This window comes from Neolewinella lacunae (assembly GCF_014349155.1).
GTDB lineage: Bacteria > Bacteroidota > Bacteroidia > Chitinophagales > Saprospiraceae > Neolewinella > Neolewinella lacunae.
On record NZ_JACSIT010000091.1, the window covers coordinates 115,344 to 173,014 of the forward strand.

Sequence of the window (57,671 nt, forward strand, 5' to 3'; positions counted from 1 at the left end):
GTAATAGTCGTTGAGGTTATCGATGCCCACTACCGTCTCCCCGGCCGCTACCAGGGCCGTGGTGAGGTGAAAACCGATGAATCCCGCCGCTCCGCTTACTAGTATCATCTGTGCTGCTTATCCCGCCCGCCGTAGCCAGCCGGTTTGTTGAATACGACCCTGGCGGACAGGCCTTCGGCGTCCATGCGTCGGGGGCGCATCTCCCAACCGCCCGTGGCGGCCCGTAATTCCCTGCTTGGTACCTTCGTGCAAATGCGGTCAGTACGTATTGATGCCTTCGCTGCTGCCTTCGTGGCCCGCTTCGATGGCACGCCCATCGAGGGCCACCAAACAGCGGGGGTCCACCTCACAGGTCGCCAGGCAGGCGTGGAGGCTTCCGAGGGTAATCAGGAAGGTTTTTTTATTCTTTTTGCGCAGGTAATACCCACGCACTCCGGCCAGGGGGCCGGTGATGATCTCCACCGGGGTGCCGGCGGTGAAATCGAAAACTTCTTCTACGGTTTCCCAGTCGAGATTGCGGTCGGTACTCAGGCGGCGCAGCAGCGTCAACTCAGCATCCTTAACGCGCCGCCGTTCGCCGCCCAGGGTGACGAAGCGGGAGACAAAATGCGCACGCCGCACCCGCTCTTCCTCCTGCCCGCAGATGTGGACGAAAACGTAACCGGGCAGGAGCGGCAACTCCCGTAAGACTTTCTTCGAAGCGTAGGTGTACACTTTCTCCCGCAGGGGCAGGTAGCATTCCACGCCCAGCGTCTCCAGTTCCCGCGCGGCCCTTTTCTCGTGCTTACTCGACGTGCGCACCGCAAACCACCGCTTTTCCGCCGTGTGCATATCGTCCGCCAAGGCTGCCGTGGTGTGCTGAATGCGGTGGTTAAGACAAGAAATCCGGATCGCCATAAGGGACAACAGGGGTTAACAGTGGGCAAAGATAGAAAGGAAAGGAGGAAAGGGGCTGCTTCGCAGCTTTTTGAACCACTAAGAATGTAAGGTCACTAAGGGTCACTAAGGTGGAAAGGATGGAAACTGCCAAGGCAGGGAAAGAAAACTAAGTGCCCCTTAGTGCACTCAGTGTCCTTAGTGGTTCAAAAAATCCCCTCCCCCAACCCCCTCCCCGAAAGTGAGGGGGCTAAAAGGTGCGTTTATCTAGGGACCAGGTTTGGATTCTGGTGAAGGATTGCTTTTTCGTCCTGTTCTTCGGGCTTGATCACTTAGTCCCTCTTTGTGTCCTTAGTGGTTCAAGAAGAGCGAAGCGCAGAAAACCTTAGTGACCTTAGTGTACTCAATGTCCTTAGTGGTTCAAAAAAAAGAGCGAAGCGCAAAACAACCTAGTACCCCCCGAAGTACCGCCGCAAAAACCACTCCACCGAGAGCAAGCCCAGCAACAGGAAAAACAACCACTTAAGATGGATCACCGAGCGGGTATTGACCGTGGAAAACTGTACGGGTTTCACCGTGCCGGCGGCTTCCAGGCGCGCTGCCAGGCCTTCCAGGTCGGCGGGAAAGAGGAGTTCACCCCCGTAGCGGCCGGAGAGTTGGCGCAGCAGACCGTGGTCGGCCTCCAGCGCGTAACGCTCCACTTCTACGGCCTGTACGCTGAAGCGTCCCTCGTACGTCAGTTCCTCATTGCCAATGGCGGTGCGGGCGCGGAAGCGGTAATTGCCCACCGGCAGCGTACCTGCGTTGAGCTTGTAGGCGTCGGCGGTCCGGGTAAAGACGAAGAGAAACTCCCGGCCTTCCTGGTTGGTGATCGTCACCGTCGCTTCGGGCTCGTTGATGAGTTCGTAGTTGCTGTTGTAGAGTTCGGCGTCGAGAACGACCGGCTCGTTTTCGTCGAAGATGTTTTCCGGCAGGCTGACGCGGAAGCGCCGCTTATCGTCCTGCACCGTGAGGTACTGGCTGAGTTGGCTGATGAGTTCGTCGAAGTGGGCGTGGTTGCCGTTTTCCAGGAAGTCGAACAGGCGCCACTGCCAGAGGCCGGTGCCCGCCAGGACGCCCGTCCGGACGCCCTTGCTCTCCCCGATCACCAGCAGGGGGTACTCGGTATCCACCCGGCCGATGCGCTGTCGTAAGACCACCGTGCTGCCGGGTCCGGCGCTGAACTCGCCGAAGGGGGCCGTCAGGGGCGGGAAGCGGGGCAGGGCCTGCCGGAGTTCGTCGCTGGTAGTAAACAGGTTGAAGCCCGGGCTAAGGCGGGCGCTGACGTCGTTGCCCCTCGCGCCCGGGGTGCCCCGGAAGCTGAGCAGATCCTGGGCACCGGCTACGGCGCGGGCGGGTGCGGCGTCGCCCAGGATGAAGAGGGTGGGAATTTTGGCGCGCTGCAATTCCGCCAGTTCCGCCGTCGCGGGCCGCTCGGCGGCGGGAAGTTGGTGGAGGACGACGAGGTCAAAATCCGCCAGCCGGCCGGAGAATTTGCCGGCGTAGCCAATGGAGACTTCGTTGTTCTGTCCGGTGGCCAAAGACTGCCGCAGGGCCGTCAGGTCGGGGTGCGGCGCGGCGGCCAGCAGCAGGATTTTCTGACGGGCGTCGAGGACGTCCACGAAGAAATCGCGGCGGTTGTTGGCTGTGCTCACTTCGTCGCCAATACCACTCAGGCTGATGCGGTAGCGTTGGACGCCGGGGCGGTCGGCATCGAGAATCACCTCGCGGGTGGTAAAAAAGTCGTTGCGGTCGATGGCAATCGCCTCGGTGTGCAGGGTCACTTCGCCTGCATCGCCGACGCGGCTGACGGTCAGGCGGGTACTGGCCCCGGCGGCGTTGCGGGCCGCGACGTCGATCTGGACGGAAAAGCGGTCGTCCAGGTAAGCAATTTTGTTGTGGAAGACCCGGCGGATGAGGAGATCGCGGCGCTGGGTGGTGTCACCCAGGCCGACGGTATAGATCGGTGCTTTGAGCTGGAGGTTGCGGTAGGCGGGGTTGGTGCCCTCGTTGTAGATGCCGTCGGTGGCCAATACGATGGCTCCCAGGTTTTGGGTGCCGTAGACGTCGCTGATTTCGGTCAGGACAGCATCCAGGTTAGTGCGCTTATCGGTAAAGGTGAGGGCACCCTGGGGACGGACGTCCGCGCCGAAGGTATAGTCCACCACCTGGTAGCGCTCAGCCAGCTCCTCGCGCAGCGCGGCCCAGCGGGCAGCGTAGGCCGTGGTATCCAGGCCGAGGCCCACCGATTCGCTCACGTCCTGGGCCAAGACGATGACGGGGTCCTGCTGGTCAATGTCCAGGTAACGCAGCAACGGGGCCAGCAGCAAGGCCGCCAGTAAGCTGTACCCCACCCAGCGCAGCAGGCCCAGCAGCGGCACCAAGGCGCGGTGCTGCTCCCGGAAGTTCCGCTCCCGGTAGTACAGCAAAAGGGCAATGCCCAGGCCAGCCAGGGCGCAGAGGATCAAAAACCAACTGGGGTACTCAAACGTGAGGTTTTGCATCTGGGAAGGGGTAGTCCCGCCGGAAAAGAAGACGGAAAATCAGAGTAGAGCATCTTGAACGCACGAAAAGCTAAATCAGTACACATCCAAAACTGGTGCAAGGTAGGGAGGAAAGGGGAAAGGAGGGGGCTTGGTTGAGCCGTTGTCCGGCGAAGTGGGGTTGGAGCATTTTTTGACCCACGTTTTACGCCGCGGGGCCAAAACCCGAAGGAAGTACCGTGGAAAAGGTTAGAAGTCGCCGTATAACGGCTCCACCATTTTTGAACCACTTAGGGTAGGCTGTCTAATCTAATGGGTTTAACCCGTACGCGCTTTAGGGGCCTGGACCGCCTAGGTTGAGACCCTCTGGGTCGATCCAGCTAATCACGGTGCCCCCCTAGGTTGAGACCCTCTGTGGGTCGATCCAGCTAAGTAAATTGGCGTATTCTCCTACGGCCCAGAGGGTCTCGACCTATTAAGCGCTTGAGCCTCCCCGGTTGGCTAAAGTGAGTACGGCTGCGGCCTGGCTAATTAGACAGCCTACCACTAAGGGCACTAAGAACACTAAGCTTTGGGCAGCAACTGAGGTCGAGACGTTTTACGTCGAGGGGTTTACTGGGTTCAATCACGAGTTAAGTAGTGCGGGGGAGGATTACAGTCGACGTGAAACGTCTCCACCTCACGGTCGCCGTATAACGGCTCCACCATTTTGAACCACTTAGGGCATGAAGAGGGGCTAAGAAGAGAGTGGGGGCTAGTCCGGAATAGTCTCGAACTATCATGAACAGTCTCCGCCTCCGCAGGCATTTACCCACCGCCTATGCCACTATTGTTATACTTTGTCACCGGTTCTTATCCTTTCACCCGGAGAGGCACGGTCATTTTCAAGTACAACAGCGGTAAATGAAAGCCTGCGTAACGATCTTCTTGGTCTTATTCCTTCTGCCCACCCGGGCATCGGACACTATACCGGTGCACGCCTACGGAGACGATGCCCACGACTTCATGAAGCTCAGCAGAAAGTGCGGTATCCTGCTGGACCCCAGCGGCGCATTGACCATTGAAGACATTCTGCGGGACAGCAGCCTCCAGTTTTACCGCCTGGGGGATCGGGCCTTGCCTCCCCTACCCTTCGTCTCCTGGAACCGGATCCGCGTAACGAATACGGGCACGAAGACCCGCCACGACGTCTTTGCGAATTATATCTACTCCGATTCCGTTTGGATGTACACGGTAGACGGGAAGCAGGTCGTGGCGGAGGGCTTGGCGGGCGGTGCGGTGCACCCCCACAACAAGTATTTCCCCAACGTCGGCGCGGATTTTCCCTTCAGTTTGGCTCCGGGGCAGACGCGCGACTACTACTTCCGGGCTAAGTACGTGCGGTCAACGCCATATTTGAGGAGTTCGCTCCACCTCCTAACCATCTTTCCTGGCAAAACCTATCGCGACTGGATGGACGATAACAAAAGGCAAGAGTTCTTTTATGCGGGCATCTTGTGCTTATGTGGCCTGGTCAGTTTTTTCATGTACACCGTTTTCCGGGAAAAGATTTTTATTTACTTCGGCACTTTGATGCTGGCTCTGGCGGGTTATTTTTTGGACTTTTACAATGAGCTCGGTGCCTTATTCAACTTTACCCAGGAGATCGGCAGCTACGTACGGCACTTGCTGGTGCTGGGGCTGGTGGGGTCCTTGTTTCTCTTCATTAAAGATTTTTTAGACCTGCGGGAGCAACAACCGGCTTTCCACCGGCCTTACCTGGGCGCTTCGGGATTACTGCTGCTGGTTATTTTGGCCAACACTGTTTTTGGCTTTTGGATACCCACCCCTGTGATCAGCCTGGGCATCATCGGCTGGAGCCTGGTGAGTATTGCGCTGATTGGCTACCTGGCCTGGCGGGGCAGCGCGGCTGGCAAGATTCTGCTGATCTCTATTTCTTTCCTTTGCCTGGGAGGCCTGGCGCTGCTGTTGAGCGGGTTCGGGATTTTCGATACCACCCTGACCTCCCAAGCCTTTAAAATCGGGGTACTGCTCTTTTCCGGCATCCTCTTCTACGGCCTCTTCGACCGGGTGAATGCCATCCGGCGGGCCAAAAGCGAAGCGGAGGAGCTCAACGATGTAAAATCCCGCATCTTCGCCAACATCACCCACGAGTTCCGCACCCCGCTCACCCTGATGCTCGGCCCCCTGGAGCAGTTGCTGAGCGAAAGTACCGACCCCCAGCAGCGCAAGCTCCTGCAACTGGCCCACCGGAACGCGGAGCGGCAACTTTCTTTGGTCAATCAACTCCTCGACCTCTCCAAGGCCGAAAGTGGTCATTTGCCCCTGCGGGCCACCGAACAGGATTTCATTCCTTTCCTGAAGGGCGCGGTTTACGCCTACACCTCGCTGGCCGAGCAGAAAAACATTGCCCTCCAACTACACTGCCCGGAAGACTCGCTGCTGCTGTACTTCGACCGGGAAAAGATGGAGCAGATCATCTACAACCTGCTGTCCAACGCTTTCAAGTTCACGCCAGAGGGTGGGCAGGTGACCGTTACCTTGCGAAGCCAGAAGGAGGGCATCAAGCTAGACATCCAGGACAGCGGCATTGGCATCCCGGAACACCGCCTGCAACACGTCTTTGACCGTTTCTTCCGGGAAGAGGCGGCCGAGCGGGGTAATTTCGAAGGCTACGGCATTGGCCTGGCGCTGGTCAAAGAGCTCGTCCAACTCCACCGGGGAAGCGTCAGCCTACAGAGCAAAGTAGACGTTGGCACCACCGTCACCCTGACTTTCCCGCTGGGCAGCAAGCATTTAGCGGCCGAGCAAATCGTCTTGACGGAGGCCATCGCTCCCCGCGTCCTTCCCCCGCTCCTCCCCCTTGGGGGGCGGGGGGCATCCCAACTCCCCCTTTCGGGGGGTCGGGGGGGAGCACCTGCGGCCGCGCCCGCATCCACGCCCCAGCCCGACCAAAACACCCTGCTGCTGGTGGAGGACAATGCCGACGTGCGGGCCTTCATCCGCCAAAGGCTGGTGCCGAAATTCCTCGTTCTGGAGGCCGTCAACGGCCAGGAAGGCATCGAAATGGCCATCCTGCACACGCCCGACCTGATCATCAGCGACGTGATGATGCCCGATAAAAACGGCTACGAGCTTTGCCAGACCCTGAAAACGGACGTCCGCACCAGCCACATCCCCATCATCTTGCTGACGGCCAAAGCCGCCCGGGAGGAAAAACTGGAGGGCCTGGAAACCGGGGCCGATGCCTACCTGACCAAGCCCTTCGACGCCCGCGAGCTGGCCATCCGGGTCGATAACCTGATCCAAACCCGGGAGCAACTCCGCAAGCGTTTTGCGACGGCCATCGAGCTGAAACCCGAAGAAATCACGGCCAACTCCATCGATCAAAGCTTCCTGCAAAGCGCCCTCCACGTGGTGGAAGCCCACCTGGCCGAGGAAAATTTCAGCGTCGAAGACCTGGCGCAGGCCTTGAACATGAGCCGCTCCAACCTCAACCGGAAACTGCGGGCGCTCATCAACCAATCCTCCAACCAGTTCATCCAATCCGTGCGGCTGCAGCGGGCCGCCGATTTGCTGCGGCAACGGGCCGGCACGGTGGGCGAAATCGCCTTCCAAACGGGCTTCAGCAGCACCGCGTATTTCGTCAAATGCTTTAAGGACAAATACGGGCAAACGCCGGGCACTTTTCTGGAGTCCCACTAGCGTTTTGCCCCAAATCTCCAGCAAAACCGTGCTTTTGCGCGGATTTTGATGCGGTTTGCGCCGCTTTTGATATGGGTCGGGCGGGCCATCCCCCCACCTTTGAGCCATCGGTAATCCACGGGGAAACGGCCTTTTTCGCTGCTCCCTGGGTGACCCTGGTACGCTTCATCTTTTCACCCATATCCGGTCTTTTCGCTCCCCCCACCGGCCTGTTGCGGCGGGGTTCATCCACCAGGAAGACCACCACAACCTCTTATTATGCAACTCCGTACTTTACTTGTATTGCTCAGTGGCCTGCTTGGCGCCTTCCAGGCCAGCGCCCAAATCACCATCAACCGGGCCGACTTCCCGCGGCCGGCGGATCTTCAGGACACCATCGTCCTTTCCAGCTTGGCCGATGCAAGCTTCGACCTGGCCGAAGGCGATGGGCAGGTGTGGGATTTTTCCGCGCTGCAGCCCATGGAGACGCGCGTCCGGGTGTACCAGTCTGCTGCAGCAGACACTTTGCTGCCCAACGCCTTCCAAAAAGAAGACATCAACCTGTTCTTCCAGGCTTTCCCCATTCCCACCACGCTGTATACTGGCTTGGATGACGAGGGTTGGTACGACGTGGGGCGGGTGACGACCAGCGTCAAGTACCCCATTGCCCAAATTACGGGCAGCCCGACGGATACCCTGGCCTTCCCCGGCTTGGTCCAGGAGTATCCCGGCCGGATCAACACGATCCAGTTCCCAATGGCTTTTGGCGACGAATGGGAGCAGACGCACCTGGAACAGACGCCTTATGAACTGACGGTAGCGGCCTTTGGTCTGAACCAGACGCCGGGCCTCAACCGCAGATCCTTCACGGAAAAGCGGGAGGTCGTGGGCTCCGGGGAGATCCGGCTGCCCCGGGGCACGGATGAGCCGCAGCTTTCGACCGAGGTTTTGCTGGTGCGGATAACGACAACGGCCATCGACAGTTTTTTCCTGGGCGGTGCCCCCGCGCCAGCCCCCCTGCTCGCCGCCTTCGGCATCAGCCAGGCCCAGGTGAGCGTTGGGGTACGCTTCGTGTTCTACCGGCCGGGGGCGGGTGCCCCGGTGGCCGATATTTTTGAGAATAACCGTTTCATCACTTACCGACCCCGGCTTGCGGAGCCCCTCGTGAGTGTACGGGAGCATTTCCTGCCGTCGGTGCGCCACTACCCCAACCCCATCGCCGCCGGCACCCCGCTGACGATCGAAGCTGGCCAGCCCATCGGCAGCGGACGGGTGGAAGTGGTCGACATGCAGGGGCGGCGCGTATTCCAGCAGGACTTCCGCGCAGCAGGCAGCCAATCCCTCACGCTGGACTTACCCGCCAACTTACCCACCGGCCTCTACGTGTACCACCTGCGCAATACCGCCGGCCAACGCATCTGGGCGGGAAGGTTGCAGGTCATGCAGTAAATCATTTTTTGCTGCGCAGTATTTCACGCTGGGCGCGGACGCAGGTGCAGGGAAAGGTAGAAGGAGCAGGGTATGGACGGGGCTTGCTCTTAACCCGGCCTTTGACTTCCCATTGCACCTGCGGCCGCGCAAAAAAAAGCGCAGGAATCAGCTGCTGCAATAGAAGGCACCCGTAACACTATTGAACAACACTTTTCCTACCCGGTGCAGCAACATCCCCTGTGCGGTAGCTTATTCAATTCTTCACCACTAAATCAATCATTATGCAAAGAATTCTCAAAAACCTCGAGACACTACCCTTCGTAGTTCAGCCTGCGGACTCAATCCATCCCGTCATTTTCTCCCTCTACAACAAATGGATACCCAACTCCTCGAAAATCGATAAAGTGTATCAAGGGAGGGGGTACATCAATTTGGACGCGCGTACAGGAAGTGTTAAGGCCGAACTATTAACAGACATCGGTTTGAACAGTGTAAATGTTGTCCGAACCAAGACAGACTCCCACCTCTATTTCCATCTTTGGGAGATGGTGTGGACCAATAAAGTCGAAAATCCTTTGTACCATGACGACTACATAAAGAGTGCGGTACAATCTGTCACCTGGGGTATTGGAGCCAGGGTGTTGTTTACCTGCTGGGACATCAAAGGGGATGTCAACTTTAGCAGCCCCAAGGGAATCGCAGCCAGTGCGCACGTAAGCTACGCGCAAACCCATTTCGACGTCGACTTACTGGGTGCTGACCCTGCGGCGCTCAAAATCTTTGAGCCGCTGTTGATCAAATCCGGGAGTAAATTCAGCCTGGAAGAGCTGCCTTTATTGGAAAATGCGCAAAGAGACCTAGCCGCATATTTCAACAACAAAGAAGTCCAGGAAAGGCTCATACCTACCGTCATGAGTGTTGACGTGGACCTCGACCGCCTCCACTGGGGCAGAAAGGAATATACCGACTTTAAAGCGGTATTGACTGCCGAGTCTTATGCGATGGAGAGGGGCTCTAGAAATGAATCCTATCGGGAAGCGATGGCTCTTTCAAATAGCGCCCCCAACCACTACCATAAAGCCAAGCTTTCTGGTGACCATTTGCTCGAAGTCTATAAAGAGTACTGGCACGCAGAGCATGAGGATTCCAAGCCGGAAGACGAAGCACTAATGCAGGCATCCTGGGACCGTCTCAGCGTTGGCCGATAACATTAACATAAATCAAATCAATATCCGCATTATGCACAATTCCTACATCCCGCTGAATCCTGAAGTACAGGAAGGAGTGGACAGCTTTTCCAATTTCGACACCTCAGAGGTCGGAGCGCAAAGCATTAATCAATTGCTGAAACACTCTGCTTACGCTAAGGACGTCGCATCGTTATCCTGCGCCCAGATATCGGTGAATTACGTGGAGGGCAAAGTCTGGGGTGATCTCTTTACTACCCCGCTCGAATTTAAAGGCAGCGCAGAGGTAGTTTGTTTTGTCATTGACGTCATGGTTTATGACAGCAAAGTTAAATTGATCCAGACGGAAGACATGAACTACGTGCAGCGCATGGGGAGTGGTTTCCGGCTGGGAGTAGCTGCCGGGGACGCCAAGGTGAAATTGACCGCTGACATCCAACAGATTGCGGCGTTGGTGGAACTAAACCAAACTACGGTATTTATGGAAAGCAAGATCTTCGGGATCAAGACCCATAAAATGGACTTTCAGAAGTTCCCGCTTTTCAACCTCACTTCCAACGACTTCGCCTCGATCCACAAACACATCGGCATCACGGCTGCCAACCTTACGGATTTTATCGTAGAACATCCAGAAGAGCTAGTACCGCAGCCCGTTGGCCAGTCCATCCTCGGTGGGCCGAGCTACAGCACCTTCAACATGGTGTGGTCCCACCACTTTGCCCTGGAAGGCATCACCAACGGGCGATCAATAAAGAAGCAGCTTGAGCATATCAATTACCATCACCCGAAAATATACCAGCAAAACCTGCTTATCCCCATTGTGACCTCCGTTTACCAGGAATTTGGCTGTAAGGACACTGATTCCTACCCTACCTGGGAAAACAAGGACACCGCTTACCATATTTTGCAAAAAGGCAAATAACTCCTCAAATCATCAACCATGCCATTCCCAAACCCAGGCCAGACAATTGGCCGCGTTCCATATACCGATCGAGAAGCCTTCCTCTATGGACTTGCCACCCATTCAATGGTGGGAGAAGCACTATTCTGGTATGCAAAAATAGACTACCACCAAAAACCTACTTACGAAAAAGCACAGGCCATAAAGAAAGTATTCACTGATATTATCGACATTAATATCACAGAAACCGCCAGAAAAGACTTTCTTTTCACCCTTACCATATGGGACAGCTTCAGGCAAGGAAAGCTAAGCCTTAGGCCCAGTGAACGAAGGGCCCTGGCCGATTCCGCCCTTGACCCTTTGATAAATTCTTTAGTCAACGGGCAATTGTACCTTGAGGCGGAAATACCACGTATCTGCTTTATTCAGGTAACGCTACCTTGGAAATCCAGCAGCATTAAAACGTCTTCCTCCGAAGGACAAACCAAGAAATTGGCCCAATCCCTGCCAATTTTAAAAGCAGCTGATATTGTGATTTAATTGACATAAACAAAATTGCACCAATACTGAACGCGGATCGCGCTTCACTTCTCAAAACAGTAAAATTACAATACCATGCCTTTCATCAATCCTCGTCAAACCGCCGGAGCAATCCCTTACAACGATCGAAAAGATTTTTTACTAAAGCTCGCCACATGGTCCACTGGAGAAGAGTTACTATTCTGGCTTGCAAGAATAGATTACGAAAACCAGCCGACTTATCAAAAGGCGCTTGCAATACAGGATGTCTTCATAACTATGTTAGACATGAATTTGAACGAACAAACTAAAATAGATCTTCACAATTCCATATTTTTATGGAAACAATTTCTAGACAGAAAAATGAGCCTGACGCCCACCCAGCGCCGAGAACTGACTTTGTCGGTAACCAAAATAATTCTCCTTGGAATTGTCAATGGCGGCATCCGCCCCGAAGATGAAATCTCTTCCGTTTTCATCGACAAAAACCTTCCATGGAAATCTTCTAGCATCAAGGACTTTCCAGGCAAAGGCGAAATGGAAAAAATGAAGATAGCTATTAGCTGTTTAAATAAAGCTGGAATAAGCATTTGAAACTCCACCATTATCATCACCCCCCTCCTCAGGTCCGATGGAACATTTTTTTCTTATCCAGTAAAATGATGCAGTAAGCTGTCGAACGCAGCAGCTAATCCAGTGCGGCAGCCTATCCGGTGCGGCAGCTCATTAGCTGCGCTGCTGCCTACGGCGGTCACCCATTCGATCATTCACTCATTCAATCCCCCCCCCTCACTCCACAAATTTATACCCCACCCCCCGCACACTCAAAAAATGCACCGGCGTACGCGGGTCTTCTTCAAAATACTTGCGGAAAGAAAGAATAAAATTATCGATCGTGCGGGTACTCGGGTATACGTCATATCCCCAGACCGATTGCAAAATGTGCTGCCGGCTCACCACCTCGCCGCGGCGGTCGGTGAGTAATTTCAGGAGCATCGCTTCCTTTTTCGTCAGCGTAAATTCGCCCTGGTTGCCCACTGCTTCGTAGGTGGCAAAATTGATTTTATTGCCGCCAAAGGTGTAGAGATCGGGCTGCACGTCGGGGTTTTTGCTCGTCCGCTCAATGAGGCGGCGCACGCGCAAGAGCAGCTCTTCAAACACGAAAGGCTTGGTCAGGTAATCGTCCGCCCCTTTTTTGAGGCCCTGGATGCGGTCCTGCGCCTGGTCCTTGGCCGTCAGAAAAATGATCGGCGTCTCGCGGTCCGTCAGGCGAATCTGTTCCACCACCTGGAATCCGTCCACCTCGGGCAGCATGACGTCCACGACCATCACGTCAAAATGTTGTTCCTGGCTGTGCTTCAGGGCTTTGCGGCCATTTTCGGCCGTCACCACCTCAAAGCCGTCCAGCTCCAGGTTCAATTTCACGGTTTCGCGGATGTTCTCTTCATCCTCCACCAGCAGTACACGCAGCATATTCCTTCACGTTGGTCTTTTACGCTACATTTTTGGGGGCCGCTTGGTTGCGGGTTGGCTCGATTTGTGACGCACAACTGTTTTTTCCGGGCGCGGCCGCAGGTGCCCGGAACGGACAAGGAGCGGGGAAAGTCCCGCCCGAAAACCAAAAGCACCCCGATGCCGTTAGGCCCCCATGGCAAACTATCTCATCGTCGGGGGCAGCTCAGGAATCGGGCGGGCCCTCGTTGACCAACTCCTCGCCGCCGGGCACTCCATCACCGTTTGGGCCCGCGAACGCCGCGACCTCCCCGGCACCGTCACTTTCCACGCCTACGACGTCACCGCCGACGAAGACCCCGCCAAGGACATCATCCCCGCGGAGCTCGCCGGACTGGCCTACTGCCCCGGCAGCATCGAACTGAAGTCGTTCCGCAGCCTCAGGCCCGCCGCCTTCCGCGAAGCTTTCGAGCTCAACGTCGTTGGGGCCGTCCGCTGCCTCCAGGCCGTCGAACGCCCACTCAAGCAATACCCTGGCCAGGCTTCCGTCGTCCTCTTTTCCACCGTGGCCGTCCAGCGGGGCATGCCCTTCCACGCCGGTGTCGCCGCCGCCAAAGGTGCCGTCGAAGGCCTCACCCGCAGCCTCGCCGCCGAGTACGCCCCGGCCATCCGCGTCAACGCCATCGCCCCCTCCCTCACCGCTACCCCCCTGGCCGAAAAACTCATCGCCACCGACGAAAAACGCCAGGCCAGCGCCGAACGCCACCCCCTCAAACGCATCGCCGAACCCCAGGAAATTGCCGCCATGGCCGCCTTCCTGCTCAGCGACCACGCCGCCTTCATGACCGGGCAAATCGTGGGAATGGATGGTGGGCTGGGTGCCTGAGGCCCGCCCTGGTTGAGCCGTTGTACGGCGAAGTGGCAGACGGGCCAAAATCCAGGTAAGCACCCTCAAAAAGGGAAGCAGTCGCCGTACAACGGCTCCACCATTGCCTAAAGCCCTAGGCTACCCCGAGCACTCTCCTCGTCAAAAACCCCAAAACCTCCCGCGAAGCAAATTTTAAATGTTGAATGTTGAATTGTAAATGTTAAATTCAACTTCCCCTGCACCTGCGTCCGCGCCCCAAAATGCCGCTCAGCAGGCAATTTTCCACATTCGTGCCGCAGAAAAAGCACCCGCAGATAACCAATGCGCAGAGAAACCGTTACATTAGGGCGCGCCGTACCTTAGGGCGCGTTGGGCGTTTGCCGGGCCTTGGGTATTGCACTACCGCCGTGGCCCGCCCCCGCCCCGAGCTAAATCTTCCTGCCACATGCGCTTATCCCTCTACCTGCTTTGCACGCTGTTTGCCACCACCCTGGCCGCCCAAACTTCCCAGGTGGAGTTCGGCAAAAACCGCGTGCAGTACCACAAGGATTTTGAAGACTGGGAGAAGTACGAGTCCGATAATTTCATCACCTACTGGTACGGCGAGGGCCGCAACCTCGGGCAGTCTGTCGTGCAGATGGCCGAATACGACTTCGGCTACATCCAAAAGATGCTGGAGCACCGCATGAACGAGAAAGTCCAGCTCATCGTCTACCGCGACGTTACCGACCTCAAGCAGAGCAACATCGGCAGCGAGGAGGTTTTTACCCTGCCCGGCAGCCAGAACCTGGGGCGCAGCACCAGCTACATCTCCGCCACCCAGGCCAAATTCCTCGGCAATAAGGCTTTCGTGTACTACAACGGAGACCACGGCGACCTCCGCCGCCAGGTCCGCGAAGCCATGGCCAGCGTCTACATTGAGCAGATGCTCTACGGCAGCTCCGTGCAGGAGGTCGTCCAGAATGCCGTCTTGCTCAACCTCCCCCCCTGGTTCAAAAGCGGCCTGATCAGCTACCTGGGCGAAGACTGGAACACGGAAAAAGACGACCAGCTGCGGCAGCTGCTGCAGAGCGGCGACTACGACAATTTCCGCGACCTGGCCACCGATTATCCCGTGTTGGCCGGACATTCCTTCTGGTATTACGTCGCCCAGAATTTCGGCAAGCCCACTGTCTCCAACCTCCTCTACCTCACGCGCATCAACCGCTCGGTGGAAAACGGTTTCCTCTACGTACTCGGCAGCAACTACGACAACATCCTCTTCAACTGGATGGAGTACTACCGCACCCGCTACAACGAAGATACGGGAGACCGGCAAATGCCCGCCAGCACCGAAGTCCCCCTCAAAAACAAGCGCCACCTGCCCATCACCAGCCTGAAGGTGAGCCCCGATGGCACCCAGGTGGCCTACGTGCTCAACGAAATCGGCCGCTACAAGGTCTTCCTGCAATCCCTCACCACCGGCGAACGCACCCTGGTCCATAAGGGTGGCCAGCGCAATCTTTTGCAGGCCACCGACTACAATTACCCCCTGCTCGACTTCTCGCCCACCAACCAGGAGCTGGCCATCCTCTACGAATACCGCGACCGCCCCCGCCTGATGCAGTACGACCTGAAGACGGGCAAGGACGTTACGAAAGACCTCGACATCACCCTCGACCGCGTCTTTTCCATGGCCTACGTCGACCCCGGCACCATGATCATGACGGCCAGCGCCTTCGGCTTTACCGATCTCTACACCTACTTCCCCGCCAACCGCGCGTCCATCAAGATCACCAATGATTTTTGGGACGACCTCGATGCCATGCCCGTCAACGTCGAAGGCCGCCGCGGCGTAGTCTTCGCCAGTAACCGCCGCACCATCGAACTGAAAAAAGAAGGCCTCGATACCATTCTGCCCATCGGCGATTACGACCTGTTCTACTACGACCTGGAGAACCGGCCGGGCGAACTCGTCCAGATCACCGATACTCCGCTGGCCGACGAGCGCAACCCGGTTGCCATCGACGGTACCCACTTCAGCTACCTCAGCGACGCGAGTGGCATTTTTGACCGCTACCAGGCCCACCTGGAAGAATTCATCCACCACTACGAACAGACGATCTACCTCAGCGACGGCAGCGAAATCACCCTTCACGCCGATAGCACCCTGCAAACGCTGGATACGACCCTGATTGATTCCGTCGTCGTTTTCCCCGTCATCAAGGAACGCGCCGTGGTGGAGGCTGTGACCAATTACCGCGGCAACATCCTGCTGCAAGACGCCAGCGAAAAGACCAACTTCGGGGTGGAATTACTGCTGGCAGACGATGGCCAGGCCTTCCGCACTTTCCAGTTTGACACCACGCGGAACCTGCCCCTGGCCCCCACCGCTTTCCGCCGTAACAGCTACCAGGCTGCGGGCCAGGCCGTTCCCGCCTTCACCAGCCCCGGCGAACAAAATCCCCTCGGCAACCTCATTGCCCCTAACACTACCAACCCCACTACGCCCAACAGCAACCTCAGCAATGAGGCCTTTCTTTTTCAGACCCGCTTCAAGGATTTTGTCGATCCCCCCGCGCCACCCACGCCCGATACCACCGACCCCAACATCCTGCTCCGCGACCCCACCACCCAGGAAAGGCCCACGGCACCCGCTCGTCCGGACAGCACCGGCACCCGCCCCAACCTGACGGTCATCAGCCCCTCCCTCAACGACCCGAAGCGCCCCCGGCCCACCAATAAACTCCTGCGCGGCGAGCGGACGATGAGTGAACTCAACCGCATCTACCGCTTCAACCGGGGCCTCATTACGCCCTACCGCCTCACCTTCCGGGTCAATTACTTCAAAACCGAAGCCGATAATGCTCCGCTCTTCGCCGGACTCAACAGCTTCAGCGCCAACCCCAATGGCTTCACCCAGCAGCCCCTGGGCATCCTCTTTAAGGGCAATATCATCGACCTCTTCGAAGACTACAGCATCACCGGCGGCGTGCGCATCCCGACGAGTTTCAACGGGACGGAATACTTCGCCACCTTCGAAGACCGCAAGCACCGGCTGGACCGCATCTTCTCCGTCTACCGCCGCAACCGCCGCCTGGAAAATGGCTTCTTCAATCCCTTCGGCCCCAGCCAGCCCCGCCTGGTCGAAGAAAATACCCTGCTGGCCCAGTACGGCGTCCGCTATCCCCTCGACGTCTTCCGCTCCCTGCGGGCTACGGCCACTCTCCGCCGCGACCGGGTCCAGACGCTGCCCACCGAGCTGGCCGCCCTCCAGACGGCACCCGCTACGGAGGCCCGCATCGGCGCCCGCCTGGAGTATGTTTTCGATAATACCCTCGATCTGGCCACCAACCTCCGCATGGGCACCCGCTACAAGGTGTTCGTGGATTTTTACAAGAGTTTCGACATCAGCCTGGGCGATAACACCCAGGAAACCGGCTTCCGCCCCGGCTTCCTGGGCCTGGTAGGCTTCGACGCCCGCCACTACCAACGCCTCGATAAACGCAGCATCCTGGCTCTGCGCCTCGCGGGCTCCACCAACTTCGGCCAACAAAAAATCCTCTATTACCTCGGCGGAGCCGATAACAGTCTGGTCAATAGTTTCAACCAGGGCATCCCAACGCCATCTACCGGAGAGTTCGTTTTCCAGGATCTGGCCAACCCCCTGCGGGGCTTCGACATTAACATCCGCAACGGCGGCACCTACGTGCTCTCCAACGCCGAATTGCGCATCCCCGTTTTCACCTACCTGTTCCACAACCTCAACTCCAAACTGCTGCGCGACTTCCAGCTGGTATCCTTCTTCGACATCGGTACCGCCTGGGCGGGCCGCGATCCCTTCGACGAAGACAACCCCGTCAACATCACCACTTATCCCGACCCCCAATTGCCGGGCACCCGGACGGTGGTGGTCCGCGTACGCCGCTTCCGCGATCCCATCATCTACGGCTACGGCTTCGGAGCACGGACTACCGTCTTCGGGTATTTCATCCGCGTCGATTACGCCTGGGGCGTCGAAACCAGCATCCGCCAACCCGGTATGTTCCACTTCTCCCTGGGCTACGATTTCTGATCCGCGTCTTTACTTCTTTAGCCCAGGGAGTACCATGGAGTAAGGCATGGAGTTAATTGAAGTGGTTGGTAGAGCCGTTATACGGCGACCGTGAGGTGGAGACGTTTCACGTCGACTGTAATCCTCCCCCGCACTACTTAACTCGTGATTGAACCCGGTAAACCCCTCGACGTAAAACGTCTCGACCTCAGGTGCTGCCCAAAGCTTAGTCCCTCTTCGTGTTCTTAGTGGTTCAAAAAGAGGGCGCGAAGCGACCTACAAACTTAGTGGTTCAAAACAAGGAGCGAAGCTCCAAAAAAAACCAGCACTACTTCCCCTCCACCAACCCCTCAAAAGCCTCCACCCGCCGCACCGCATTCTCCCGCACGTTCATCCAGAACAGGTTGTAGTCGCCAATGTGGTAATTCTTGGTATTGAAAAGGATGTCGCCAAAAAAGCGGGGCTTGTTGGTAAACAGGCCAGCGCCTCTGATTTCCGCCCATACGAGGCCGGGCAGTGGCCCCTTCCCGTAGTTGTAAAGTACACCGCCCAGGTTGGCTTCCGCTGGTACCCGCTCCGTACGCGTGGTCCAGCTCAGGGGGTTGACCACGGCGATGGAGGGTACGGTATCGCGGTAATTGGACTTGGGCGTAAAATCCTCCCGGTAGGTGCGCCAACTGACGAAGCAGCCGGTCTCCGTCGCACTTTGGCAAACGGGGATGGTCGGGTAAGCCTGGGCACTGACGGGCATCCCCACCAGGTAGGCCGCAACCAATTGCTGCCTGAGCGGCTTCGCGTCAAAGCGGTCGGCAAGCAGGCGCTTGGCGTGGGTCGTGCCCTGGCTGTGGCTGGCAATGATGATGGGCCGGCCGTGATTATAGGTCTGCAGGTAGTAGTCGAAGGCCGCCAAAACGTCTTGGTAGGCCGTATCCAGGGCGGCGTCCTTTACCGTGCTCCCCCGCTCGTAAAACACCTTGATGTGGGCCTGCCGGTAACGCGGGGCGTAGACCTTCCCCGCTGCATTAAAAATGCTGCCGTGATTAAGGATGGCGCTGTCGTCCACCGCCTGGTTCAACTTAGCGTCGGCCAGGCTCGCATTCCAGTAGGTATTCCCTTTCCGGGTATCGAAATAGATGGTGGGATGGATGTAGAAAACGTCCGCCACCGCCGTCACCTGTCCGTCCTCCAGGCTGTCGCCGGGCGTGCGATCGGCTGGGTCGTCGGTAAAAGGCAGCGCCGCCCAGTGTGCCGCGCGGGAGTAATCGGGCGCAGGAGGCACGGGCAGGGCAGCATCACCGGGAAGCTTCGGGACGCTGGCACAAGCCGCCAGGCAAGCCAGCGGCAAGAGAAAAAGAAAACGCATCAGGCGAGAAAGGATTTACTGGCGTACGCCACGGTCTTGCGCAAAGTAAATCAAAATTCCACCGATCAGGGCAAGGGCAAGAATAGTCATGGGAATGTGCTTTGGGATATAGGATATTTTCCTATAACGATTTTTTCCGTCGCTTAGTTCCCTTTTCCCCTCTACTCCTTTCCCCCTTTTTCCCTTTCCCCCTTTTCCCTTTCCCCCTTTATTTCACGGGGCGCGGCCGCAGGTGCTAAGCAGGGAATAGGGAGCGGTGCAAGGGCTACGCCTGCAATGCTTCCGCCAGAATCCGCACTGCCTCATCCACCTCCTCGGCCAGGGTATAGAGCGGGGCCGGGGCCAGCCGCAGTACCCCCCCTGCACTGCCGCCCAGGTTGTCTTCGCGGTAATCGACCACCAGGCCAGCGGCGGAGAGCGTGGCCTCCAGGTCCGGACGGTGCCCCGGGACGTAGACGGATAACTGCGCACCGCGGTCTTCGGCAGCATCGGGCGTAATGATCCGTAGCCCCGGCAATTGCTCCAGCCCGGCGTACAGGCGCTGGGTCAGTTCCCGGCTGTGCGCCCGCAGCGCAAGCATCCCTCCCGCCTCGGCAAACAGGGGCAACGACGCTAATAACGGCGCCATCCCTAATACCGGAACGGTCGAAACCTGCCATCCCGCCGCCCCCCGCTCCGGACGAAACTCCCGCCGCATCAAAAAACGATCGCTCTCCCGGTGGCCCCACCAGCCCGCAAACCGGGGCAAATCCTCCCGCTCGTGGTGGCGCTCGTGCACGAAGAGTCCCCCCGGAGCCCCCGGCCCACCGTTGAGGTACTTGTAGGAACACCAGACGGCAAAATCGCTCCCCCAATCGTGCAGCCGCATCGGTACGTTGCCCGCAGCGTGGGCCAGGTCAAAACCTACCATCGCCCCCACCGCGTGGCCCGCCCGGGCAATCGGCTCCAGCGCAAAGTATTGCCCGGTATAATAATGGACCCCGCTCCAAAGCACCAGCGCCAGTTCGTCCCCCACCCGCTGAATAGCCGCAACGATGTCTTCCGTGCGCAGCTTGTCTTCCCCCGGCAAGGGACGCAACTCAATCAGGTGCTCCGCCGGATCCAGCCCGTGGAAGCGCAACTGGCTGATGATCGCGTGCTGGTCCGATGGGAAAGCTCCCGCCTCCATGATGATCTTACAACGCTTGCCGGCCGGCCGGAAAAAGGAGACCAGCAGGAGGTGGAGATTTACCGTCAGGGCATTGGCTACCGTCACTTCGGCGGGTTGGGCCCCGACAAGGTCAGCCAAGGCCCCCTCCAGCCGGCGGTGGAAACCCAGCCAGCCGCCTTCCGGACCATCCCCCAGCCACCAGCCTTCCACCCCGCGCTCCCGCCAGCTGTCCAGTTCCGCTTGCAACGCAGCAGCGGCGGCCTTGGGCTGGGGCCCCAGACTGTTGCCGCAAAGGTAAATCTTATCGGGAGGGAGGTGGAATGCAGAACGTTTGATGACACAGTAATTTACGAAGCGAGAAAATTTGCCCCAGGTCAACCAGCGCAGGACCACAAATTTAGGCCTTAATCCGGTAGCCTGTCCCGAGCGGCAGCCCATTAGCTACGCTGCTGCCTACGGCGGTCACGCATTCAATCATTCACGCATTCAAAACAAACTCCCTTGCTCCGCAAAACTCCGGGGGTTCTCCAAAGCCAGCAAACGGCGCTTGAAATCGAGGCCATAAAAGTAACCCTGGAGATCACCCGTTTTCGCGATCACCCGGTGGCAAGGCACGATGATGGCAATGGGGTTGCGGCGGTTGGCCTGGCCCACGGCCTGGGAAGCTTTGGGGTCGCCCAAGCGGTCGGCAATGTACTGGTAGCTCACCGTGCGGCCGTAGCCAATGGCACACAGTTCCGTCCACGCTGCCCGGTGAAATTCCGTAGCGCCAGACCAGTCCAGCGCCACGTCAAATTCCGTCAGCTCCCCCGCAAAGTAGGCCAGCAACTGCTCCGAAGCGGCCCGCAAGTGCGGATTCTCCGATGCCATTCCCTGCGGCACCTTAATGTCCATCAAACGCAATTCCGTCAGCCCCAGCGCCGAAGCTGACATTTGAAAGGTACCGAAATCACTGTGCAGCCAGGTTGTTGCCATGCTGCTAAGTTACGAACAACCGCCGGTATTGCCGCGGCTTCAGCCCCCCAGGTATTGTCGCGGCTTCAGCCCGCCCCCAAAGTATTGTCGCGGCTTCAGCCCGACCAATCAAGACCGAAGGTCTCCAGGTGTTGCCGCGGCTTCAGCCCGACCGGTATTGTCGCGGCTTCAGCCCCCCAGGTATTGTCGCGGCTTCAGCCCGACCAATCCAGACCGAAGGTCTCCAGGTATTGTCGCGGCTTTAGCCACAACCTCACCCCCCACCCAGCAACAAGCCCTCCGCAGCCAGCCGCCCACTGCGCAGGGCCGCATCCAAAGAGCCGTTCAGCTGGTGATCTCCCGCTAAGTAAATGCCCTTTGCCACCCGGGAGTGGGTAGCATCCTGGCGAAATGCCACCGGGTGCAAATCGGGCAGCGCATGGCGCACGATGTAGTGCCGCAAAAATTGCAAACTATCGTTGGGCAAACGGCTGTGCCGAAGGAGGTCTTGCTCCGCCTGCCCAATCTGGCTTTCGCGGTCCACCGTCTCGCGCAGGGTGACGGAGATCAGCGATCCCCCCTGCTGCGTGAGTTTGTAGCTCGGAGCCACCTCATCGAGCACCGCATAGGTATTGATCAGGCTGGTCGGGTCGGAGACGAGGTTGATCAATCGGTTTTCTTTCAATCGGCGGTTGCTGTAGAAGTAGAGGTTGCTGGTAGATTTCCAACGTACGCCACCCCCCGCGAGCTGAGGCATGAGCTTTTCGGGCGGGCAGGCAATGATGATCCCTCCCGGCGCGTCCAGGGTCGTACCGTCGGCCAGCACCACAGTGCCTTCCCGCACTTGCGCTACGGGCGTATTGCAACGAATTTCCGTTTGCCGAAGGCGGCCCGCCAGTTGCTTCGCCACCGCTTCGATGCCACCCGCCGGCAAAGCCGCACTGCCGTGGCCAAACATCTTGAAGATGAAGCGGAACATCGCCGCCGGCGTACGCAACTCCTGCTCCAGAAAAATCCCCCCGAAGAACGGACGAAAAAAACGCTCCACAATTTGCTCACTGAAGCCCAAAGACCAGAGGTAGTCAATCGATCGCTGCTCCGTAAATCCCCGGAAACATTCTTCTACCGACTTATTCCTCAGCCGCAGGCCCAGGCGCGCGAGCTTGATTTTGTCGGACCAGGTCCCAATCGGCGACACCGCCGAACGGATCAACTGCGCTGGCTCCCGCATCGGGTCGGCAAAACGAAAACGTTGTTGGCGGGTGTGGACGTGGCCGCCCGGGCGGAAACTCTTCACCTCCAGGGCATCCAGGTCGAGGTAGCGTTTTACCTCGGGGTATTCCGTGAGCAAGACCTGAAAGCCACGGTCCAGCAAAAAGCCGTCGACCTCGTCGGTCTTTAAGCGGCCGCCTACGCGGTCTTCCGCTTCCAGGAGTAAGGGGCGGTGGCCAGCCCGCTCCAGTTCGCTGGCGGCAACCAGGCCAGCGGCTCCGGCACCGATGATGATGATCTGGGGATGGGGCAAGGTCAGCTGCTTTCGTTTGTCACAAAGATGCGTTGGAAAGGCATACGGACCAAATTACCGCCTCCCCGTCAGCAAATAAGCGTAACGCAAAAACACCCCCCAGGCCAGTACCGCACTGATCATCAGCCCCTCCCGGCCGTCCCGGAAGCCCCCCTGCAACAGGTAGTGCTTGCAAAAACGGTACACCGGCTTCACCAACAGATGGTAAAAACCCACCCGCGGCGTCCGGGCGGCGTAGTCCTGGGCCGACCACCGGGCGTAGCGCCGCGTCTTATCCAGAAAGTGCTCCAGGCTCTTAAAAGTATAGTGCTCCAGCCGCCCCCGCAGCCAACCTACCCGTAAACCCTCGGTCACGATTTCTTCGTGGACCTGCTTGCCGTCGTACCTGGCCCGGTCGCGGTGAAAAAAACGCACCACCTTATCGCCCGCCCAACCGCTGTGGTAGATGCGCTTGCCCATGAAGTGATTGTCCCGCCCAATCCAGTAGGCGTCGTAGGGCAGTTCCGCTGCCGCCAGCAGGGCATCAATCTCCTGCCGCAGGGCCGGCGTCACCAACTCATCGGCGTCCAGCAACAATATCCACTCGTGGCGGGCCCGTTCAATGGCCCAGTTTTTTTGCTCAGCTGGCCCCTGGTACGCCCGCTGCCGCAGGATCACGTCGGGTCGCCCGGCCAGCAATTCCGCCGTTCCGTCCGTACTGAAACTGTCCACCACCACCAAATCATCCGACCAACCCGCTACCGTTGCCAATGACCGCTCAATGATGTCAATCTCATTATGGGTAGTGTAAATGATGGAAAGGGGACGCATACGAGAATAAGGGAATAAAGGAGGAAGGGAATAAAGGAGCTCCCGCTGGGATAGGAGTGATTCACTTTCGTACTTCAACACCCCCGACCCCGGCAGGGGTCGAACCTGAATAACCCCGGATGGAGGATGCAACGCATCCGGAATCCGGGGGCTCACCCAAGTAGACACTCCGCATCCGGAATCCGGGGGCTCACCCAAGTAGACACTCCGCATCCGGAATCTGCGGAGCTAGTCACACTCCCTCAGCAAGTCAGCAATTCTTCGCGCACCTTTCCGTAGGCAATGAAGTAAGGATTGAGCAAAGAAGGCTTGTTGTAGCGCAGGTCCTTCCCCGTTTCTTCGTCCACCATCCGTCCTCCGGCTTCCAGCAGGATGGCGTGGGCCGCCGCAGTGTCCCATTCCATCGTCGGGGCCAGGCGGGGGTACACGTGCGCCCCACCCCGGGCCAGTTCAATGATTTTCAACGAGCTGCCCCGCTGCACCAGCTCCGGCCGGTCGAAGCGGTCGATGATGTCCTGCGTCTCCTGGTTGAGGTGGCTGCGGCTGGCCACAATGCGCAGGTTGGGATCCTGGAGCGTGAAGGACGCGGCCGCAATGCGCACCGGCTCTCCCGCCGCGCCGTTCACCTGCCAGGCGCCCTGGCCGGGGGCGGAGTAAAAAAGTTCATCGGTGACGGGCACGTAGACGACGCCCAGGACCGGCTTTCCACTCTCCACCAGGGCGATGTTAACCGTAAAATCACCGTTGCGCTTGATGAATTCTTTGGTGCCATCCAGCGGATCGACCAACCAGAAACGGGTGAACTGCGACCGGGTGGCGTACGTAACGTTGTCTCCCTCTTCGGAGATGATGGGGGCCTGAAAGGTCAGTGCCCGCAGTCCCGCTTCGATCACCCCATTGGCGGCGCGGTCGGCGCGGGTCAGCGGGCTATCGTCCGCCTTCAGCTCTACGCCAAAGTCTTCGCTTTCGTAAATTTCCAGGATGGCGGCACCGGCGCGGCGCGCGATGGCGCCTACTTCGGTAGCCAGGGCGAGATAATCAGTCATGGCCCAAAGGTACGGATGTCCTCCGGAAACCCACCGCGCAGCTACCCGCCCAAAATGGTTCCCAAAACGGCCTGCGCCGCCCAGGTACGATTGTTCGCCTGTTGCAATACCAACGAGCGCTTGCTGTCAATCACCCCGTCGCTGACCACCACGTTGCGGCGCACCGGCAGGCAGTGCATGAAGTGGGCGTCGTTGGTCAGGGCCATTTTCGCTTCGTCCACCGTCCAGTCACCGCAGTCGGCCGTAGTGGCACCATAGTCGGTGTAGGCCGACCAGTTTTTGGCGTAGATGAAGTCGGCTCCCGCGAAGGCCGCACGCTGGTCGTGGGTGACGATGGCCGGGGGCGCGAACGCAGGTGCCAGGTCAAAACCCTCCGGATTAGCAATGGTGAGGTCAACCTCCCCCCAGGCCAACATCCACTCCGCAAAGCTGTTGGCTACGCACTGCGGCAATTGCCGGGGGTGCGGAGCCCAGGTCAAAACCACCTTGGGCCGGGACTTAGTGCGGTGCTCAGCGATGGTCAGGCAGTCGGCCAGACTCTGCAAAGGATGGCGCGTCGCCGACTCCAGGCTCACCACCGGCACCGTAGCGTGGCGCACGAAGGCCTGCATGACCTGGTCGCGGTAATCCGCCTCCCGGTCCTTCAGCCCCGGAAAAGAACGCACACACAAAATATCACAGTACTGGCTCAACACGCCAGCAGCTTCGCGGACGTGCTCGGCGGTGTTCAGGTTCATCACCGCCCCATCCTCAAATTCAATGCCCCAGCCTCCGCCGGCGTCGTAAGTAATCACGTCACAACCCAACTGCCGGGCGGCTTTCTCCGTGCTGATGCGCGTACGGAGGCTGGGATTGAAAAACAGGTTGATCACCATCTTCTGCTTGCCCAAATGATGCTGCCCGAAGGGATTGGCCTTGTGGGCCCGCGCCTTTTCCAGCAAGGCATTGATATCAGGAGCGTCGGCGACGGAAAGAAATTGTTGCATACAGTTTGGTTTTTGATTGGCTACCCCGCAGAATAATGGTTGAGCAGCTATGCGGCGAAAAACACCACTCCTTTTCATCATTTATCCTCAGTAAGAGACTGCTTCCCGCTTGAAAAAGCCCCCTTCGGGGGTGGGGGGATAAGAAATTGATAGACGATTCTCGATATTTGATGGGCAACCCCAACCCTACCCATCTGCGGTCACGCATTAGCAGTACTGCTGCCTACTGCGGTCGCTCATTCAAACATTCGCTCACTCACCCAACCGTAGAAGGCACCAACACCGCCGTAAAAGCTTCCACCAGGCGCTCGCATTCGGCGCGGGAAACGTTCAAAGGCGGCAGCAGCCGGATGGTATTGGGGTCTTTGGCCGAACCGGTAAAGACGTTTTGCTCAAAGAGCAGTTTTTTGCGCAGGGGGCCGATGGGGACGTCCATTTGCAGCCCGATCATCAGGCCGTGGCCCCGCACTTCGGTAAACAGCCCGGTGGCCGCCAGCGTATCCATCAGGTACCGTCCCTGCTCGGCGGCGTTGGTGATCAGGTCTTCGGATTTCAGCACGTCCAGCACCGCAATCCCCGCCGCACAGGCCAGGTGGCTGCCGCCGAAGGTTGTCCCCAGCATCCCATGCTTAGCCGGCAAAGAGGGGTGGATCAGCACACCACCGATGGGAAAACCATTGCCCATGCCCTTGGCCACCGTCACCAGGTCCGGTTCAACCGCGGAATACTGGAAGCCGAAAAACTTTCCTGTACGCCCGTAGCCCGATTGTACCTCGTCGAGAATCAACAAGGCCCCGTTGGCGTGGCAAAGCCCGGCCAGCGCCTCCAGAAACGCCGGCTCCGGCACGTAAATGCCGTGGATGCCCTGCACGCCCTCAATGATGACGGCAGCCACGTCACCCTTCGCCAATTCCCGCTCCACCGCCTCCAGGTCGTTGAGCGGGAGGAAAGTCACCGGGTAGTTGCGGTTGATCGGTGCCTTGATGCTTTCGTTGTCCGTCACGTTGACGGCAGCGGAGGTACGGCCGTGGAAAGCCCCCGCAAAGGCCAGAATCCGGCTCCGCCCCGTGTGGAAGCTGGCCACCTTCAACGCGTTTTCGTTGGCTTCGGCCCCACTGCTGACCAGGAAAAGGTGGTAATCGTCGAGCCCCGAGAGTGCCCCCAGCTTATCAGCCAACTCCGTCTGCAACGGGTTCTGGATGCTGTTGCTGTAAAAGCCAATCTTGGCAATCTGTTCCTGGAGCGCCCGGACGTAATGCGGATGGGAATGCCCGATGCTGATCACCGCGTGCCCGCCGTAGAAGTCGAGGATTTCGCGCCCGTCCTTATCGTATACGTAGGTTCCCTGCCCGCGCACGGGCTCAATGTCGTAGAGGGGATAAACGTCGAAAAGTTGCATCGTAGCGAAGTCTTGGGGCCCGCAGGCCGGTGAGGAGAAAAGTCTTAGTAAACGCCAGCTTTCAACTGCAAGCCGGCGGTTTCTTCCAGGCCCAAAGCCAGGTTGAGGTTTTGCACGGCCTGCCCGCTGGCCCCCTTAAGTAAGTTATCGATGAGTGAAATGACCAGCGCCTTATCGCCGTGTTTTTCTACGTAAACGAGGCCCTTGTTGGTATTAACTACCTGTTTCAGGTCAGGGTTCTCCTCCGTCACGTGCGTAAAGGCGGCCGTGGCGTAGAAGTCGTGGAACAGTTCCCGGAGCTGTTTGGCGCTGGCGTCGGTCTGTACGTAAGTGCTCACGTAGATGCCGCGGGCGAAGGGACCACGCACGGGCAGAAAGTTGAGCCCCCCACTCGCCCGGCGGCCCAGTTGGCGGGCGCTGCGGTTGATCTCGTGCAGGTGCTGGTGGTCAAAGGCTTTGTAGATGGACACATTGGCCGTGCGCCAGCTGAAGTGGCTCGTCTCCGTAGGTTGCTGCCCCGCGCCGGTGCTGCCGGTGATGCCGTTGATGTGGACTTCCCCTTCGGCCAGCCCGGCCTGCACCAGCGGCAGCAGGGCCAACTGGATGGCCGTGGCAAAACAGCCGGGATTGGCAATGCGCGTAGCCCCTACCGTCGCCGCCCGGTTGATCTCGGGCAGGCCGTAGACCCAGTCTTCGTCCAGGCGGAAGTCCGCACTCAAATCCACCACCACCGTCGTTGCCGGCACCTCGTCGGAGTCCATCCATTCCCGGGAGCGGCCGTGGCCCATGCACAAAAACACCGCCGTCAATCCTTCCAATGCACCTGCGTCCGCGCCCGAAAAAAGCGGCAATTGCTCCCCGATCAGGTCGGTATGGACGGTCGCAACGGGCTTGCCCGCCTGGCTTTCGCTCTGGATGTAGGCTACCTCGACGCCGGGGTGATGGACCAGAAGGCGCAACAGTTCCCCCGCCGTGTAGCCCCCGCCGCCGATGATGCCAATGCGTGCTTTTTTCATGTTCTTGCGCTTTAGGGCTGCTGGTTCACGCTGTTGCGGATGCGGCCGGGGACGGACAAAATCTTGGTGAATCCCCGCACGTCATCGCCGCTCCAACCCTCGTTGGCCTCGCCGTAAGCCCCGAAACCGGCCCCGAGCAGGTCGTTGGGCGAAGTGATGCCGTTGAGCACAAAGCGGTGGGGGTGGAGCGTGACGTGGACGGTGCCATTGACGGTGCCCTGGGAGCTTTCCAAAAAGGCCTCCACGTCGCGCATGACGGGGTCGAGGAACTGCCCCTCGTGCAGCATCATACCGTACCAGTTGGCCAGTTGCTCCTTCCAGAAGAGTTGCCACTTGCCGAGCGTGTGCTTTTCCAGCAGGTGGTGGCTTTTGATGATGAGCATGGCCGCTGCGGCCGCAAATCCCACCCGGCCCTTGATGCCAATGATGGTGTCGCCCACGTGGATGTCGCGACCAATGCCGTAGGGTGCCGCCAGCGCTTCCAGGGCCTTGATCGCCGCCACGGGAGAACTGAATTTCTGGTCGTCGAAGCCCGTGAATTCCCCCGCCGCGAAGTGCAGGTCGATCTCCCGGGGCCCGGTGGCCGTTACCGGTACGGGCCAGGCGCTCTCGGGCAGGTTCTGGTGGCTGGTCAGGGTCTCGGTGCCGCCCACGGAGGTCCCCCACAGGCCGGCGTTGATGCTGTATTTGCCTTTTTTCTCGGGCCATACCAGGCCGTGTTGGGCCAGGTAATCGACCTCCTGCTGCCGGCTCAGTTGCATGTCCCGGATGGGGGTGATGATCTCCAGCGTTTTGCCGCTCAGCTCGAAGGCGAGGTCAAAGCGGACCTGGTCGTTGCCCGCGCCGGTGCTGCCGTGGGCCACCCCGTCGGCGTCAATGGCTACCGCGTAGCGGGCCACGCTCATGGCCTGGAACATGCGTTCGGCCGAGACGCTCATCGGGTAAGTCTGGTAGCGCAGGCAGTTGCCGTACACCAGATAGCGGAGGCATTCGCGGTAGTAGCTTTCCGTGACGTCTTCGCGGCGGTAGCTGGCCGCGCCGAGGCTAAGGGCACGGGCTTCCATTTCCTGGATTTCATCGTCGGCGAAGCCGCCGGTATCTACCGTCAGGGCGTGGACCTCGTAGCCCGCTTCGGCCGTCAGGTATTTGATGCAGTAGCTCGTGTCCAGTCCGCCGGAATAAGCGAGTACAATTTTCTTTTTCATGCGTGCGGGGGGCAATGCGATGGGTGAGGAATATGGAAAGTCCCAACTCCCCCCATCGGGGGTCGGGGGGGAGTACCAAAGTCTCAGCTTGGGTTAATGATCTGGTAAAAAGGGGAAAGATGGGGATTAGCTCAGCTTTTTCTCCATCTTATCGAGTTTCTTATCGAGTTTCTCGCGCTTTTTGCCCAGTTTTTCGAGTTTTTTCTGCTTGGCTTCCACGGCGCTGGGGGCCATCATGGCGGTGCAGAGGCACATTTTGCGGCCGTTGCGCATCAAAATGTCGTGGTTGGGGCAGGTCTGGCAGCCGGCCCAGAAGGCATCGTCCTGGGTCAGCTCCGAAAAGGTGACGGGCTTGTAGCCCAGGTCGCTGTTGATCTTCATCACCGGCAAACTGGTGGTGATGCCGAAGATGCGGGCCTCGGGGTACTTCTTGCGCGAGAGCTCGAAGACGGCTTTTTTGATCTTTTTGGCCAGGCCGTGGCGGCGGAACTCCGGACTGACAATGAGGCCGGAATTGGCCACGTAGTTGCCGTGGCTCCAGGTCTCAATGTAGCTGAATCCAGCCAGTTGCCCGTCTACGAAGGCAATTACGGCTTTGCCCGTCAGCATCTTTTCTTCCACGTAGCGGGCTTCGCGTTTGGCAATGCCGGTACCGCGGGCTTTGGCAGACTCTTCAATGAGGTCGCAAATCGCCTGTGCATGGATAGCGTGCTCGGGTTGAGCCACCAATATCTGAATATCCATAACTAAAGAAGGGGGAAATGGGGGGAAGACCGCGCAAAACGGCCTGGGGAGGAAGATGGGGTTGTATCGTCTTGGGGCCCCGTTCGTTCGGTCAATAACGGGGGTGGTGCTTTCAGGCCCGGGGGGCGGAAAGCTCAATTCGTCCTGTTCCTTCGCCTAAACCGGCGGATGATGGGGTGCGATACGGGGAATAACATGGCGCAAATTTAGGCCCACGCCGCAAATCTTGCTAGTACTCAGCAGAATTCTTGCGCGGCCGCAGGTGCCGGGGAAGTCTTTTAGAGATTGTAGAACGCCGCAGTTTGGTGCGAAGTTGAGGTCGTATCCCGCCGGAGCCGACAATTAACGCTGGCTTAACCAACGGAGGGAGTGCCCAGGGTTGCCAAACCAGCCCCCTCCGACCCCGGTAGAGGTCCAACCTGAATAACCCCGGATGCAGGATGCAGCGCATCCGGAATCCGGGGTACTCCCGCCAAAGGATGTAACGCATCCGGAATCCGGGGCACTCCCGCCAGAGAATGCACCGCATCCGGAATCCGGGGTACTCCCCTAAAACAAAGCCGCCCCCTCCTGCGTGTAGCGGGGAGGGGGCGGCTAAGGCTTATGCTAAGTCCTGACCAAGCAAAGGCCAGTGCTGGCTTTACCAGATTACTGCTTAACGATCTGCTTGCTGTACTGCTGGCCGTTAACGGTCAGGTGCAGGTTGTAGACACCGCTGGGCAGGGAAACCAGGCTCAGGCGGTTGTTAGAGCGGTTGAACTGCGTAGCTTTCACTACCCGGCCGCTCTGGTCAGAAACCATCACCGTAAACTCCGTCACGTTGGCGTCGTTGTTCTGGATGTTGACCACGTCAACGGTGGGGTTGGGGAAGAAGCTCATTTTCAGGTCGCTCTGCTCGATGGGCCGCACGCTGGTGAGGGCCCAGTCCAGTTCGTAGGCACCGATTTCCGGGAACTCGCCACGGGGGTTACCGTTGTTGCCCGTAGCGGGTACGAGGGGATCGAGTACACCGCCGCTGATAAGGGGGTTATCCTCAAGCGGGTCAGTGAGCAGGGGGGTCAGGTTGGGGTCGTCGGAATCATCGGCGTCGGGGTCCTGGAAGAGCGCGCTGCCCTCGAGGTCGAAGTCACCGATGATATCGGCAGCCATGCCCAGGTCTACGAGTTCGTCGTTGGGGCCGCTGAAGTAGTTGCCGCCGAGGGATTCGATCTCGATGTCACCGATGGCCAGGGTTCCGGCAACGGCCGTGCCGGCGGGCTCGTACTCAATGCTGCTGCCTTCCTCGTCGAGGACGAAAGCGTTGTTGAGCAGGATCAGCTTCGTGAAGTTGGTGTCGGTAGTAATTACCGTCTGGCCGGGCTGGAAGATGGCGATGTGCTCACCAACGGCACCTTCGGCACCGCCTTTTGCGTTGCGGTAGAAGGTATTGTGGACCATTGTGGAAGTCAGCTTCACGGAACCGGAGGTGATCAGGTTACCGTCTTCGTCTTCGGAAGTTCCGTTACCGTTGAAGATGATGGCACCACCGCTGGCACCGTCGGCACCTACGGAGTTATCGGCAAAGACGTTGTTCGTCAGGTCAAATACAGAGGCCTGGGTGCTGATGGCACCACCCTGGGTAGCAGTGGAGTTGAAGTAGAACTCGCTGTTGGCAATGCTGCCTGAGAAAGGAGGGAAGTTTACCTGTACCACGCCGCCCTCAAGGGTGTCGCGGTTTTCTTCGCGTACGATCACGTTGATGGCACCACCGTCGCCACCAGCGGAGTTACCGCTGAAACGGTTGTTGTCCATGGTGACGTCAAAGCCGGAAACCATCAGGATGGCACCACCGCTGGCAGTTTCGCTGGAGCTGTTGCCCTCGAAGTTGGAGTTGGTGATGGTCAAGGGGGTAGCGCTTACGTCACCGCCCAGGAGGTACATCGCACCGCCACCGGAGAGCAGGCCCGCCAACTGGGTGGTTTGGCCCTCTACGAAGCTGCAGCTGTCAATCGTCACACCGGGGCTGCCGTCAAAGGCGTAGGCAACCAGTGCACCACCCTGCTTACCGGTGATGGCGTTATCGAGGCTTCCGTTTCCAGTAAAGGTGGTATTGCGGACTACCATTTCGCTGGCACCACGGATCATGAGGGCACCGAAGCCACCTGAGTTGTCCGTGAACTCAGAGTTCATCACGGTCAGTTTGTTGCCGTCGCCCTGGTAGTAAACACCCGCGCCGCTACCGTCGTCCTCGGAGACGTTGTTGGCGAAAGTGACGTTGTCCATGGTTGTTTCCAGGGACGTACCTCCGAAGGTAAGGATACAGATGGCACCACCCGCACCTACGTCTTTATTGTTGGTCCATTCCGTGTCCGACATTTCGAACAGGAAGTCCCCGGTTGGGTTGCTGGACTGGAAGTACATCGCACCACCAATACCCTGCTGGGTGATACAATTGTCGATCGTAGAGTTCGTGACCTTCAGGTTGCTGAAGTCGAAACGGATGGCCGCACCGCGTCCAGTGCCCGAAGCTACACAGTTGGTGAAGGTACAGTTGTCAACCCAGTGGTCGTCTGCAGTACGCTCCCGGTCGGTAACGAAGGTAGCGAAGTTGATGAAGAAGACTGCGCTACCCGTAGTGGCAGTGATGGAGTCGAAGCTACAACCCCGGATCGTCACATCATCGGTATCATCCGCGCGGATACCACCGCCGGAAGCACCAGCAACGATGCTCTTAAATGAACAATCCTCGATAACGATGTCGTTGGTATTAATCAGCCAGAACATTCCGCTAGGCTGAAGAGCACCAGAACCACGGAAGGTGGAATTGGTGAACTGCACGTCGTCCAGCAAACGCAGGTACACCTGGCGGTTGGGGCCCGCAAAGTTGCCTTCCACGGTGATGTTGTCGTAGCGTGAGCCATTAGCCGTTTCGAAAAGAGAGGTGATGGCAGCACCAAAGCTGGCGCGGTTGGCGCGGAAAACCAGACGCGAAGCATCGATTTTAGCGAAGCTGAGCAGACCAGCGCCAGCGAAGGGGGTCAGAGAACCCGTAGCGAAGTTCGCCGCGATACCACCGTTGGCGATGGTGAATCCATCGAGGGTAACGGTGTAAGCGCTCACCTCGTTGGTGTCGGTGACGAAAAGTACCCGGTTGTTGTCGGAGTAAGCCAGGCTGTCGTAAGCCCCTACGGGGTCATTGCCCAGTACGTCGCCGCTCAGTACGGTGAAGTTCTTGGAGGGATCCGCCTGGGAGGCCATGGTTTCGTTACCGAGGAAGCCGCCGAGAACGGTCAGTGCTTTATCGATAAAGAAGGAAGTTGAGTCTGGCGTGACGTAAACACCCTCGGCGATCCATACTTCTGCGCCAGCGGGGGCGTCGAGGAGTGCGAGGTTGAGGTCGGTGTAGGCATTGGCCCAGGAAGATCCGTCGGCCGTGCCGGTTGCGTCAATGTCCACGTAAACAACCTGCGCATGGAGGCCGAGCGTGAAGATGGACAAGCAAGCAAAAAGTAATAGCTGCTTCATGAAGTAATGGTTTAAACTGATATTGATGTTAGCGATAGGCCCCGGTCTGGTAGGTTCAGCCCAGGGTGGATTCGTAAATACCTAAGAAACGATAACTTGGGGTGATGTTCACAACCGCCGCAAAGTACAGGGCCGAAAACCGTGTTGATCAAGTTATTGTGTGGTCCGGTTCAAAAGATGGTATGTTGCCGGGTCGGAGGCCAAAGATATAAAAATCCAGATAACCCCATCCAAGGGAGGGTTCTAATTTCTTTTTGTGTCGGTTTGCAGCCAAAACGCAGGTACTGGGAAAGAAGAAAGGCAGGGGCACCGTAAGCTACCGCAGCAAACCCCACTGCTACTTGCCGGCACCGCTCCCTCACCGCAGTTGGGGGAGGGCTTCCCGATGCCCTGGCCCATAAACAACAAAGGCTTTCCACCGGGGTGGAAAGCCTGTTGTTGTAGACCCACAAGGACTCGAACCTTGAATGACAGAACCAAAATCTGGAGTGTTGCCAATTACACCATGGGTCTGGAGCAAATGGGGGAAGAATCCCTCCTAAGCGGCCGCAAATATACTGCCGTTTCTTTTTCATCGCCAAGCCTCTTTCGGAAAAAATGTGAGCGATGCTTAAATTTTTCCTCGCGCGTCCGGTCATTCCCCTGCTCCTTATCCTGACTCCCCCCGTCGGGGGGTCGGGGGGGAGCACCTGCGACCGCGCCAAAAAAATATCAATAGCGCACCAGTTCAAGCGCCGCATCAACCACGTCCATCACCTGGGGCTTACTGACGTAGTTGCCATCGTCGGCGTAGGCGGGGCGGTGTTCGGTGGCGGTGACGGTACGTACCGTGGCATCGAGTAATCGGAAACCATCCTGTACTTCCAGAATTTGCTGGCGCAGGTAGGCCGAAGCGCCGCCGGGGGCGTCTTCATCGACGATGAGCAGGCGGTTGGTGCGGCGCAAATGGCCGGCAATGCGGTGTTCAATATCGAAGGGCAAGAGGGTCTGCACATCGATCACCTCGGCTTCCACCCCATTTTGGGCCAGCAGGTCGGCGGCGTCCAGGCATACCCGGACGCAGGCCCCGTAGGTCACGATCGTCAGGTCCGTACCCGCCCGCAGGCACTCGGGCACGCCCAGAGGGACGGTAAATTCGCCCAGGTTGCTCGGTTCCGTTTCGTGGAGGCGGTAGCCGTTGAGGACCTCGATCACGAGCCCCGGGTCATCGCCCCGCAGCAAAGTGTTGTACATGCCAGCGGCCTGGACCATGTTGCGCGGCACGCAGAGGTGCATGCCCCGCAGACTGCCGATCAGCGGTGCCAGATAGCTGCCGCTGTGCCAGATGCCCTCCAGGCGGTGGCCCCGGGTGCGGATGATGAGCGGGCAGGCCTGGATGCCGGCGGTGCGCCACCGCAGGGTAGCCACGTCGTCCGTCAGCATCGGCAGCGCGTAGTAGATGTAGTCGAGGTACTGAATTTCGGCAATGGGTCGTAAGCCCCGCATGGCCATGCCCAGGGCCTGCCCCACAATGCTCCATTCCCGGATGCCGGTATCGAATACCCGCAGGTTACCAAATTTATCCTGCAAGCCCGCGAAGCCCTGGTTGACGTCGCCAATCTCTCCCACGTCTTCGCCGAAGGCGAAGAGTTCGGGCAGTTCGGCAAACTTTTGGGTGAAGTAGCGTTGCAGCAGTTCGTAGCCGGGAATTTTCCTGGGCTCTGCCGGGTACTGCGCCGGGACGGCACCGATGCGGACGGGCGACTTGGGCGTTTCGCTGAGCAGGTGGCTGCCGATGTCGGTGCGCAGGGTGCGTTGGGCATCCCGCAACCAGTTTTCGAGGGCGGGAGGAAATTGCTCAGGGCCAACGGACAGCCGCAGCCGACGCACGTGGTCGATGAGTTCCGAGGCGACGGGGATATCGAGCTTACTCAGTTGCGCCCTGCACTCCGCGAAGCCCGGGGCAGCGTCGGCACCGGTGGGGAAGTGGGCCAAAAGGGCCTGGCGGGCGTCGTTGAGGCGCTCGATGAAGGCGTCCCAGGTCCGTTTGCGGGCCGCCATCACTTCTTTTTTCGCCTGCTTTTCCAGCTCGTCCAGCTCGGCCGCATCGGCCACGCCGGTGGCAATGATCCAGTGCCGGAACTGCACCAGGCAATCCCATTCTTTTTCCCAGGCCAGGCGCTCGGCCCCCTTGTACCTTTCGTGGCTGCCGCTGGTGGAGTGCCCGTTGGGCTGGGTGAGTTCCTGCACGTGCACCAGGGCGGCGCGGTGGGTGCGGCGGACGTGCTCAGCCACCTGAGGGTAGAGCGCCAGGAGCGCGGGATAGTCCCATCCCCTAACGGCAAAGATGTCGATGCCCGTTGAGTCATCAACGGCCTGCAGGCCCGTCAACGCGGCACTGATGCTGCTTTTGGTGGTTTGCTTATCGACGGAAACGGAGATGCCGTAGCCATCGTCGACGACGGTAGTGATCATTGGTACTTTGAGCACGCCGGCGGCGTTCATCGTTTCCCAGAAAATGCCCTCGGAGGTGGAGGCGTCACCGATTTCGGTCCAGGCAATTTCGTTGCCGCCCTGGCTGAAGCCCTTGGGCAGTTCCTCCACCTGCCGGTAAAGCTTGGAGGCGAAGGCCAGGCCCAGGCCCCGGGCCATCTGCCCGGCCGTGGGGGAGGTGGCGCTGCTGACGTTGAAGCGCCGGGTGGGGTCCAGCCAGTTGCCTTCGCGGTCAACCAGGGGCGTAGCGTGGTGGCCCACCATCTGCCGGCCGCGGCTGAAGGGATCTTTCTCGGCGTCGGAGTAGAGCTGGGCCAAAACGTCCTCGGGCGTGATCAGCTCCAGGGCCAGCAGGAGGGTGTGGCCGCGGTAGTAGTCCGCCCGGAAGTCACCGGGGCGAATGGCCCGGGCCATTGCCAGTTGGTAGAGTTCTTTCCCGTCGTCACTCACCCCAAACTTGGCCCGTCCCGTCAGTACGTCGCGCCGGATGAGATTGCTGAGCTCTCGGCTCACGCGGCACAGGTAGTAGTCTTTCAAGGCCTGACCGGCAGTGGTGTCGGTCATTTCCTGGGTGGCCACGGTGGGGAGATCAGGATTTTGCAATGACAATACTTTAAAATTTGGCCACGGTATGGGGCCGTGGGAATTGGAAGAGGGGCAATCCAGGGGCCTCGCACGGAGGGGAAGGATGAACGTCTTTTGGGTCCGGTGGAACTAAAAATGTATGACGCATTCGCCACTTTGTCCCCAAAAGTAAAGGATTTTTTTCACAAGTACCGGGCCGTCTGGCACTTAGGGTTGGGATGGCGTGGCGTCGGCTTTGGACGATGGGTCAGTTTCCCAATGCCCTGCGGCTAGAAGGTTTGACGGCCCATTATTGTTCTAATCCGTTGGGATTTGACAAAATCATGAAGCCGAATTTTTTTCCCAGAATTTTAGCGTAGCCCCGCTTTCATCCAGGCGAACGTAGGAGGTATAGTACAACCATTCGCCCAGGTTGAGGTAGCGGCTGCGGCCGTTGCTGAGGGTGAAATCGATGGGCAGATGGCGGTGGCCAAAGAGGAAAAGATCGAGGGAAGGGTCTTGCCGGAGCTTACGTTCGGCGTAGGCCACCAGCCACTCCCGGTCGGCGCCCAGAAACTCCGTCTCCGGCGGCTGGCTGCTGCGGCTTTTGCCACTGAAAAAGTAGGCCAGCCGCATCGCCAGGTTGGGGTGCAGGCGGGCGTAGAGCCAGCGCGCCCAGGGGGCCTGGAAGAGGCGTTTCATGCGTTTGTAGCCGTAGTCCCCCGGCCCCAGCCCATCGCCGTGGCCGATGAGGAGCTGCTGGCCGAGCAGTTCCGTGCGCAGGGGTTGACGGTGGAGTTGGACGCCGATTTCCTGCACCAGGTAGTCTTCCAGCCAGAGGTCGTGGTTGCCGGTGAAGACGTGGACGGGGATGCCCGCATCGGTAATCTCGGCCAGCTTGCCGAGGAAGCGGACGTAGCCCCGGGGCACCACCGTTCGCCACTCGAACCAGAACTCGAAAAGGTCGCCCACCAGGTAAAAAGCTTCGGCGTCGGCTTTCCAGCACGCATCGAGCCAGGCCACAATCTGGGCCTCCCGCGCCCGGCTGCTCCGTGCGGCGGGCACCCCGAGGTGAAAGTCAGAAGCAAAGTAAATGGCCATAGGCTGCACGCAATGCGGCCACAAAGAAACGCTACGGCTGGGAAAGTGGAAGCCGCGCCGCACCGGCGATGGCCCGGGTGGCGCTGTTTTGGACCACTACCACGACGCTCAGGGCCTGGCCGGTGCAGTCGGCCGGAATGTTCAGGTCCAGACTATCCGACTGTTTGGCGGCGGCCGTGCGGAGGTCGCGCACCACGTTGTGGTGCTCCAGCCTGCGGCCCCGGTTTTCGCCGCGTTTCACTTCGTCCACGGCGTGGTTTTGCACCAGCAGGGCGGTAATCTCGTGCTGCGCCGGGTCGCCCGCCAGGGTGTACGCCACGCTCACCTTGCCGTCTTGGTAGCCGGCGGTGAGGCTGACTTCCACTGTGGCAGGGCGTGCCAGGGCGGCTTCAACGGCGGTCCGGACGCTGCTTTCCCGGCTGCCGATGAGTTCCGTTTGGCCGTTGATTACGAGTTGGGGGGTGTAGGTCCGGGCCAGTAGCTGGCTGCTGTAATCGCGCTGCCGGGCGCTGTAGCGGGCGTCGCTGTAGGGGTCCGCCCAGCCCAGGTAGTTCCAGTAATCGACGTGGAAAGAGAGGGCGATCACCCGGTCTTCTTCGGCCGCCAGTTGCGCCAGCAGGGCATCGGCCGGGGGGCAGCTGCTGCAACCCTGGCTGGTGAAAAGTTCCAGGACGGCCACGGCGGTGCCGCTGCTTGGGGGCAGACCTGGCGCTTCCGTTTGGGCGCTCAACGCAGGTGCCGGGGAAGGTTGCCCCCCCGACCCCCAACGGGGGAGCAGCAAGGCGAGGGCAACCGCTGGCAAGACGAGCAAGGAGAGTAGTAGGTATTTCATGGCCTTGGCTTTTGATAACAAGTCTTCCATAAACTCCATAAATGGACAAACTATTGAACAACAAGCCCGGCAGGGATGTCGGCAAACTACTTAGCAGCCAGGATTGGCGGGGCACGGACAATACGTCGAAGGGCCCCTGCGGGCAATTTTCCCTTTCGTTTTACACTTTACGCTATATTTAAGCCTGTTTTTGAATATCCCATCCCTACAGAAAGCTCACCCATGATACGTTATCTTTTCAGTGGCCTGCTGCTGCTGGGCGTCGGTCTGCTGACCGCGCAGTCGAATAAGCTCCAAACCTACAACGCCCTTTCGGCCCGCGTGCTGGCCATTGACCACAACATTCCCAACGAGGCCTTCGACGGGCTTTCCCAGACTTTTGCCCTCGAGCTGGGCTACCGCCGGCAGTTTGGTAAGTACTTCGGCGTGGCCATCCCCCTCAAAATCGGGATCATTGACGTAGGACAACTCGAAAACATCTCCATTGCCGGCGTCGAAGTGCTGCCCCAGTTTTATCCCCTGGGTACGGAGGGCAGGATCAGTCCTTACCTGCACACCGGCTACGGCATCGTTACGGAACGCTTCGATGATGCCAACCACCAGATCCCCCTCGGCCTGGGCTTCAACTTCAAGCTGGAAGCCAATTCGTGGTTCGGCATCCAGGGAGAGTACCGGCTCTCCGACCAGAACTTGCGCGACAACGTAATGGTTGGCCTGGGCTACATCTACCGCCTCAGCAGCATTGATACGGACGGCGACGGCATCGTCAACCGCAACGACCGCTGCCCTACCCTGCCCGGTCCGGCCGCCACCGGAGGTTGCCCCGATGCCGACCAGGACGGCATCACCGACGCCGAAGACCGCTGCCCCAACCAGCCGGGCCTGGCCACGCTCGCCGGTTGCCCGGATACCGACCAGGACGGCCTGCCCGACCAGGACGACGCCTGCCCCGACCTCGCCGGACCCGCCAGCCTAAAAGGTTGTCCTGATACCGACGAAGACGGCGTACCCGACCCCGATGACCGCTGCCCCCAACAGGCCGGGCTACCCGCCCTCCAGGGTTGCCCCGACCAGGACGGCGACGGCGTAGCCGACGACGACGACCGCTGCCCCCAGCAAGCCGGACCCGCCAGCCTCAAAGGCTGCCCCGATCAGGACGCCGACGGCGTACCCGATGAACTCGATCGCTGCCCCGATCAGCCCGGAAACCTCAGCACCGGCTGCCCCGACCGCGACGCCGATGGCTTCGCTGACCAGGACGACGATTGCCCCGACACCCCCGGAAAATTCAAAGGCTGCCCCGACTCCGACGGCGACGGCCTGGCCGATAACGTAGACCGCTGCCCCACCACCCCGGGACCCGCCGCCAGCGGTGGCTGCCCCGCCGTAGAGCAGAAAGTTCAGGAACGCCTCGAATACGCCGCCCGCGCGGTGCAGTTTGAGTCGGGCTCAGCCACCCTCAAGGAAAGCAGCTACGTCATCCTCTCGGAAATCGCCGGCATCATGCGGCAGTACCCCAGCTACCACCTCAGCATCAACGGCCATACCGACAACGTGGGCTCCGACGTGCGCAACCTCGCACTGAGCCAGGAACGCGCCCTGGCCTGCCGCAAGTTCCTCATCGCCACCGGCATCGAAGAAGGCCGGATCAGCTCCGCAGGCTTCGGTGACTCCCGCCCCCTGCAAAGCAACGACACCGCCGAGGGCCGCCGGCTCAATCGCCGGGTGGAATTCAGCTTGCAGCCGCGGGAATAAGTAATGGGGAACGGCAGAACCGTCCATCCCAGGCGAAGTAGATGGTAGGCACTCTGGAAACACCGATTTTGTTACGCCCCAAAATGCCTCGTATGGAGACCCTTCTTAGTCCCTCTTCGTGTCCTTAGTGGTTCAAAAATGACCTGCGCAGCAGGCAAATCTGACAGTGGTTCAAAGATGGACGGCGCAGCAGGCAAATCTGACAGTGGTTCAAAGGAAAATGCGGATTATCGAAAACCCAAGCGGCCCCTTCAGGGTCGGGCTTCCTGGTCATCCTGGCTTAGCCCATCTCTTTGTGGCAGCCTGTCCCGCGCGGTAGCCCCTTTACTCCCTTATTCCTTTCATCCTTTGCTCCTTTACCCTTTCCTTGCACCTGCGGCCGCGCCCAATTTCAAGACACTAACGGCTACTTTTTTCCGGCGGAAAGCTATATTATGCGGAACTTTGCCCGATGAACAGATCGTTGGCCAACGCCCTGAAGTTCCTCCTCTTTATCGGGGTGGGGTTCGGCATTCTTTACTTCATGTACCGCAGCCAGCAGGCCGCCTACCTGGCGCAGTGTCAGCTGGAGGGCACGCCGGAAGACGAGTGCCGCCTGCTGGATAAGCTGGTGGCAGACTTCCGCGGCGCCAGGGTTTTCTGGCTCCTGATGACCCTGGTGGCCTTTAGCCTGAGCAACCTTAGCCGCGCCATCCGCTGGAATATGCTGCTGCGCACCTTCGGGAAAACGCCCCGCCTGATCAACGCTTTTCTGACCATCAACCTGGGCTACTTTGCCAACCTGGGCTTTCCCCGTCTGGGGGAAATCCTGCGGCCCGCCGCCATGGCCCGCTACGAAAACATCAGCCTCCAGCGGGTGGTCGGCACGGTGGTGCTGGACCGGATGATCGACGTCATTTTTCTGTTGGCCATCACCGCCCTGGCGCTCGTGCTGGGGCGGGAGACGATCTGGGCCTTCGTGGAGGCCAACGTCGACCTGAGCAGCCGCCTGGCGGGCGTGCAAAACTTACTGCTCATCGCCCTTGTCCTGGGGCTGGTCTTTTTGGCCTTATTGTGGTGGCAGTGGGCCAATATCCGGGCCAGCAACCTCGGGCAGAAGCTGGTGGGTATCCTGCGCGGATTCGGAGAAGGCATCCAAACGATCGGCAAGGTTGAGCACCCCGGCTGGCTGCTCTTCCACAGCGTGAACATCTGGCTGATGTATTTCCTGATGACCTGGTTCGTTTTCCTCTCTTTCCAGCCGACCGCAGCGCTGGGGCAGGTAGCGGCCCTGGTTACTTTCGTAGCGGGCGGCTGGGGCATCGTCGTTCCCAGTCCGGGGGGCATGGGGACCTACCATTTCCTGACCAGCGAGGCGCTGCAACTCTACGGACTGTCTTCCCTCGATGGCTTCAGTTGGGCAAATATCTCGTTCTTCACCATCAATATTGGCTGTAACGTGTTGATCGGATTGATTGCGCTGCTGAGCCTGCCTTGGCTCAACCGGAATTACCGTCCGGAGTAGCCCGTCGCCACCGGTTGCCTGTGCCTGCGCGGGCAGCCCATTTCTTCCCCGGGCCATGCCCTATACCGCATTGCACTATCCTGTTACTCTCCTGGCGCATTGGTAAAATTTTTGGGGTTCCGGTGGATCTTCACTGGACCTTCCTCTTCGTGCCCGTCGCCATCCTGTACTTCTCCTGGACGCCTGTGCAGGGTTTCATCTGGCCGATGGCGGGCTGGTTTGCCACGCTGGCGGGCTTGCTGTTTTCTTTCGTGCTGGTCCACGAACTGGGCCACGCGCTGGTGGCCAGGTGGCGGGGCGTCGCGGCCGAACGCATTGTACTTTTCCCCCTCGGCGGCGGGGCCTTTTTGCCCGACCAACCGGAGAAGACACTGGATGAGGTCCTGATTTACGCCGCCGGGCCACTGGCCAACATTGCCCTGTCCCTGCTCGCCTTACCCTTTTTGCTGGCCCGACCGGAAGGGGAGCTGTTGCTGCGCAGCTACGTCAATCCCTTCGGCAACCTGCTGCTTACGCCGACGCTGACGGAGCAGATCCTGGGGCTCACCATTGCCGTCAACCTCATCCTCGCCGCCGGCAACCTCCTGCCCGCTTATCCCCTCGACGGTGGCCGCATCCTCCGCGCGCTGCTGCAAGGCCCCCTGGGCCACCGCCGGGCGACGATCACGGTGACGGTGCTGGGGGTAGTGATTGGTGCAGGACTGGCCGTAGCGGGCTATCTGCTCAGCGACCCCCTGCTGGTGTTCGGGGCACTCTTCATCATGGTGGTTTCCTCGCTGGAGTTCCGGGGGGGCTGGCAACGCCGCCGCCTTGCTGCAGTTCCGGTCGCGCAAGTCATCCGGCCGGCCACCGTACTGGGTCACGACCGGATTTATCCCAGCAGCACGGTGGGCAGCGTCCGCGCCCTCTTTGCCAGGACCTCCTGGCCCGTCCTGCCCGTGTTCGACGACTGGAACGAGCTGCTGGGCTTCGTTGAAGCCAACACCCTGGCCAACGAGGCCAAGGACAACCACAGCAGCATCGAAGCCTATTTTGAAGCGGAGTTCGTCGGGTCCCTCCCCGAAGAAAACCTGCTGGCCATCACCGAAAAAATCGTGGGGGCCAACGTCTACGGCGCGGCCATCTACGGCCCACGGGGCAAACTGATCGGCTACATCTTTACCGAAGACCTCCTGCCCTTACTTGATACGCTGCCGAAGAAAGTGGGCCGCTTGTTCAAGACGAAATGGTCGGCTGAGAGAAAAAGCGGCCATCGCTAGCGGGCATCCGCCAGAAAACTGTGGGAGATGGTCCCTATGGTGTCATTTCTTAGTTCCTCTTCGTGTCCTTAGCGGTTGAAAGAGGGACTGCGCAGCAGGACCCTTATGCGGTTCAGCGTTCAGAGGAATACCAGCAATTCTCAGTTTAGCCTTTGATCCCTCTCCCTCGGCTTATTTCTGGGGCCCCTACCCCAGAAAACGCGTCCAAGGGAGAGGGATGACCTTTCGAGCTGAATTTTGGCAAAGAGCAAAATTTTATCTCTCCAGGATAGCTTTTACAACTAGTAGAGGAGGGTTTTCTTTTGGTTGTAGCAAGGTGGTAGACTCGAAATGACTAAACTGAGAATTACTGGAGGAATACCCGAATTATCGAAAACGTCGGGCTTCACCCGACGCTACTCAAGCGACCCCTCCGGGGCCGGGAAGGGCGCGCGTCCCTGCCACGCCTATCCCTCGCGGCAGCTCCCTTAATCCCTTACTCCTTTACGCCCTTATTGTATGCCCAGCTTCGCCTTCACCAGCGGCAACACGTCCGTCCCCTCCCCCGTGAAGAGCAAGGAGTTGAAGAGCGAAGAGTCAAAAATCATCTGGTAGCCCTTTTCCCGGCCCACGGCGGCGATGGCGTCTTTGGCTTGTTTAATGATGGGGCCGAGCAATTCACGGCGCTTTTTTTCCAGGTTGACGGCCATTTGTTGTTCGAAGGCGCGGATGGCTTGCTGGTCTTTTTGCAACTGTGCTTCCAGTTTTCTCAATTCGACGGGGGGGATGGTGGAGGCTTTGGCCTCGGCGCTGGCAAAGTCAGCTTGCAGCTTTTTGGCCATGCCTTCCCCGATGGCCAGCTGTTCCTTATTATAGGCCTCCAGCTGTTTTTCGGCCACCGCCGTGGCGGGCATCTCGCTGAGCAAGTTGCCAAAATTGAGGTGACCAAAACGCTGACCGAAACCCGTGGTCGCGACGAAAACCAATAAACTGAATCCTAGGAAATAGCGAATCATGCACTGTTGTATTTTGAAGCCCTCAAAGGTAACCCGGCGCTGAGGTGCCGACCCTTAAGGAAGCGTTAAAAGAGATTTTAAACTTTTTGTGTTTTAAATTTGGAAACTACCAACAAAAGCGTTTACCTTGCGGTCATAATCCGTAGCCATGAAGCAAATCCACCTTCCCATCCCGAGCAGCCTGGTGCTGATGTTGCGTGAATTTTGGCGGCGCATCTACGAGCAGTTTACCAGTCCGTGGACCAAATTGGTCTTCCTGGCCTCCCTTACCCTGGTGTTTACCCGCCGGGAGTTCAGTTTCAGCCTGAGCATCAACTGGGATGGACTCTTCACTACCTCCGAGCGCACCGTTTTTTCGGACCCTTCCTCTACCGGGCAGCCGGAGGGGGCGCTAAACGCAGGTGCGGGGGAAGACGTAGCAGCAAGGCTCGCCAACTACGTCGCTCCGAAAAAAGCCTGGACCGCCAAGCAGCTCAAACAACTGGCCTACGTAGACACCTACAAAAACATAGCCCTCGAACAGATGGCCACCCACGGCATCCCCGCCTCCATCACCCTGGCCCAGGGCCTGCTCGAAAGCGGCACGGGAAGCTCCACCCTGGCCACCAAAAACAAAAACCACTTCGGCATCAAGTGCTTCAGCAAACAATGCCGCAAAGGGCATTGCTCCAACCACAGCGATGACCACCACAAAGACTTCTTCCGCATCTTCGATAGCCCCGAGGAAAGTTTCCGCGCCCACAGCGAAGTGCTCCGCAAAGACCGCTACCAACCCCTCTTCGACCTGCCCATTACCGATTACAAAGCGTGGTCCCACGGCCTCAGCAAAGCGGGCTACGCCACCGACCCGCGCTACGGCGAAAAGCTCATCCGCACCATCGAAGACCTCGAACTGTGGCGCTACGACGAACTGTAGCGGCGCGGCTTTAGCCCGACTAAGCTTCGGGCGCAAGCCCGAGCAGGTCTGAAATGTTAGTCAGCCTTACACCCGAACCCAGGCGGGCTAAAGCCCAACAATATCTCCCCGCCCCAACCAAAAATTTACAGGTTTGACGTTTTGAGTGTTTCGGCCCGTTTCCCCTCTTCCGGGGAAACGGGTCTTTTGGCTTATATTTTCGCGGCCTTAGCCCCCAACTGTATTTTCGCGGCCTTAGCGCCAACTGTATTGTTGCGGCTTTAGCCCGACCAAGTCTCTTGTGCTTAGTCCAGCCAAATCCGCGACGCTACAACCCGAGCCAATCCCTCAGCCGCTGCCGAACTTCCCGTTCCTCCACGTCCGTAATCGGGGTAGCGGATGTGACGATGAGGCTTTCTTTTCTCAGCGGGAAGATCGAGTCGATAACGACCCAGTGGTCTTCGGGCAAAGCGGCACTCCCCCCATTCCCGCGGCAATTGATCTTTACGCGCACGTCTACCTCAACTCCCGGATCGCGGGGAGTCAGGGCCAAAACCGAGATATTCTGTTGGAAGTGCCGGGTGGTAAATTTCTCGGCAGTCAAGGGCAAGATGAACCTTACTGATGAATTTGGTCCAAGAGGACCGCGAAGGGTGTAAACGTAGTTGGGCCTAATAAAAGTAAGCTGCGGCATTGGGTGTGTTAAAAAGGTAGTAGTGTATGTCGTCGCACAATCTGGCGGATTCTTCCCCCGCTGATAGATAGGCGTTGTATTCTGCTTCGGTCATCCCGTAAGTCTCGTGGGAGTACTGCACAACATTATCAGAAACGGCAGAACCTTGGGCACTGTAAGTTTCTTCTTCTCCGTTGAAGCTGCCGTGGCTGAGCCGGCCGTAGTTTGATTCTGAATTCACGCTATGCTGTCTTACGATTGTCATTGGCCCAAAAACAAGATAAATCCGGACCTTTCACATCTGTGTTAGAGAGAACGTCAAAATTAGTACTAAGTCCTTAAAGTTCAATGGCTTAGCAAAGCGGTGATAAAGTTGTCGCGACAGCCTGTTTGTAATCTAAAAAGTTACAATCCGGGCAAAACACGGGGTTTGACGGGTAAAACCGGGCCATTTTCTCCCCTTTAGACAGCAAATAGATGGCACAATCGCCAAATTCAGCGCCTGCGCCGGAAGTTGCATTATGACCGTATATTTACGGAACGGTAGGAAAAATGCGTTGAACGGCAATTATTTTCCGATGCAAAAGCTCGAAAAGATGTTCCCGAGCAGGTCGTCGGTGGTGATTTCCCCGGTGATTTCACCCAGGTCGCGGAGGCTTTGACGGATGTCCATGGCAATAAAATCGTGGCTGATGCCGCTGCGCAGGCCCTCATCCACCCGGGCCAGGGCCTCGTCGGCGCGGGTCAGTGCAGCGTAATGCCGGCCGTTGGAAAGCACCACCTGGTTTTGGTCCAGCGCTCCGGTTCCGCCGGTTGCGGCGGCCAGTATCCGCTGTTGGAGGTATCCGAGGTTGGCCTTGTCGCGGGCAATCATGGGTACGAAGTCTTCCTCGTCCACCGCCCACCGGCCGGCGTAGTCGCTGCCGAAGTAGTGGCTGAATTGGGTGTAGGGGTTGAGGTCCATCTTATTCGCCACGAGCACCAGTTGAAGGTCGGGGCGGTAGAGTTCGTCGAGATCTGCCCACAGGGTAGCCGGGGCGGTTTCGATCACGTCGAAGACGTAGACCAGCACCTGCCCCGTCCGCACCCGCTCCAAAGCCCGCGCTACGCCGATGGCCTCGATGCTGTCGGAGGTGGTGCGCAAGCCGGCGGTATCGACCAGGCGGAAGTTGACCCCGCCGATGTTAATCGTCTCTTCGATGGTATCCCGGGTAGTACCGGGAATGTCGGAAACAATGGCCCGTTCTTCGTTGAGCAGGGCGTTGAGGAGGGTGGATTTGCCGGCGTTGGGCCGGCCGGCAATGACGGTAGTAACGCCGTGTTTGATGGCGTTGCCCAGCCGGAAGGAGGTCGTCAGGGCAGCAATCCGCTCCCGGATGTGGTCCACCAGGCGGCGCAGTTCGTTGCGGTCGGCAAATTCGACGTCTTCTTCCCCGAAGTCGAGTTCCAACTCAATGAGGCTGGCGAAGTGGATGAGCTGGCCGCGTAGGTCTGTGATTTCGTTACTCACACCGCCCCGCAGTTGTCCTAAAGCAATGCGGTGGGCGGCCGCCGACTGGCTGGCGATGAGATCGGCCACGGCTTCGGCCTGGCTCAAGTCGAGCTTACCGTTGAGGAAGGCCCGTTGGCTGAATTCCCCCGGCGCCGCCATCCCCGCCCCCGCGTCAATACAAAGTTGTACGACCCGGCTGAGGATGTAGGGGCTGCCGTGACAGGAAATCTCTACGGAATCTTCGCCCGTATAACTCCCCGGCGCGCGGTACAGCGTGAGGACCACCTCGTCGATCGCTTCCCCGGCGCTGTCGCGGAGCACCCCGAACATTGCTACCCGCGACTTCCCCTGCACCAGCGGCCGCGCAAAAAAAGGATCGATCAGCGCAATGCAGCCCGGCCCACTCAGGCGAACCACGCCCAGCGCGCCCTCCCCCACCGGGGTGGCAATAGCAACGATGACTGAAGAAGACGGGGACAAAAGGAAAAATTTGGTGGACAAAAACGGAAAAAGGATCAGACCCTGGGCAGCGCAATCGTAAAGGTAGTGCCCACGCCGATCTCCGAATAGCTTACGTTGATCCGGCCCCGGTGGTATTCTTCCACGATGCGCTTAACCAGGCTGAGGCCCAGCCCCCAGCCGCGCTTTTTGGTCGTAAAGCCGGGGTTGAACACCTTGCGTACGTTCTTCGGCGCGATGCCGCCGCCGGTGTCGGTGATGTCAATCAATACCATATTCTCCGCCTCGCGGACACGCCCGGTGATGCGCCCGGTGCCGTCCATCGCATCGAGGGCATTGCGCAACAAGTTCTCAATGACCCAGTCGAAAAGCAGGGGATTGATGGCAATTTTGATGGGCGGTGAAGCGGGGTCGGGGAAGTCGAAACTTACCTTGCGCGGTGCCCGCTTGGCCATGTATTCCCGGCACTTTTCCAGTTCGGCATATACGTTCACCGGTTCCAACTCCGGGGTAGCACCGATCTTGCTGAAACGGTTGGCCACCATGGAGAGGCGATCGACGTCGTGGCTGAGTTCATTACTGACTTCCAGTATCTCCGCATCTTCGGCGTACATCACTTTCAGGTGCTCCACCCAACCCATTATGGCGCTGATGGGGGTGCCCAGCTGGTGGGCGGTTTCTTTGGCCATGCCCACCCACACGCGGTTTTGCTCGGCCCTCCGCGCCTGGTTGATGCCGAGGTAGCCGAGGAAAATGAATGTTCCGATCAGGATGGCCTGTACAATGGGGAAAAAGCGCAGTTGCCGCAGCAGGCGGCTTTCCCCGAAGTACTGCAACTGGGCATAGCCGCGCACGGGCACTCTGCCTTCTTCGATCCAGCTTTCCACTACTCGTTGGATGTACACTGAGTCTTCGTACCGTTCGCCGAATGCATCGTTATCCCTGCTCCCGAATCCGGCCCAGTAAACTACGTGGCCGTTCATGTCAGTGGTGATCCGGGGCACGGTTTCCATTTGCTTGAGCACTTCGGTCTGGAAAGTAACGTCCAGCTGCAAATCGGCGTCTGAAGTCAACTCCTCAATTTCTTCAACGGAGAGTTTATACAGTTCTACGAAATGCTGCTCCACTTCCGCTAACTGATTGGCCAGTCGGTTGGTGTACCACACCGAAGCCACCACTATCGTCAGTCCGATGAGGGCGAGGTACCAAGGCCAGCGGGAAGAGATGTTCAGGATGCTCATGCACGGACTCGCGGCGGCAAAGTTAAGGCGCTGCGGGGATGATCACTACGGCTCCCCACCAGGCTGTAACGCCCCACGAAGGGGTAAGGTATGCAATTGCGCCATAATCCGCTGCTTGATGGCCTTTCCGGACAGTTGGGCTTGGTTTTAGCGGGCGCGGACGCAGGTGCAGGGAAAGGTCCCGGGGGGAAGAGCGGGGGAAGCAGGCAGACGTTCAACTGTCCACTGGCAAACCCAGCCCCTGCAGGGCGCGGCGGCTGGCAATCTGCTCGGCGCTTTTCTTGTTGAAGTCTTCGCCCACGGCCAGGCGTTCGCCGTTGACCAAGACAGCGACCTTGAAGCGGTCGCGCTTGTCTTGTTTGAAGCGCTTGATGATGGCATAGTCTACCTTTTGCCCGTTCTTCTGGCAGTGTTCCAGCAGTTGGCTCTTGTAGTTGTCGTCGAAGTTCTCGAGGTGAGTGACGTCGACGTAGTTCTTGAGCATGCGCTGCACGATGAAGCGTGTGGTCAGCTGGTAGCCTTGTTCGACGTAGACGGCGCCCACCAGGGCTTCGACGGCGTTGCCGAGCATGGATTTGGCGATGCGGACGTTGTTGTAGGTCGAGAGCAACTCATCGAGCCCCATGTTGTAGCCGATCTCGTTGAGGCTGTTGCGCTTGACGATCTTGGAGCGCATCTTGGTGAGGAAGCCCTCGTCTTCGGTGGGGTACTTTTTGTAGAGGTACTCCGCCACCACGGTGCCGAGCACGGCGTCCCCCAGAAACTCCAGGCGCTCGTTGTTTTGCCCGCCGTAGGGCAAAGCCCGGGCCTGGACTTCCTGGTTGTTGCTCTTGTGCTGAAAGGCGAGCTTAAATACCGAGAGGTAGGCGGGGGTGAAGCCCAGCAGACGACGCAGCCTCCGGACGAATTCCTTTTCCGGAGATAGATAGTAGTTGTAGAATCGTCTAGCCGTTTTGATCACCGCAAATCAGGAATTGAACCGCTTGAATATGGTAGCAGAGTTGTGTCCGCCGAAGCCAAAGGTATTACTTAAAGCGGCATTTACCGTTTTTTCCACCGCCTTATTAAAAGTTAGGTTCAGCCGGGGGTCGATATTGGGATCGTCGGTGAAGTGATTGATAGTGGGAGGAACGAAATTGTGCTGGATGGCGAGGATGCAGGCGACGGACTCGACGGCTGCGGCGGCACCCAGCAGGTGGCCGGTCATTGACTTGGTGGAGCTGATGTGGAGGTCGTAGGCCGCGTCTCCGAAGGCCAGTTGGATGGCCCGCAGTTCGGCCGTATCACCGATGGGGGTGGAGGTGCCGTGGGTGTTGATGTAGTCAATGTCGGCGGGCTTCAGGCCCGCGTAGCGCAGGGCATTCTCCATGGCGATTTTGGCACCGGCGCCTTCCGGATGGGGGGCGGAGATGTGGTAGGCATCGGAGCTGGCGGCGTACCCGGCTACTTCGGCCAGGATGGTGGCACCCCGGGCCTGGGCGTGCTCAAGGCTTTCCAGGATGATGATGCCCGCGCCTTCGCCGAGTACGAAACCATCCCGGTCGGCATCGTAGGGCCGGGAGGCCGTTTTGAAATCGTCGTTGCGGGTGCTGAGGGCTTTCATGCTGTTGAAGCCGCCCACGCCTACTTTGGTCACTACCGCTTCGGCGCCACCGGTGACCATGAAGTCGGCCCGCCCGAGGCGAATATCGTCGGCTGCCGCGGCCAGGGCGTGTCCACCCGATGCACAGGCGCTGACGGTGGCGTAGGAAGGACCGCGCAGGTTATGAGCCATGCTGATGTGGCCAGCCCCCATGTTGGCAATCATGCGGGGAATCATGAAAGGATTGTAACGGGGGGTGCCGTTGCCGCCGTCGAAAGACTCAATCTCTTCTTCCAGTGAGCGCAGGCCACCGATGCCGCTGGCGACAATGGCGCCGGCACGGTCGGGGTTGAGCTCGAAGATTTTCTCTCCGCTCTCGTTCAGGATGCCCGCCATCTTCATGGCCTCGTCGGTAGCGTAGAGCGCCATGGTGACGTAACGGTCGAGCCGGCGGATCTCGCGGGCATCCAGCCGGTCGGCGGGGTCCCAGTCCGTCACCTCACAGGCAAACTGGGTTTTGAAGAGCGATGCATCGAACTGGGTGATGGGCTTGGCACCGCTGCGGCCAGTTTTGAGGCCTTCCAGGTATTCGGGTACGCTGTTGCCAATGGAGGTAAGGGCACCAATTCCAGTTACTACTACGCGCTGCATGGGTTGTTTATTTGGGAGGATTAAACCCCTCCGTCAGAGGGGCGGTTGAAGGGCGGCGGTGGCGAAACGCCGGCTATCGCCAACGGGCGACGCGGAGCAGATCCGCCGTAGACACCAAAGCCCCTGCGGCCTTGCGTCGCCAGCCATTTGCTGGGTGGCCCGGGCGGTGTTGGGGTTGTTGCCGGGGATCACCAGAACCGGCCGCTGAAGCTTGCCGGGGCAAAATTACAGTATTTGCCAAACAAAACCGCCGCCCGCAGCCTGGGGATCAGGCGCACGGGCGGCGGAGCGAAAGAGATCGCGGGAAGGGGATTATCCCACGCTGCTTTCGAGGTAAGCAACGGCCTGACCGACGGTCTGGATGTTCTCCGCCTGCTCGTCAGGAATGCTGATGTCGAATTCCTTCTCGAACTCCATGATGAGTTCGACGGTGTCCAGGCTGTCGGCTCCCAGATCGTTCTGGAAACTTGCATCGGTAGTTACCTCCGTTGCATCGACGCCGAGCTTATCGACAATAATCTTCTTTACTTTTTCCTCAATGCTAGCCATAGTATAGTTGGCGTTTAATGAATAATTGCGGCGCAAAGAAAGTGCGAAAGGTTTACTTGAGCAAATCTTGCCCTTCAAAAGAAGGCTGAAGGCCGCGTTGTAAGCTTACAACAGCGTAAGTATACGCCAGGCTGACGCTTTTTCCCGGCGCTGGTCACTATTTCCCCGTTTTTTTTCTGGCCGGGGGGGACTTTTAAGCCTCAGCAGCCCGGTTTTCTTTGGTCCAGCGGTCCGCACGCGGCGGGGCTGGGCAGCGCACTTTTTCTTGGCTTTTGCCGCTTTGCCGTACTTTTAGGGGTACTTCGCCCCTTCCCGTCCATCCCCTTTGCACGCATGTTCGACAAATTTACCCTCCTTCTATTCGCTCTTTTCCTTTCTTTTTCCGCCGTTTTTGCCCAGGTTTCTCCCTCCAGCGCACAGTTCCCCCTGGAACTCCAGCGCGTTACGGGCAAACACGGCAGGGCCTCCAACGCCAAGATGCTCTGCACCGATCCCAACCCTTTTGTCATTGTAAGCTGCGAGGGCGAATTGCCGAATACTGGCGATAATGACCCCAGCGACGGGGCATTTATGACCTGGACGGCCACGGGGTCCAGCAACCTTTATTACAGCCGCATCTACAACGGGCCCGATACTTTTCAGATCGTACGGGCGGGCACCAACCTTTCGGTATACCCCGCGAGCGACCCCGCCACCAATACCTATACCGCTACCCTGGCCATCGGCGGCGGATCCAGCAACGCCTGCCTCGCCCCGGGCACCTGGACGGTCCAGGTGTGGGACGTCCAGGACGCCGACGGAGATTTACTGCCCGATCGGGACGCCAACGGGGCCATCATCGGGTGCTTCAGAATTTGCTCCTTTGACTTTTTCCCTTCCTGCCCACCCCCCAATACAACCACCTTCACTGCCAACGTAGTAGACATCGGCTGCAACGGCGGCGGCTCCATCAGCCTGAATAACTACAGCATCAACGACCTGTACTGTGTTTCCCCCATCGGTGCAGGAGCCAGCCTGATGTGGACCGGCCCCGGTGGTTTTACCGCTTCCACCCAAAACATTACGGGCCTGATGCCCGGAACTTACACGGTGGAGGTGCGGGACTTCTACGACTGCATTACGCAGGGCACCTTCACGGTCAACCAGTTGCCCCCCGTCAGCATCAACTGCAACCTGGTGAATGGACCAACGGTATTTGGCAGCAACGATGGAGTGGTTGCGGTGAACATCGGGTCGGGGACGGGCAATTATACGATTGCATGGTCAGGGCCCAGTTCGGGCAGTCGGGCGGGGATCGACGGCAACAACAACATCGGTGGCCTGTTGGCTGGCACCTATACCTTTACCGTTACCGATAACACTTCGGGATGTACGGACAACTGCATGGTTACCCTGCCTGATCCACCCTGCATGGTCGATTTTACGGTGATGCAAGATGCCCTGGGCGACGTCGTCATCACCCCCGTCAGCGGGATGCCGCCCTTTCGGGTCAGCTACACGGGGCCCTCTTTTCAGGACGATATCGGGCCCTTTGGCATTGGGGGCATTACCCTTCCGGGCGGACAGTTCATGGTTGGGGAATACGTTTTCACCGTCTACGAAGTCAATCGGCCCGACTGTGATATGTTTCAGTTCTACACCATTGAGGGGCCCGACTGCTCAGACTTTACCCTGGTGAGCAATGTGGCAAGCCCCATCACTTGCGGAGGCGCGAACGACGGGCAGATTGCCCTCGCCTTTACCGGCGGGCAAAACCCGGTGGTATCTTGGACTGGCCCCGGAGTCTCGGGCTCCACGCAAGCCACCATCAGCAACCTGGGCCCCGGCACCTACAATTTCCAGATCATCGATGACCGGGGTTGCTTTCTGGAGGGCAGCCACACCCTGACGGCCCCACCCGCGCTGCAATTTTCCTGCGCTGCTCTCAACGAGACCTGTCCTGCCGCCAACGACGGCAGAATTGGGCTGAATCTGGCCGGTGGAACCGGTGCCTACACCCTGACTTACACCGCCGTGGACACGGATGGGAATCCACTGCCCCCGCAGTCCGGCCTGACAGTAGCCAACGGCGACACCCTCCGCAACCTCGTCCCCGGCCAGTATAATTTGCAAATCCGCGACGCCAACAACTGTACCCAGACCTGTATGGCCAGCATCACGGCATTCACCTGCCCACCCGGCGGTGGTGCCGACCAAAGCATCACCGTCGATTCGGTTTTTGACGCCACAGTGGTGAATGGCACGGGCGAAGTAGTGGTGGACCTGGCAGGAACGGGGCCCTGGACTTACCGGATCACCAGCACCACCGGCGGACTGGACCTGAGCTTTACGGCCAGCAGCAGTCCTGATACCGCCATCAATCTCCCCATCGATACTTACCGACTCGTGTTGGTGCTGCCAGCGCCGGCCGCCGGCACCCCCGCCTGTTGCATCGTTACACCTCCACCGCCCGTCACTTTCGTAGTTGAGGGGCCGGTGTGCGATCTCAGTGCAGTTCCAACGACCACCAACCCGCTTTGCTTCGGCAGCAGCGACGGAAGCATCAGCCTGGCGGTGACCGGAGCAAGCAGTGGCCTGACCATCGACTGGAGCGATGATGCCTTCGACGGCCTCAGCAGCGCCAGCAACCTGGGAGCAGGGACCTACACCGTCATTGTTTCCGATGACAGCGCTTGTCCGGTGCCGCCGCTGACGATTACGCTGCTCGACCCGCCAGCGCTGGAGGTACAACTGACCGAAACCAGCCCCATTAACTGTTTTGGGGAAACTACCGGAGCCATTGCCGCCACCGTCCTTAACGCTGGTGGCATGCTGACTTACGCCTGGTCAGTAGCCGCCCCGACCGACACCGACACCCTGCGGAACCTGGGAGCAGGCACTTACGGCCTCACCGTCACCGACGCCAATTCCTGTGCCGCCAACGCCAGCCTGAGCCTGGGCCAGCCTGCCGCCCTGGAACTCCTGTGCAGCGCAACTACCGAAACCGCCGCCGGTGCGGAAGACGGCACCATCACCCTTTCCATCGCGGGGGGCGGACCAACCGTAACCTTAAGTAGCGTCCTCGGCACCTTGCGGGTAAGCAGCGGCAGCGACACCACCTTCACGGGTCTGCCACCGGGCACCTACAACCTGTTGATTACCGACGACAGTGGTTGTACCGCCACCTGCACCGCCATCGTCAACCAGGGCGGCTGCGAGATCACCACCAGCATCACCCCCACCCAGCCCGACTGTAACAACCCCACGGGCTCCGCCGCAGCAAGCGCTAGCCTGCTGGCCAACGGGGCCGTCAGCTTCCTCTGGAGCAACGGAGAAAGTACGGCCCTAGTCAGTAACCTCACCCCGGGAAGCTACTCCGTTACGGCTACCGACGCGCTGGGGTGCCAGGCCAACGCCAGCGTGAGCATCGTGGCGTTTACCGACTTCCCCACGGCAAGCGTCCTGGGCTCCAGCGCAGTCTGCGACGACGGATGTGTGGACATTAATTTTGGTTTTACGGGAAGTGGTCCGTTTCAAGTCGACTACACCATTAGCCGCAACGGTGCCCCTCCCCAGGCCGCAAACTTCACCATTGTGGCCTCCGGAGTGGAGAGCTTCTGCCCGGCCAGTTTTGGTTTCCCCGACCTGGAAAACGCCCGCGTCAACTTCCTCACCGTAACCGATGCGAATGGCTGCGCGAGGCCTTTCACCAGCGTTGTGGACATCAACCGTTTGCCTCCCGCCGTCGGCACCTTCGCAGCAACGCTCTGCGCGGGCGACACCCTGACCTACGCCGGCGAAAGCTTCCACGCCGCGCGGTCGGTGGGCGACGTGGTCCTGCCCGGCGCATCCGCCAATGGCTGCGATTCGACCGTGGCCGTCAGCGTGACCTTCTTTGCTCCCGCCGTCGGCACCTTCGCAGCAACGCTCTGCGCGGACGACACCCTGACCTACGCCGGTGAAAGCTTCCACGCCGCGCGGACGACGGGTGATGTGATCCTGCCCGGCGCATCCGCCAATGGCTGCGATTCGACCGTGGCCGTCAGCGTGACCTTCTTTGCTCCCGCCGTCGGCACCTTCGCAGCAACGCTCTGCGCGGGCGATACCCTGACCTACGCCGGTGAAAGCTTCCACGCCGCGCGGACGGTGGGCGACGTGGTCCTGCCCGGCGCTTCCGTTAACGGTTGTGATTCGACCGTGGCCGTCAGCGTGACCTTCTTTGCTCCCTCCGTCGGCACCTTCGCAGCAACGCTTTGCGCGGGCGATACCCTGACCTACGCCGGTGAAATCTTCCACGCCGCGCGGACGGTGGGCGACGTGGTTTTGCCCGGCGCTTCCGTCAACGGTTGTGATTCGACCGTGGCGGTCAGCGTGGCCTTCTTTGCACCTGCGTTCAGCGCCCTGGACACGACCATTTGCGCCAGCGATACCCTCACGTTCGCCGGTGAAATCTTCCACGCCGCGCGGACGGTGGGCGACGTGGTCCTACCCGGCGCTTCCGTCAACGGTTGTGATTCGACCGTGGCGGTCAGCGTGAACTTCTTTGCTCCCGCCGTCGGGACCTTCGCAGCAATGCTCTGCGCGGGCGATACCCTGACCTACGCCGGTGAAAGCTTCCACGCCGCGCGGACGATGGGCGACGTGGTACTGCCGGGAGCTTCCGTCAACGGCTGTGATTCGACCGTGGCCGTCAGCGTGAACTTCTTTGCTCCCGCCGTCGGGACCTTCGCAGCAATGCTCTGCGCGGGCGATACCCTGACCTACGCAGGTGAAAGCTTCCACGCCGCGCGCACGATGGGCGACGTGGTACTGCCGGGAGCTTCCGTCAATGGCTGTGATTCGACCGTGGCGGTTAGCCTAAGTTTCTTCCCGCAGGTGAGCGGGGTGCTGGATACAACGATTTGCGCGGGCACCTCCTTTACCTTCCACGGCAGGACTTTTGCGGCGGCGGCTACGGCGGTACCTGTGGTTTTGGACCTGCCCAGCGTGAACGGTTGTGATAGCCTCGTGCTGGTGACGGTACGGGTGCTGGAACCGGCTACGGTCAGCCTGAGCGGCGACGGGGTGGTGTGTGCCGATGGTTTGCTGCCGCTGACGATCAATTACGACGGCGATGGCATTGCGCAGGTGGAACTGAGCAGCCAGCCCGGGGCATTCCTGAGCATTTTCAGTGGTTCTGCGGAGGTGGAAGTGGCGGCGGCGATTGGCACTACCGTCCGCATTCTTAGCGCCAACGACGGGGGGGCCTGCCCCTTGGCGCTGAGCGGGGCGGTGCTGGTCAGCCAGTCGGATCTGGCCGTCTCGATTGACATCACGAGTGGGAATGGCGTGTACGCAGTGAGTTGCCCGGACGCCGAAGATGGGGCGGTGCTGGCCATCCCGACCGGCGGGACGGGCCCCTACACTTTCGCCTGGAGCAACGGGGCGGATGGGGCAGAACTCGGTGGACTGGCCGCTGGCAGCTACTCCCTGCTGGTGACCAGCGGACGGGGCTGCCAGGCCCAGGACAGCGTAAAGCTGACGGCGCCGGAGGTGATGGCCGTGGCGGTACTGCCGCTCGATGCCACCTGCCAGGACACCCTTCCCGGGCTGGTCATTACCGACATTCAAGGGGGGACGGGGCCTTACGTGTACCGTACGGGCGACGGGCCTTTCCGGAGTCCGGGGGCCTTCCCCGATACCCTGCGGGCCAGTGCGGGAGTGACCACCTTCGCGCTCGAAGACGCCAATGGGTGCCTGCTGACCCAGGAATTCACGCTCGCACCCGCCCCCCAGGGCAGCATTGTGGTGACGCCCAACCGGGTAATTATCGGGACGGGCGACAGTGTCCGGCTGCAAGTCCTGACCGACCTGGAGGCCATTGGCTACCGGCTTACGCCCGGGCCGGAAGGCTTGTTGACGGAAAACAGCTTCTTCGTTGCCCCCACCCTTTCGACCGTCTATACGGTAACGGCCATTGACAACAGCGGCTGCACCGCAACTGCGGAGGCGGAAGTGTTGGTGGACCGCTACGTGCCGGTGTACGTACCCAATGCTTTTTCTCCGAACGAAGACGGCCGCAACGACCTCTTCCGGGCCTTCGGGGATGAGCAGGTGGAGCGCTTCAGGGAGTTTGCCGTTTTTGACCGCTGGGGATTCCTCGTGGCGAGCCTCCCGGGACCGATTGACCCGGCGGACCAAACCTGGGGCTGGGACGGACGAACGGCCGACGGCAGGCTGCACCAACCGGGAGTATACGTTTACAGCATCCGCGCCGATTTGCGGGATGGGCGTAGCCTCGTTTTGAAAGGAGAGGTGGTATTGGTGCGGTAAGCCGCCTCCGGGCGCGGCCGCAGGTGCCAGGTAAAGGACCGGGAGCGAGCGAGGAAGGGAGTACCGCTACCCCTTAAGCGCATGCGGGTGCTGCCCGTGCCCCGTGCCTGCCTGCCGTACGATCGGCAATTGATGCGATAACCGGCCCGTGGAGGGTGCTTTGGCGCACCCGCAAAATTGC

Annotated in this window: 40 protein-coding genes and 1 tRNA gene (1 of these 41 only partly in view); 13 read left to right on the forward strand and 28 right to left on the reverse strand. The window is 59.3% G+C overall.

Features of this window, described 5'->3' with window-relative positions; translation table 11 throughout:
* The 3 genes from H9S92_RS08395 to H9S92_RS08405 form a co-directional block, all read right to left on the reverse strand.
* Window positions 1–108, reverse strand: the beginning of a protein-coding gene (locus H9S92_RS08395) for an NAD-dependent epimerase/dehydratase family protein (RefSeq protein WP_187466264.1). The gene continues 933 nt to the left of window position 1, outside the view; only the first 108 of its 1,041 coding nucleotides appear in the window; its start codon is at window positions 106–108; the stop codon falls past the left edge of the window.
* 150 nt (window positions 109–258) lie between these two features.
* On the reverse strand, window positions 259–897 hold the full coding sequence (locus H9S92_RS08400) for a UpxY family transcription antiterminator (protein WP_187466265.1): 639 nt from the start codon (window positions 895–897) through the stop codon (window positions 259–261).
* Window positions 898–1,325: 428 nt separating this feature from the next.
* The gene (locus H9S92_RS08405) at window positions 1,326–3,419 is read right to left on the reverse strand and encodes a hypothetical protein (RefSeq protein WP_187466266.1); all 2,094 of its coding nucleotides are present in this window, start codon (window positions 3,417–3,419) and stop codon (window positions 1,326–1,328) included.
* Between the two features lie 882 nt (window positions 3,420–4,301).
* Between H9S92_RS08405 and H9S92_RS08410 the strand changes: the two genes are divergently transcribed.
* From H9S92_RS08410 to H9S92_RS08435, 6 genes are all read left to right on the forward strand, one after another.
* Window positions 4,302–7,103 (forward strand): ATP-binding protein, encoded by a 2,802-nt coding sequence (locus tag H9S92_RS08410; protein WP_187466267.1) that lies wholly within the window; start codon window positions 4,302–4,304, stop codon window positions 7,101–7,103.
* A gap of 258 nt (window positions 7,104–7,361) precedes the next feature.
* Window positions 7,362–8,531 (forward strand): T9SS type A sorting domain-containing protein, encoded by a 1,170-nt coding sequence (locus tag H9S92_RS08415; RefSeq protein ID WP_187466268.1) that lies wholly within the window; start codon window positions 7,362–7,364, stop codon window positions 8,529–8,531.
* A gap of 263 nt (window positions 8,532–8,794) precedes the next feature.
* Window positions 8,795–9,721 (forward strand): hypothetical protein, encoded by a 927-nt coding sequence (locus tag H9S92_RS08420; protein WP_187466269.1) that lies wholly within the window; start codon window positions 8,795–8,797, stop codon window positions 9,719–9,721.
* A 31-nt stretch (window positions 9,722–9,752) separates the two neighbouring features.
* On the forward strand, window positions 9,753–10,622 hold the full coding sequence (locus tag H9S92_RS08425; protein WP_187466270.1) for a hypothetical protein: 870 nt from the start codon (window positions 9,753–9,755) through the stop codon (window positions 10,620–10,622).
* 18 nt (window positions 10,623–10,640) lie between these two features.
* Window positions 10,641–11,141 carry a hypothetical protein gene (locus tag H9S92_RS08430; RefSeq protein ID WP_187466271.1) on the forward strand — a complete coding sequence of 167 codons (501 nt, stop codon included), beginning with the start codon at window positions 10,641–10,643 and terminating at the stop codon, window positions 11,139–11,141.
* A 75-nt stretch (window positions 11,142–11,216) separates the two neighbouring features.
* Window positions 11,217–11,714, forward strand: coding sequence for a hypothetical protein (locus tag H9S92_RS08435; protein ID WP_187466272.1), 498 nt, complete (start codon window positions 11,217–11,219; stop codon window positions 11,712–11,714).
* A 195-nt stretch (window positions 11,715–11,909) separates the two neighbouring features.
* Here H9S92_RS08435 and H9S92_RS08440 read toward each other — a convergent pair whose 3' ends face one another.
* The gene (locus H9S92_RS08440) at window positions 11,910–12,593 is read right to left on the reverse strand and encodes a response regulator transcription factor (protein WP_187466273.1); all 684 of its coding nucleotides are present in this window, start codon (window positions 12,591–12,593) and stop codon (window positions 11,910–11,912) included.
* A 175-nt stretch (window positions 12,594–12,768) separates the two neighbouring features.
* Between H9S92_RS08440 and H9S92_RS08445 the strand changes: the two genes are divergently transcribed.
* Both H9S92_RS08445 and H9S92_RS08450 read left to right on the forward strand, forming a co-directional pair.
* Window positions 12,769–13,458 (forward strand): SDR family NAD(P)-dependent oxidoreductase, encoded by a 690-nt coding sequence (locus H9S92_RS08445; RefSeq protein WP_187466274.1) that lies wholly within the window; start codon window positions 12,769–12,771, stop codon window positions 13,456–13,458.
* A gap of 427 nt (window positions 13,459–13,885) precedes the next feature.
* Entirely contained in the window at window positions 13,886–17,494 is a 3,609-nt protein-coding gene (locus H9S92_RS08450; RefSeq protein WP_187466275.1) for a hypothetical protein, read from the forward strand.
* Window positions 17,495–17,801: 307 nt separating this feature from the next.
* On the opposite strand, the gene H9S92_RS08455 is transcribed toward H9S92_RS08450, so the two are convergent.
* The 16 genes from H9S92_RS08455 to H9S92_RS08530 form a co-directional block, all read right to left on the reverse strand.
* Window positions 17,802–18,836: a DUF3089 domain-containing protein gene (locus tag H9S92_RS08455; protein WP_187466276.1), complete on the reverse strand. Its 1,035-nt coding sequence runs from the start codon at window positions 18,834–18,836 to the stop codon at window positions 17,802–17,804.
* A gap of 265 nt (window positions 18,837–19,101) precedes the next feature.
* Complete coding sequence (gene kynU, locus H9S92_RS08460) at window positions 19,102–20,379, reverse strand: kynureninase (protein WP_187466277.1); 1,278 nt, start codon at window positions 20,377–20,379, stop codon at window positions 19,102–19,104.
* A 93-nt stretch (window positions 20,380–20,472) separates the two neighbouring features.
* Window positions 20,473–20,961: a methylated-DNA--[protein]-cysteine S-methyltransferase gene (locus H9S92_RS08465; RefSeq protein ID WP_187466278.1), complete on the reverse strand. Its 489-nt coding sequence runs from the start codon at window positions 20,959–20,961 to the stop codon at window positions 20,473–20,475.
* 253 nt (window positions 20,962–21,214) lie between these two features.
* A complete protein-coding gene (locus H9S92_RS08470; RefSeq protein ID WP_187466279.1) occupies window positions 21,215–22,465 on the reverse strand; it encodes an NAD(P)/FAD-dependent oxidoreductase in 1,251 nt (416 codons plus the stop codon).
* Window positions 22,466–22,519: 54 nt separating this feature from the next.
* Window positions 22,520–23,275 (reverse strand): glycosyltransferase family 2 protein, encoded by a 756-nt coding sequence (locus H9S92_RS08475; RefSeq protein WP_187466280.1) that lies wholly within the window; start codon window positions 23,273–23,275, stop codon window positions 22,520–22,522.
* A gap of 242 nt (window positions 23,276–23,517) precedes the next feature.
* Complete coding sequence (gene cysQ / locus H9S92_RS08480; protein WP_187466281.1) at window positions 23,518–24,321, reverse strand: 3'(2'),5'-bisphosphate nucleotidase CysQ; 804 nt, start codon at window positions 24,319–24,321, stop codon at window positions 23,518–23,520.
* Window positions 24,322–24,362: 41 nt separating this feature from the next.
* Entirely contained in the window at window positions 24,363–25,307 is a 945-nt protein-coding gene (locus tag H9S92_RS08485) for an N-acetylornithine carbamoyltransferase (RefSeq protein ID WP_187466282.1), read from the reverse strand.
* A 256-nt stretch (window positions 25,308–25,563) separates the two neighbouring features.
* Window positions 25,564–26,706, reverse strand: a complete 1,143-nt coding sequence (locus H9S92_RS08490) for an aspartate aminotransferase family protein (protein ID WP_187466283.1) — start codon at window positions 26,704–26,706, stop codon at window positions 25,564–25,566.
* 44 nt (window positions 26,707–26,750) lie between these two features.
* A complete protein-coding gene (gene argC / locus H9S92_RS08495) occupies window positions 26,751–27,722 on the reverse strand; it encodes an N-acetyl-gamma-glutamyl-phosphate reductase (protein WP_187466284.1) in 972 nt (323 codons plus the stop codon).
* Window positions 27,723–27,733: 11 nt separating this feature from the next.
* Window positions 27,734–28,927, reverse strand: coding sequence for an argininosuccinate synthase (locus tag H9S92_RS08500; RefSeq protein ID WP_187466285.1), 1,194 nt, complete (start codon window positions 28,925–28,927; stop codon window positions 27,734–27,736).
* Window positions 28,928–29,053: 126 nt separating this feature from the next.
* Window positions 29,054–29,671, reverse strand: a complete 618-nt coding sequence (locus H9S92_RS08505; protein WP_187466286.1) for a GNAT family N-acetyltransferase — start codon at window positions 29,669–29,671, stop codon at window positions 29,054–29,056.
* A gap of 648 nt (window positions 29,672–30,319) precedes the next feature.
* A complete protein-coding gene (locus tag H9S92_RS08510) occupies window positions 30,320–33,175 on the reverse strand; it encodes a right-handed parallel beta-helix repeat-containing protein (protein WP_187466287.1) in 2,856 nt (951 codons plus the stop codon).
* A 441-nt stretch (window positions 33,176–33,616) separates the two neighbouring features.
* Window positions 33,617–33,688: transfer RNA gene (locus H9S92_RS08515), tRNA-Gln, on the reverse strand.
* 198 nt (window positions 33,689–33,886) lie between these two features.
* The gene (locus H9S92_RS08520) at window positions 33,887–36,250 is read right to left on the reverse strand and encodes an alpha-ketoacid dehydrogenase subunit alpha/beta (RefSeq protein ID WP_246463738.1); all 2,364 of its coding nucleotides are present in this window, start codon (window positions 36,248–36,250) and stop codon (window positions 33,887–33,889) included.
* Window positions 36,251–36,553: 303 nt separating this feature from the next.
* Window positions 36,554–37,312, reverse strand: coding sequence for a UDP-2,3-diacylglucosamine diphosphatase (locus H9S92_RS08525; RefSeq protein ID WP_187466288.1), 759 nt, complete (start codon window positions 37,310–37,312; stop codon window positions 36,554–36,556).
* Between the two features lie 31 nt (window positions 37,313–37,343).
* Entirely contained in the window at window positions 37,344–38,144 is an 801-nt protein-coding gene (locus H9S92_RS08530; protein ID WP_187466289.1) for a DUF1223 domain-containing protein, read from the reverse strand.
* A gap of 222 nt (window positions 38,145–38,366) precedes the next feature.
* On the opposite strand from H9S92_RS08530, the gene H9S92_RS08535 reads away from it, so the two are divergent.
* The 3 genes from H9S92_RS08535 to H9S92_RS08545 all read left to right on the forward strand — a co-directional run bounded on the left by H9S92_RS08535 (window position 38,367) and on the right by H9S92_RS08545 (window position 42,662).
* Entirely contained in the window at window positions 38,367–39,899 is a 1,533-nt protein-coding gene (locus H9S92_RS08535; protein WP_187466290.1) for an OmpA family protein, read from the forward strand.
* Between the two features lie 451 nt (window positions 39,900–40,350).
* Window positions 40,351–41,403 carry a lysylphosphatidylglycerol synthase transmembrane domain-containing protein gene (locus H9S92_RS08540; RefSeq protein ID WP_187466291.1) on the forward strand — a complete coding sequence of 351 codons (1,053 nt, stop codon included), beginning with the start codon at window positions 40,351–40,353 and terminating at the stop codon, window positions 41,401–41,403.
* Window positions 41,404–41,525: 122 nt separating this feature from the next.
* Complete coding sequence (locus H9S92_RS08545) at window positions 41,526–42,662, forward strand: M50 family metallopeptidase (RefSeq protein WP_187466292.1); 1,137 nt, start codon at window positions 41,526–41,528, stop codon at window positions 42,660–42,662.
* A gap of 491 nt (window positions 42,663–43,153) precedes the next feature.
* On the opposite strand, the gene H9S92_RS08550 is transcribed toward H9S92_RS08545, so the two are convergent.
* Window positions 43,154–43,657 (reverse strand): OmpH family outer membrane protein, encoded by a 504-nt coding sequence (locus tag H9S92_RS08550; protein ID WP_187466293.1) that lies wholly within the window; start codon window positions 43,655–43,657, stop codon window positions 43,154–43,156.
* 148 nt (window positions 43,658–43,805) lie between these two features.
* On the opposite strand from H9S92_RS08550, the gene H9S92_RS08555 reads away from it, so the two are divergent.
* Complete coding sequence (locus tag H9S92_RS08555) at window positions 43,806–44,573, forward strand: glycoside hydrolase family 73 protein (protein ID WP_187466294.1); 768 nt, start codon at window positions 43,806–43,808, stop codon at window positions 44,571–44,573.
* A gap of 307 nt (window positions 44,574–44,880) precedes the next feature.
* Here the strand turns inward: H9S92_RS08555 and H9S92_RS08560 are convergent, their stop codons facing one another.
* The 7 genes from H9S92_RS08560 to H9S92_RS08590 all read right to left on the reverse strand — a co-directional run bounded on the left by H9S92_RS08560 (window position 44,881) and on the right by H9S92_RS08590 (window position 51,199).
* Complete coding sequence (locus tag H9S92_RS08560; protein ID WP_222936027.1) at window positions 44,881–45,156, reverse strand: hypothetical protein; 276 nt, start codon at window positions 45,154–45,156, stop codon at window positions 44,881–44,883.
* 67 nt (window positions 45,157–45,223) lie between these two features.
* Window positions 45,224–45,466, reverse strand: coding sequence for a hypothetical protein (locus tag H9S92_RS08565; protein WP_187466296.1), 243 nt, complete (start codon window positions 45,464–45,466; stop codon window positions 45,224–45,226).
* A gap of 327 nt (window positions 45,467–45,793) precedes the next feature.
* Window positions 45,794–47,197, reverse strand: a complete 1,404-nt coding sequence (gene mnmE, locus H9S92_RS08570; protein ID WP_187466297.1) for a tRNA uridine-5-carboxymethylaminomethyl(34) synthesis GTPase MnmE — start codon at window positions 47,195–47,197, stop codon at window positions 45,794–45,796.
* Window positions 47,198–47,232: 35 nt separating this feature from the next.
* Window positions 47,233–48,417 (reverse strand): sensor histidine kinase, encoded by a 1,185-nt coding sequence (locus H9S92_RS08575; protein ID WP_222936028.1) that lies wholly within the window; start codon window positions 48,415–48,417, stop codon window positions 47,233–47,235.
* A 214-nt stretch (window positions 48,418–48,631) separates the two neighbouring features.
* Entirely contained in the window at window positions 48,632–49,378 is a 747-nt protein-coding gene (gene rnc / locus H9S92_RS08580) for a ribonuclease III (protein WP_290283310.1), read from the reverse strand.
* Between the two features lie 6 nt (window positions 49,379–49,384).
* Window positions 49,385–50,650: a beta-ketoacyl-ACP synthase II gene (fabF, locus tag H9S92_RS08585; RefSeq protein WP_187466298.1), complete on the reverse strand. Its 1,266-nt coding sequence runs from the start codon at window positions 50,648–50,650 to the stop codon at window positions 49,385–49,387.
* A gap of 312 nt (window positions 50,651–50,962) precedes the next feature.
* Window positions 50,963–51,199: an acyl carrier protein gene (locus tag H9S92_RS08590; protein WP_187466299.1), complete on the reverse strand. Its 237-nt coding sequence runs from the start codon at window positions 51,197–51,199 to the stop codon at window positions 50,963–50,965.
* 333 nt (window positions 51,200–51,532) lie between these two features.
* On the opposite strand from H9S92_RS08590, the gene H9S92_RS08595 reads away from it, so the two are divergent.
* The gene (locus H9S92_RS08595; protein ID WP_187466300.1) at window positions 51,533–57,490 is read left to right on the forward strand and encodes a T9SS type B sorting domain-containing protein; all 5,958 of its coding nucleotides are present in this window, start codon (window positions 51,533–51,535) and stop codon (window positions 57,488–57,490) included.
* Window positions 57,491–57,671: the final 181 nt, after the last annotated feature.

Excerpts from the sequence above, each read along its gene's own strand:
- H9S92_RS08400 (WP_187466265.1), bottom strand. The coding sequence starts at position 897 with ATGGCGATCCGGATTTCTTGTCTTAACCACCGCATTCAGCACACCACG.
- H9S92_RS08405 (WP_187466266.1), bottom strand. The coding sequence starts at position 3,419 with ATGCAAAACCTCACGTTTGAGTACCCCAGTTGGTTTTTGATCCTCTGC.
- H9S92_RS08410 (WP_187466267.1), top strand. The coding sequence starts at position 4,302 with ATGAAAGCCTGCGTAACGATCTTCTTGGTCTTATTCCTTCTGCCCACC.
- H9S92_RS08415 (WP_187466268.1), top strand. The coding sequence starts at position 7,362 with ATGCAACTCCGTACTTTACTTGTATTGCTCAGTGGCCTGCTTGGCGCC.
- H9S92_RS08420 (WP_187466269.1), top strand. The coding sequence starts at position 8,795 with ATGCAAAGAATTCTCAAAAACCTCGAGACACTACCCTTCGTAGTTCAG.
- H9S92_RS08425 (WP_187466270.1), top strand. The coding sequence starts at position 9,753 with ATGCACAATTCCTACATCCCGCTGAATCCTGAAGTACAGGAAGGAGTG.
- H9S92_RS08430 (WP_187466271.1), top strand. The coding sequence starts at position 10,641 with ATGCCATTCCCAAACCCAGGCCAGACAATTGGCCGCGTTCCATATACC.
- H9S92_RS08435 (WP_187466272.1), top strand. The coding sequence starts at position 11,217 with ATGCCTTTCATCAATCCTCGTCAAACCGCCGGAGCAATCCCTTACAAC.
- H9S92_RS08440 (WP_187466273.1), bottom strand. The coding sequence starts at position 12,593 with ATGCTGCGTGTACTGCTGGTGGAGGATGAAGAGAACATCCGCGAAACC.
- H9S92_RS08445 (WP_187466274.1), top strand. The coding sequence starts at position 12,769 with ATGGCAAACTATCTCATCGTCGGGGGCAGCTCAGGAATCGGGCGGGCC.
- H9S92_RS08450 (WP_187466275.1), top strand. The coding sequence starts at position 13,886 with ATGCGCTTATCCCTCTACCTGCTTTGCACGCTGTTTGCCACCACCCTG.
- H9S92_RS08455 (WP_187466276.1), bottom strand. The coding sequence starts at position 18,836 with ATGCGTTTTCTTTTTCTCTTGCCGCTGGCTTGCCTGGCGGCTTGTGCC.
- H9S92_RS08465 (WP_187466278.1), bottom strand. The coding sequence starts at position 20,961 with ATGGCAACAACCTGGCTGCACAGTGATTTCGGTACCTTTCAAATGTCA.
- H9S92_RS08475 (WP_187466280.1), bottom strand. The coding sequence starts at position 23,275 with ATGCGTCCCCTTTCCATCATTTACACTACCCATAATGAGATTGACATC.
- cysQ (WP_187466281.1), bottom strand. The coding sequence starts at position 24,321 with ATGACTGATTATCTCGCCCTGGCTACCGAAGTAGGCGCCATCGCGCGC.
- H9S92_RS08485 (WP_187466282.1), bottom strand. The coding sequence starts at position 25,307 with ATGCAACAATTTCTTTCCGTCGCCGACGCTCCTGATATCAATGCCTTG.
- H9S92_RS08490 (WP_187466283.1), bottom strand. The coding sequence starts at position 26,706 with ATGCAACTTTTCGACGTTTATCCCCTCTACGACATTGAGCCCGTGCGC.
- argC (WP_187466284.1), bottom strand. The coding sequence starts at position 27,722 with ATGAAAAAAGCACGCATTGGCATCATCGGCGGCGGGGGCTACACGGCG.
- H9S92_RS08500 (WP_187466285.1), bottom strand. The coding sequence starts at position 28,927 with ATGAAAAAGAAAATTGTACTCGCTTATTCCGGCGGACTGGACACGAGC.
- H9S92_RS08505 (WP_187466286.1), bottom strand. The coding sequence starts at position 29,671 with ATGGATATTCAGATATTGGTGGCTCAACCCGAGCACGCTATCCATGCA.
- H9S92_RS08510 (WP_187466287.1), bottom strand. The coding sequence starts at position 33,175 with ATGAAGCAGCTATTACTTTTTGCTTGCTTGTCCATCTTCACGCTCGGC.
- H9S92_RS08525 (WP_187466288.1), bottom strand. The coding sequence starts at position 37,312 with ATGGCCATTTACTTTGCTTCTGACTTTCACCTCGGGGTGCCCGCCGCA.
- H9S92_RS08530 (WP_187466289.1), bottom strand. The coding sequence starts at position 38,144 with ATGAAATACCTACTACTCTCCTTGCTCGTCTTGCCAGCGGTTGCCCTC.
- H9S92_RS08535 (WP_187466290.1), top strand. The coding sequence starts at position 38,367 with ATGATACGTTATCTTTTCAGTGGCCTGCTGCTGCTGGGCGTCGGTCTG.
- H9S92_RS08540 (WP_187466291.1), top strand. The coding sequence starts at position 40,351 with ATGAACAGATCGTTGGCCAACGCCCTGAAGTTCCTCCTCTTTATCGGG.
- H9S92_RS08550 (WP_187466293.1), bottom strand. The coding sequence starts at position 43,657 with ATGATTCGCTATTTCCTAGGATTCAGTTTATTGGTTTTCGTCGCGACC.
- H9S92_RS08555 (WP_187466294.1), top strand. The coding sequence starts at position 43,806 with ATGAAGCAAATCCACCTTCCCATCCCGAGCAGCCTGGTGCTGATGTTG.
- H9S92_RS08575 (WP_222936028.1), bottom strand. The coding sequence starts at position 48,417 with ATGAGCATCCTGAACATCTCTTCCCGCTGGCCTTGGTACCTCGCCCTC.
- fabF (WP_187466298.1), bottom strand. The coding sequence starts at position 50,650 with ATGCAGCGCGTAGTAGTAACTGGAATTGGTGCCCTTACCTCCATTGGC.
- H9S92_RS08590 (WP_187466299.1), bottom strand. The coding sequence starts at position 51,199 with ATGGCTAGCATTGAGGAAAAAGTAAAGAAGATTATTGTCGATAAGCTC.
- H9S92_RS08595 (WP_187466300.1), top strand. The coding sequence starts at position 51,533 with ATGTTCGACAAATTTACCCTCCTTCTATTCGCTCTTTTCCTTTCTTTT.